The organism is Streptomyces sp. NPDC057302 (assembly GCF_042667685.1).
GTDB lineage: Bacteria > Actinomycetota > Actinomycetes > Streptomycetales > Streptomycetaceae > Streptomyces.
Window position 1 is genome coordinate 1 of the sequence record NZ_JBHUZJ010000082.1, and the last position, 41394, is coordinate 41394.

Genomic DNA, 41394 nt, shown 5'->3' on the forward strand with positions numbered 1-41394 from the left:
CCCCTGTTTAACCCCCACGCCGCAATCCGTTTTTGGGGGTGGTCGGGTGGGCTCGTTTTTGTGTATACGCGCCGGGGGCGGGGCCGGATCCGCTGGATCCGGCCCCTCCCTCACTGCGTACCGCTACTTCGCGTCCTCCTCGTCGATCCCCAGGCCCGGCAGCAGGCCCGGCAGGATCGGCGGCACCGTGACGTCCGGTTTGGCCGAGGGGGTCTTCTCCTTGGCGGACGAGTCGCCGTTCGACGGGCTGCTCGGGGTGGTGTCCGACTTCGGGGGGTCCAGGAGACCGCCCGTGTTGCCGCCCAGCAAGCCGTCGTCCTCGTCCTTGTCCGGGGCCGACGGACGGGGCTCGCCCTTGTCGGAACTGGAGCCGTCCCGGGGGGACGAGTCCGGGGCCGACGGGCTGTCCGGGGCCGAGGAGTCGGCGGAGCCGCCCTGGCTGGGCCGGTCAGGGGTGCTGCCCTTGTCCGGGGTGCGGGGGAGCAGGGAGCGGAGGGGTTCCACTTCCTGGTCCATCGCGTCGAAGACCGAGTTCACCTGCTCGCCCACGTCGCCGAGCTGGACGGGCAGCCTGCTGCGCAGGTCGCGCCAGCTTCGGCGGTGTGACTCGGAGAAGGCGGACAGGGTCTGGATGGGGCCGAGCGAGCCGTCTCTCTCGTACGCCTCGTGCAGCAGGCGGTGGCCTTCCGTGGCGTCGTGCCGCATGCCCGAGAGGGCTCGCCTGATCTCGCCGAGCGACTCGTGGTCGAGGGCGCCCGAGCGGCCCCGCTCCATGAGACGGCGGGCTTCGTTCAGGCGCGTCGACGCGTGGTCGAGATAGATCCCGCCCTTGTCGCTGTCGCCGTCGGCCATGCCGAGCTTGAGGTCTTCCATGCCGCGCTTGAGGCCGTACAGCGAATCGCCCGGTAGCGCGTCCGAGCTGGCCGCGGCCACTCCGCTGAACGCCCCCGCCGCCACGCCGACGGTGAGCCCGCCGGCGGCGATGCCCTTCGACAGCCTGGAGCGCGGCTTCAGTTTGCGCAGTCCCGTGGCCCGGTGGGCACCTTTGCGGGACCGCTGTTCGGGCACCGAGGTGCCGATGATCCCACCGCCCGCGGCCGTGCCCTCCAGGAGCATGGCCTCCATGGCAGCTACGAGCTGGGCCCGCTGGACCACTTTGACCTCGGGGTCCAGCTCCGGCTTCGGCAGTTCACCGAGGCCGGTAGCGAGGGCCAGCATCCGGTCCGGTGGCGTCTGTTCCGACGACACGGATTCGGGTGTGACGGAACCTTCGGTCTGCTCGGCCGCCGGGCCCTGGTCGGATTGCTCCTCCAAGGCTTGGGCGAAGGCGTTCGCCCGCCGGTGTGCCGATACGTTCGCGATCACTGGCGGCACCTCCTCTCGTCATGACGGTCGACTCCCCAGGGGGTCCTGAGGGTTGCACTACCTGAACGCTTCCACACGATCGAGTGAGCGAGTGGGGCGTCCCCTGCTCTTTAAGAGCTTGGGGAAGTTCAGGGAGCGACCACAGGGAGCCTGCATCCCGCACAACGAGCGTCTCGGCACTTGGGTTACGGACGGAGGATGATCGGACCGCCCGAATTCCGTGGCGGCCATCTGGCCGCCACGGAGGGTGAGTTGAAGACTCCGCACGGCTACAGAGGGCTATTGGCGGCTGCTGACGGCGTGCGGCGCTAGCGCACGTCGTCCGGCAGGAGCCGGGCCAGTGTGCGGACCGCGCGGTACTGGAGGGTCTTGATCGCGCCCTCGTTCTTGCCCATCACCCGAGCGGTCTCGGCGACCGAGAGGCCCTGCAGGAAGCGCAGGGTCACACACTCCTGCTGCTGGGGGTTGAGGCGGCGCACGGCGTCGAGCAGTGCGGCGTTGGAGAGGGACTCCAGGACGGAGTCCTCGGGGCTGCGCTCGACCTCATTGGCGTCGAGCATTTCACCGGTGGTCACTTCGAGGCGGAAACGGCTCGATTTGAAGTGGTCGGCGACCAGGTTGCGGGCGATCGTGACGAGCCAGGCGCCGAAGTCGCGGCCCTGCCAGGTGAAGGTGCTGATGCGGCGCAGGGCGCGCAGAAAGGTCTCGCTGGTGAGGTCTTCGGCGGTCGCTTTGCCGCCGACTCGGTAGTAGATGTAGCGGTAGACCGTGTCGCTGTACTGGTCGTAGAGACGGCCGAAGGCGTCGGACTCGCCCGCCTGGGCGCGTTCGACGAGGTCCATCATGCGGGCGCTGTCGCTGTCCGCGGCGGGACGGCGGGGGGTGGGGGTTGAGGTGGCGGCAGAGGCGGAACGGGCCCGTCTGCTGACCGCCGCGCCGCTGTCCGCCAGGGCATAGACGGGCCCGGCGGGTGTGGGGACGGCAAATGCGGGGACGGCGGGGCCGGCGTACGCGGTGGGGACGAAGCCGCGCAAGCGGTCGGCGACCGTTGCGCGCAGCGTAGCCAGGCCCGAGGCGTCAACCCCGACGTGTGGGTACACGGGACTCCCAGAGGCAGAGCTTCCATCACGTGCAGTGCGGAACCGTTCACCCGTCGTAGCGACGTGTGGGGTCCGTAATGCGTCTGAGGAGAATAACGCTTCGTACAGGCGGCACTACACCCAGTTGCTCAAATCACCGGTTACGTCGCTTCTGTTACCGGTCTATGCCCGTTCAAGTAGCACACAGTGAACGCTTGTTGATCGAAATAGTTCACATTCCGTCTCGGCACGGGGCGTGTTGTGGCCGAGTGCTATCAGCGTGACTGGCGGGAGCCCGGGCGGGGTAGGACCGAGGGAATGTTCAGTGGCGGCGGCGGTGCAGGGCGATGGCAGCTGCCGTGCCGCCCGCGATGGCGCCTACGCCCGCGGCGGCCGGGATGCCGACCTTGGCGGCCTTGCGGCCGGTGCGGTAGTCCCGCAGGCGCCAGTCCCGCTCGCGTGCGTGCTTGCGCAGTTTGGCGTCGGGATTGATCGCGTAGGGATGCCCGACGAGCGAGAGCATCGGGATGTCGTTGTGCGAATCGCTGTACGCGGCGCAGCGGGCCAGGTCCAGGCCCTCCGCAGCGGCGAGCGCGCGAACGGCCTCGGCCTTCGCCGGGCCGTGCAGGGGTTCGCCGACGAGCTTTCCCGTATAGACGCCGTCCACGGACTCCGCGACCGTGCCGAGCGCGCCGGTCAGGCCCAGGCGCTGGGCGATGATCGTCGCCGTCTCCACCGGGGCGGCCGTGACCAGCCAGACCTTCTGGCCCGCGTCGAGATGGGCTTGGGCGAGGGCGCGCGTGCCCGGCCAGATCCGCTCGGCCATGTACTCGTCGTAGATCTCTTCGCCGATGGACATCAGCTCGGCGACGCGGTGGCCCTTGACGATGGACAGGGCGCTGTCGCGGGCGTCCTGCATGTGCTCGGGGTCCTCGACGCCGGCGAGCCTGAACCATGCCTGCTGCCAGGCGAATCGGGCCAGCTCCTGGCGCTCGAAGAACTTCCGCTTGTACAGGCCGCGGCCGAAGTGGAAGATCGCGGCGCCCTGCATCACGGTGTTGTCGAGGTCGAAGAAGGCCGCGGCCTTGTCGTCGCCGACGACCGGGAACTCCGGCTCCTGTGGTTCCTCGGGCGATGCCGCCGCCGCGAGGTCTTCCAGCGCCTCCATCTCCTGGGAGGACTTGCGCGCTGCCTCAGCCGAGGCCTCGCCTGCCAACACGCTCCGCGCGGTGGCGGAGCGCCTACGGGGGGTGAGCCATCCGAGAGCGGCCATGTCGTGAGCATAGCTAGTTCGTTCGGTCGTTCCGGAGTCGGCAGGATTCGACGCTGTGAACTCTCCGCGACCGCACCGTTAAACGGACGGGCCGCGCGGCGCGTCGGTGGGGCGAGAATGGTGTCATGAGCCCGATTTTTCGCCGTACGGAGAAGAAGAAGCCCCAGGACCGGACGGTCACCTTGATCGGTAAGCCCGGGTGTCATCTGTGTGATGACGCACAGCTGGTGATCGAGAAGGTCTGCGGCGAGCTGGGAGTCGCATGGGAGAAGAAGGACATCACGCAGGACGAAGAGCTCAATCGTGCCTACTGGGAACAGATCCCGGTGGTTCTCGTGGACGGTGAGCAGCACACGTTCTGGCGGGTCGATGAAGATCGACTGCGTCGCGAGCTCGCCGCCTAGTCCCGATCGAGACTGACTGAGTAGTACAAGTGGCCCGAATGGTCCCTTAGGATCGTGGGCGGTTTGGTCTCGGGGGCGATGATCGTGAGGAGAGTGTGCGGTTTTGCCCCCATCAATTGAGCACCGCAGCCTCATGCGCGCCGGTTCCCGGAGCGTGCGCCGGGGGCGCGTGACCCCGGTCACGTTGGCCGGGCAAATCGGACACCATCTTTGTGCACGCGTTCACAAAGACATAGCCTGCTTTCGACGGGGCGGTCTGGGGACGTGTGACCGCCTAAAGCCCCGCTCTACCCGCAGGAGCACCGTGGCAACTGGCCGAACTCACCGACCGGCGACCCGCAGCCGAGGGATTCCCGAGGCCACCGTCGCCAGGCTTCCGCTGTACCTCCGAGCCCTCACCGCTCTGTCGGAGCGCTCGGTGCCCACGGTCTCCTCCGAGGAGCTCGCGGCCGCCGCGGGGGTCAACTCCGCGAAGCTGCGCAAGGACTTCTCCTACCTCGGTTCCTACGGGACGCGCGGTGTGGGCTACGACGTCGAGTACCTCGTCTACCAGATCTCACGCGAGCTCGGCCTGACCCAGGACTGGCCCGTCGTGATCGTCGGCATCGGTAACCTCGGCGCGGCGCTCGCCAATTACGGCGGATTCGCCTCGCGCGGCTTCCGTGTCGCGGCGCTGATCGACGCCGACCCGGCCATGGCGGGCACGCCCGTCGCGGGGATGCCGGTGCAGCACACCGACGAGCTCGAGAAGATCATCAGCGACAACGGCGTCTCCATCGGCGTCATCTCGACCCCGGCGGGCGCCGCCCAGCAGGTCTGCGAGCGGCTTGTCGCCGCCGGTGTGACCTCGATCCTGAACTTCGCGCCCACCGTTCTCTCCGTGCCCGAGGGCGTCGACGTACGCAAGGTGGACCTCTCCATCGAGCTGCAGATCCTCGCCTTCCACGAGCAGCGCAAGGCCGGTGAGGAAGCGGCGGCCGACGGTGTCGAGCCGCCCGCCGCCGCCAAGCAGCAGCGCAAAGGACCCGACGGGGACGTCCCCGCCGTGATGCCGGCATGAGTCTCCTGGTCGTAGGGCTGAGCCATCGCAGCGCTCCGGTGAGCGTGCTGGAGCGGGCCGCCCTTTCCGCCGACGCACAGGCCAAGCTCCTGCAGGACGCGCTCGCCGCCGAGCCCGCGGCCGAGGCGGCCGTGCTCGCCACCTGCAACCGCATCGAGCTGTACGCGGACGTGGACAAGTTCCACGCGGGCGTCGCCGAGCTGTCGACCCTGCTCGCGCAGCACAGCGGTGTGGGCCTGGAAGAGCTCACCCCTTATCTGTACGTCCACTACGAGGACCGAGCCGTCCACCACCTGTTCTCGGTGGCCTGCGGCCTGGACTCGATGGTCGTGGGCGAGGGCCAGATCCTCGGCCAGATCAAGGACGCCCTCGCGCGCTCCCAGGAGCTGCACACCGCGGGGCGCCTGCTCAACGACCTCTTCCAGCAGTCCCTGCGGGTCGGCAAGCGCGCGCACTCGGAGACCGGCATCGACCGGGCCGGGCAGTCGCTCGTGACCTTCGGCCTCGAACAGCTCGCGGGGCGCGAGCCCGTCGAGACGTGGGCCAAGGGCAAGCGCGCCCTGGTCATCGGCGCGGGCTCGATGTCCTCGCTCGCCGCGGCGACGCTCGCGCGCGCCGGGGTCCACGAGGTCGTCGTCGCCAACCGCACCCTCGACCGGGCCCACCGCCTGGCCGAGATCCTCTCCGAGGGCGGCACCGGCACCATCGCGCGCGCCGTGCCGATGGACCAGGTGGCGGCCGAACTGACACGTGCAGATGTCGCCGTCTCCTGTACCGGCGCCACGGGTCTGGTCCTGACGGCCGAGGCAGTCGCTGCCGGGGTCGCGGACCGTACGGGCGCGCCCGTCATGGTCGGCGCACCCCTCGCGCCCGGCTCCGGCACTCCCGCCCCCTCCGCTGCGTACGACACCGACGAGGCGTGCCCGCTCGGGCTCTCCGGCGGTGCCGGTGAAGGAGCGGGCGTGGGCCGCGGGGTCGGGTTCTCCGTCATGGGCGAGGACGCGGTGGCCGGGATGGACGCCGCGACCCTGGAGCAGCACGCGGCCTGGGTGGACAACGCGCCCGCCGAGCGCCGCGACGACCCGCAGAGCGAGGCCGACACGATCACCGCGCTCGCCGCGGCCGTGACCGCCACCGGACGGGTGCCCGAGCGGCGCCGCCGCCGTCCCTCGATGGTCGAGACCGGCAACGTCCTGCTCGCCCTGCTCGACCTGGCCATGCCCCGCGACATCGACGGCGCCGTGCACCGCATCGACGGCGTACGGCTCGTCGACATCGAGTCGCTGGCCGAGGCGTCCGCCGACGCCCCGATGGCCGAGGACGTGGAGCGCGTGCGCGGACTCGTCTCCGACGAGGTCGCCGCCTTCGGCGCCGCGCAGCGGGCCGCGCACATCACGCCGACCGTGGTCGCCCTGCGCACCATGGCCGCCGACGTCGTCGCGAACGAGATCGCGCGGCTCGACGGACGGCTCCCCGGACTTCCGGAGAAGGAGCGCGCGGAGATCACCCAGACCGTCCGCCGCGTCGTCGACAAGCTGCTCCACGCACCCACCGTGCGGGTCAAGCAGCTGGCGAGCGAGCCCGGCGGCGCCGGGTACGCGGACGCCCTGCGCACCCTCTTCGACCTCGACCCGCAGACGGTCGCCGCCGTCAGCAGGGCCGACAAGATCAATGAATCCAACGATCAGAACGCATCACCATCAGATCCGAATCGAGGCCGGGCATGACCGAGAGGGCACTAAGGCTCGGGACACGGCGCAGCAAGCTGGCCATGGCCCAGTCCGGGCAGGTGGCCGAGACCGTGAGCCGGGTGACCGGCCGCCCCGTAGAGCTCGTGGAAATCACGACGTACGGCGATACGTCCCGTGAGCAGCTGGCACAGATCGGCGGCACCGGCGTCTTCGTGACCGCCCTGCGTGACGCGCTGCTCGGCGGCGAGGTCGACTTCGCCGTCCACTCGCTGAAGGACCTGCCGACCGCACAGCCGGACGACCTGGCCCTGGCCGCGGTACCGCTGCGCGCGGACCCCCGTGACGTGCTCATCGCGCGCGACGGGATGACCTTCGGCGAGCTGCCGAGCGGTGCGCGCATCGGCACCGGTTCGCCCCGTCGCATGGCGCAGCTCAACGCTTACGCCCGCAACCACGGGATCGCGATAGAGACCGTGCCGATCCGCGGGAACATCGACACACGCATCGGGTTCGTGCACAAGGGGGAGCTCGACGCCGTCGTGCTCGCCGCCGCCGGACTCCACCGCGTCGGCAGGATCGACGAGGTGACCGACTTCCTGTCGGTCGACACAGTTCTGCCCGCCCCCGGCCAGGGGGCACTGGCGATCGAATGCGCCGCGTCCGACGCGTCGCTGACCGCCGCGCTCGCCGAGCTCGACGACCCGTACACCCGGGCCGCCGTGACCGCCGAGCGATCCCTGCTCGCCGCCCTGGAGGCCGGCTGCAGCGCACCCGTGGGAGCGCTGGCCGACCTTCTGGCCGACGGGCAGATTGTCAAGGAAATGCGCCTGCGCGGCGTCGTCGGGGCAACCGACGGCTCGACGCTGGTGCAGCTGTCCACCACCGGTCCCGTGCCCGAGACGCATGACCAAGCCTTGGCGCTCGGCCGTGAACTCGCTGCCGAGATGCTTGCCAAGGGCGCGGCCGGTCTGATGGGGGAGCGAGCACTTTGAGCCCCACCTCGAACTTTCCCGGCCTTCCCGCACACGGGCACGTCACCTTCCTGGGTGCCGGACCCGGAGATCCGGGACTACTTACGCTGCGCGCCGTAGAGGCGCTGGCCCGAGCGGACGTGCTGATCGCCGAGCCGGATGTGCTCGACGTCGTTCGCGCGCATGCCAGGGGAGGTGTGGACACACCTCAGCCAGGGGCAGTTGACGACGCGTCAGCGATCACCGAAGCGTCTTCGTTGCGAGCCGCCACCAATCTTGTCATGGAGGCGGCGCGCGGCGGCAAGCGGGTCGTACGTGCCGTCACGGGCGACGTCGGCCTCGACACCTACGCCGCCGAGGAGATGCTCGCCTGCGCGGCCGAGGGCATTTCCTTCGAAGTCGTGCCCGGCATCGCGGCGGCGGTCGGTGTACCCGCCTACGCGGGTGTTCCGCTGCGCGACGCCCAGGGCACGGACGTGCGTTTCGTCGACGCGCGCACCGCGTCCGACCGCTGCTGGAGCGAGGTGGGGGCATCCGACGGAACGCTGGTCGTGTCGACCTCCCTGGACTCCGTGGCCGCGGCCGCCGGTGAGCTCGTCTCGTCGGGCCGCAAGCCGGACACCCCGATGACGGTGACCGTCGCCGGTACGACGACGCGTCAGCGCACGTGGCAGGCGACCCTCGGCACCATCGCGCAGGTCCTCAAGCAGGCGAAGGTGCTGCCCTCGCCCGACGGAGGCCAGCCCGTCATAGCCGTCGTCGGTGAGCGGTCCGCCGCCGCCCAGCGCGATCAGCTGTCGTGGTTCGAGTCGAAGCCGCTCTTCGGGTGGCGGGTGCTCGTTCCGCGTACGAAGGAGCAGGCTGCCTCGCTCTCCGACCAGCTGAGTTCCTACGGAGCGGTGCCGCACGAGGTGCCGACCATCGCCGTGGAGCCGCCCCGCACGCCCCAGCAGATGGAGCGCGCGGTCAAGGGGCTCGTCACGGGCCGCTACGAGTGGATCGCCTTCACCAGCGTCAACGCCGTCAAGGCGGTGCGCGAGAAGTTCGAGGAGTACGGGCTCGACGCGCGTGCCTTCGCCGGGATCAAGGTCGCGGCGGTGGGCGAGCAGACCGCCGCGGCGCTCGTCGCCTTCGGCGTGAAGCCCGACCTGGTGCCCAGCGGTGAGCAGTCGGCCGCGGGTCTCCTGGAGGACTGGCCGCCGTACGACCCGGTCTTCGACCCGATCGACCGTGTCTTCCTGCCGCGGGCCGACATCGCCACGGAGACCCTGGTCGCCGGGCTCATCGATCTCGGGTGGGAGGTCGACGACGTCACCGCCTACCGGACGGTGCGCGCGTCGCCGCCCCCGGCGGACACGCGTGAGGCGATCAAGGGCGGCGGCTTCGACGCCGTGCTCTTCACGTCCTCCTCGACCGTGCGCAACCTTGTCGGCATCGCCGGCAAGCCGCACAACGTGACCGTCATCGCGTGCATCGGCCCCGCCACTGCCAAGACGGCGGAGGAGCACGGGCTGCGGGTGGACGTGATGGCTCCGGAGCCTTCGGTCCACAAGCTGGCCGAGGCGCTGGCCGAGTTCGGGACGCGGCGCAGACTCTCCGCCCTGGAGGCGGGGGACCCCGTCACCCGGCCGAGCGAGCGGCGGCCGGGTTCCCGTAGGCGGCGTACGGCGCCCTGACGCCTGGGCGTACCGTAAATCACCGGCTTCGCCGAGTTCGTCCTCAAACGCCGGACAGGCTGGATATTCCAGCCTGTCCGGCGTTTGGGGTTGGCCCGGCGCGAGGCCGCGTTCCAAACACAGCGTGAGGTGAGAGAGACAGTGAGCACGTACGGATCGTTCCCCGGGGCCCGGCCCCGCCGGCTGCGGACCACTCCCGCCATGCGGCGCATGGTCGCCGAGACGCGGCTGCATCCGGCCGATCTGATCCTGCCCGCGTTCGTGCGCGAGGGAATCAGCGCCCCGGTGGAGATCGGCGCCATGCCCGGCGTCGTCCAGCACACCCGCGACAGCCTGAAGAAGGCCGCCGTCGAGGCGATGGAGGCCGGGGTCTCGGGGATCATGCTCTTCGGGGTGCCGGAGGAGGCGAAGAAGGACGCCGCCGGGACCGTCGGCACCGATCCGGACGGGATTCTCCAGGTCGCCCTGCGCGATGTGCGCGCGGAGGTCGGCGACGACCTCATCGTCATGTCCGACCTGTGCCTGGACGAGTTCACCGATCACGGGCACTGCGGTGTCCTGGACTCGCAGGGGCGCGTCGACAACGACGCCACCCTTGAGCGGTACGCCGAGATGGCGCAGGTCCAGGCCGACGCGGGCGCCCACGTGGTGGGGCCCAGCGGCATGATGGACGGTCAGATCGGTGTCGTGCGCGACGCGTTGGACCAGGTCGGGCACGAGGACGTCTCCATCCTCGCCTACACCGTCAAGTACTCCTCCGCCTTCTTCGGCCCCTTCCGGGAGGCCGTCGGCTCGTCCCTGAAGGGCGACCGCAAGACGTACCAGCAGGACCCGGCCAACGCCCGTGAGTCCCTGCGGGAGCTGGCGCTCGACCTCGAAGAGGGCGCCGACATGGTCATGGTGAAGCCCGCGGGCCCCTACCTGGACATCCTGGCGAAGGTCGCCGACTCCGTGGACGTGCCGGTCGCCGCGTACCAGATCTCCGGTGAGTACTCGATGATCGAGGCCGCCGCCGAGCGCGGCTGGATCGACCGGGACAAGGCGATCATGGAGTCCCTCACGGGCATCAAGCGCGCGGGCGCGAACATGATCCTCACGTACTGGGCGACCGAGGTGGCCAAGCAGCTCTGAGGATATTGGCGGGTTGACCTCAAGTTTGCTTGAGGTTGCAGAGTGGTGTGCATCGGAGCCCACAGGACGGGCTTTCGACCTTCCGAGGAGGACGCATGCGCGCCGTTGTGCTGCACGAGTTCGGGCCCGCCGAGAACCTGACGTACGAGACCCTGCCCGACCCCGTCGCGGGGCCGGGGCAGGTGCGGATCGCCGTGCGGGCGGCGGGAGTTCACTACGTCGAGACCGTCATGCGGCGGGGCGCGGCGAGCGACATGGCGCCGCCGCTGCCCGAGCTGCCCGCCGTCCTCGGCGGGGAGGCGGCCGGGGTCGTCGACGCGGTGGGCCCCGGTGTGGACGCCGCGTGGCTGGGGCGGTCCGTCGTGACCCCGCGCAGTGCGCCCGGCGGGTACGCCGAGCTCGCCGTGGCCGACCTCGCGCAGCTGCACGAGGTGCCGGACGGGCTCGGGTACGAGGCCGCCGTGACCATGGTGATGACCGGGGCGACGGCCATGGGCCTCCTGGACGCCGCCCGGCTCACCTCCGACGACGTGGTGCTGGTGACGTCCGCCGCCGGTGGCGTGGGGCGGCTCGTGGTGCAGTACGCCCATGCCGTCGGGGCGGTCGTCGTGGGCGCCGCCGGTGGGCCCGAGAAGGTCGAGGCCGTCTGGGAGCTCGGCGCCGATCTCGCCGTCGACTACAACAAGCCCGGCTGGGCGGACCTCGTGCGGGAACGGCTCGACGGGCGTCAGGTGAGCGTCGTGCTCGACGGGGTGGGCGGCGAGAAGTCCGCCGCCGCGTTCGGGCTGATCGGCGAGGGCGGGCGGTACGTGGTCATCGGCTGGTCCTCGCAGGAAGGGTTCGAGCCGGACGCGGGTGTCGTGGAGGAGCGGGGGATCTCCGTCGTCAACGCGCTGCTGGGGCTCATCGAGCACCCCGAGGACGGGCCCGAGCACCAGCGTCGGGCGCTGGAGGCCGCAGCCAAGGGGGAGTTGGTGCCCGCCGTGCAGGCTTTCCCGCTGGCGGAGGCGGCTGCGGCGCACGCGGCCATGGAGCGGCGGGAGACCACGGGGAAGGTCGTGCTGGTGCCTTAGCTCTGCTTCTGGCCTGCCCTGCTTCTCAGCTCTGCTTGAGCAGCTCCGGGAGGCGCGAGAGTCCGTCGGCCGCGTACCCCTCGGCGATTGCGCGGTCCAGGACCGCCTGGAGGGGCTCGAACAGGGCGCCGCTGATGCCCTGTTCGGCGTAGGCGCTCAGGAAGTTGGGCAGGGCGGCCTGATTGACGGCGAGGCTGGACACGTCCGTGAGGTGCTGCCCGGTGTCCAGCGCCTCGGCCGTGCCGGGTACGAGGCTCTGCGTCATGGCGACGACGAAGTCGCCCAGGAGCGGCGCGAATTCGCGGGCCGCGATGCCCTCGGTGCCGATCAGCGCGTAGGCCTGCGCGACGCCCATCACCATCCCGTACATCCCGGTGAGCAGGGACAGGTCGTACAGGGCGGCGAGGCCGGGGTCCTTGCCGACCCACCTGGTGTCCGCGAGGGCCCGCAGCGTGGGGCGGTGCGTCTCGTAGGCGGCCTCGTCCGTGCCGCTGTAGAGGATGTACGCGCCGGGCGTGGCGATCATCTGGGGTACGGCCATGATGCCGCCGTCGATGTACGTGATGCCGTGCTCGGCGGCCCACTGCGCCAACTCCCGTGCCTGGGAGGGCGATCCGTTCGTGAGGTTGACCAGGGTGCGGCCTGCGAGGGCCGTTGCCTCCGGGGCGAGGAGGGCGCGGACGTTCTCGTTGGTGGTGAGGCAGACGATGGTCAGGGGGCTCGCGGTGACGGCGTCTCTCGCGGTGTCCGCCGGGGTCGCGCCCTGGGCGGCCAGGGGGCCCGTCTTGGCCGCGGTGCGGTTCCACACGGTGGTGGGGTGGCCGGCCTTCAGGAGCGCGGAGGCGAGCGCGGTGCCCATGAGGCCGAGGCCCAGGACGGTTACGGGGGACTGAGCGGGCTGCGTGGGCCGTGCGGACATGGCTGTGGAACTCCGATCGGAGGCGTGGGGTGGGAACGCCTCCGATCCTTCCCGCGTACGGAGAAGCGGACAAGTACCTACTTTTTTGTGCGTACTTACCGGGAGGTGGGTGGGGCGCGGTCAGCGGGCCGTGCTCACCACTGCAGGGCGTCCGACGCCGACGTCTGCCAGTACGTGACGAACGCCGAGTCGTCCACGTACACGCCGCCGCCCGGCAGCTTGGCCGCCGCCGTGCCGCCCGCGCCGCCGTTCATCCCGCGGTTGGAGAAGAGGACGCCCAGCTTGTCGGCCTGGTAGCCGTTCGAGCCCTCCGGTGACGACGTGGCGATGCCCGCGTACGCGCTCTTGCCCGGCTCCAGCGTGACGACCGCCTGCGGCACGCTGTCGTCCAGCCACGTGGTGGCGGCCTGTGCGTCGTCGAAGCGGAGGTACGGTGCGCCGTACGCGTAACACGCCTTCGTACCCGTGTTCTTGGCCTTCAGGAGCAGGTGGTTGAGGGGGCTCGCGACCTGCTCGACGGTCACCTTGGTGGTGGCGGCGGTGCAGGTGATCGGCGCCGCCTTGGCGGCGGGCGTCGCGGCCGAAGCGGCGCTGCCGAGCGCGGTGAGGGAGAGCGCGGCGGTGAGGGCCGCGGCGGTGGCGGCGGCTTTGGTGGTGAGTCGCATGGCTGGTCTCTTTCGGTGTGACGGGGCAGACGCGCGTCGCGGCCCAAGGCTTTCGGGCACGGCGTGCTTGTATGGCCCACAGCTTGTGCGGGGATCCGTCCCGGCAGCCGGTGCGGCACGACAGTTGGGGACGCCGGGATGTTCGTACGGCCGTGAGCTGCGAGAACTCCGTTCCCTGGAACGGATGAACGGAATGGGAGAGAGCGTGGGGGCGGGCGATCTCGCGGAGTTGCTCCGGGAGTTGAAGGAGAGGTCGGGGCTCAGTTACGGAGCGCTGGCCAAGCGGTTGCATGTGTCGACGTCGACGCTGCACCGCTATGTGAGCGGGTCGGCCGTACCGACGGAGTTCGCTCCGCTGGAGCGGCTGGCCCGGGTGTGCAAGGCCTCGCGGGAGGAGATGGTCGAGGTCCACCGGCGGTGGATCCTGGCCGACGCGTCGAGAGGCGACCGCAAGGCGGGCGAGGCCGCCTCGCCCGCTGCGACGCCGGATGCTGCCGCTCCGGATGTCGTTGCCCCGGCCGCCGTTACTCCGGCCGCCGTTACTCCGGTCGCCGCCACCCCGCCCGCCGACGATTCGCCCGCCGAGGCCTCCGACGACGTGGGGTCCGGCATCGTGATCGGCCGAGCCCCGACGGCGGGGCGGCCCGGGGGCGGACGGCTGCCCAGGGCGCGTGTGCTCGTCGCCGCCGGTGTGGTCCTCGCGCTCGGCGCCACCGCCGTCGCCGTACGGGCCGCCGACGACAGCGGTGGCCACGACCGCGTCGCCACCGACACCCCGACCGCCTTCGACGGGGGAAAGCGGGGCCCGGACGGCGCGAAGTCCGCGTCGCCGTCCGGCAAGGAGACCGGCAAGGAGTCCGGGAAGGGCGAGCCGGGCAAGGCGGCGAAGGGCTCCGGCGAGCCGCAGGGCGCGGACAAGGGTCCCGGCGGCAGGACGGACGACGGGACAGGAGCCTCCGCCGCCGGGGGCGACGGCAAGGGGGAGGCCGGCAAGGGCGACGCCCCGGTGACCGTCTCCACCCAGGCCCAGTACTGGTACGCACCCTGCGGCCACCCCTACCTCGTCGACAAGGATCCCGCCGACCTCTCCCCGCCCCCCAACGAGCAGGACGCCCCCGGCTGGGTCTCCGCGAACGGCGCGGTCTCCGCCAGGGAGCAGACCGTGAAGCTGGTCGTCCAGGGCACGGGCAAGGACACCGTCGTCCTGGAGTCACTGAACGTCCGCGTCGCCGCAGCCAGCGCCCCGCTCTCGTGGAACAACTACAAGATGGGCTACCTCGGCGTCGGCTGCGGAGGCAAGGTGCCCCAGCACTCCTTCGACCTCAACCTGGACGCGTCGGTGCCCCGCCCGGCCCCCCAGTCCGCGAGCGACGGGTTCCCCTACACCGTGAGCGCGAGCGACCCCGAGGCGTTCTACATCAACGCCACCGCCGAAACCCGCTACGTACGCTGGTACTTGGAACTGGAGTGGTCCAGCGGCGACCGGCACGGCACGGTGCGCATCGACGACACGGGGAAGCCGTTCGCCACGAGCGGCGACCGGGGCCGTCCCGTCTACGGGTTCTCGCTCAACAGCAAGAAGTGGACGAAGACGAACCGGAACAACGACGACGTGCCGGACCCGCCGGCGTAGCGACCTGCACCTGCACCCGCACCTGTCCGGCGGATCAGGCGGCCCAGGCGGATCCGGCGGATCCGGTAGATCGAGCACTGTCCGTATCGCGAAATGAAACTTGTATGCGGCACGGACCGCCTAATCTGCCCGACAACCCAAGGAGCCGCAGATGACCGTCACCGCCGCCGCCGTCCCGAACGCCACCGCCGCCCCCACCCCGCCCCTCGCCGCGCGAGCCGCAGCGGTCGGTGGCTCTCCGGTGCGGGAGATCCTCGCGGTCACCGCCCGCCCCGAGGTCATCAACTTCGCGGGCGGGCTTCCGGCGCCCGAGCTGTTCGACGCGGCGGGGGTCGCCGCCGCGTTCCAGGCGGTCCTGACGGCGACGCCCGGCAGGGCGCTGCAGTACTCCACGACGGAGGGCGAACCCGCTCTCCGCGCCGCGATAGCCGCCAGGACGGCGGCGCGCGGGCTGCCCACCGACGCGGACGATGTGCTCGTCACCACCGGCTCGCAGCAGGCGCTCTCGCTGCTCGCGACGGCGCTCGTGGAGCCCGGGGACACCGTCCTCGTCGAGAACCCCTGCTACCTGGCGGCGCTTCAGGCCTTCGCCTTCGCGGGCGCGCGCGTGGTGCCCGTGCCGTGCGACGAGGCGGGCATCGACCCGGCCGCGCTCGACGAACTCGTCGCCGCGCACCGGCCGAAGCTGCTCTACACCGTCCCCACCTTCCAGAACCCGACGGGCCGCACGCTGCCCGCCGGGCGGCGCGCGGAGGTCGCCGCCGTGGCCGCGCGGCGCGGGCTGTGGATCGTGGAGGACGACCCGTACGGGGAGCTGCGGTTCGAGGGCGAGCGGCTGCCGTGGATCGCGACGTACCCGGGGGCCGAGGACCGCACCGTACTCCTCGGCAGCTTCTCGAAGGTGATGGCTCCGGGTCTGCGGCTCGGCTGGCTGCGGGGGCCCGCGGCGCTGCTGCGGGCGTGTGCGGTGGCCAAGCAGGCGGCGGATCTGCATACGCCGACCGTCAACCAGCTCGCCGCGGCACGGTACTTGGCGGACAACGACCTGGACGCGCACGTCGCCCGTGTCGCGGGGGCGTACCGCGAGCGGCGCGACGCGATGCTGCTGGGCCTCGCGGACGCGTTGCCTGAGGGGTCCAGCTGGATTCGGCCCGAGGGCGGCATGTTCGTCTGGGCGACGCTGCCCGAGGGGTACGACACCGGTGCGCTGCTGCCCGAGGTCGTCAGGCATGACGTGGCGTACGTGCCCGGGGCCCCGTTCTATGCCGGAGAGCCCGACCCCGCGACCCTGCGGATGTGCTTCGTGACGCAGTCCCCCGACGAGATCGCCGAGGGACTGCGGAGGCTCGGAGCCGCACTGGGCGGCTGACGGGGCTCAGAGGCGCTCGGGGGTCCTGATGCCGAGCAGGGCCATTCCCTGGTGCAGGGTGCGGGCCGTGATGTCGCAGAGGAACAGGCGGTTCTCTGCGACGTCCTGCGGCGGCTTCGGCTTGATGACCGGGCACTGGTCGTAGAACGTCGTGTACAGCGACGCCAGTTGGTAGAGGTACGCCGCCAGCTTGTGCGGTGCGTACTCCCCGGCGACCTCGGCGACCGTCTCCGCGAACTGGTCGACGTGCAGGCCCAATGCCCGCTCGGCGGGGGCCAGTTCGAGCTCCGGGTGCGCCTGGGGCGACACGTCGCCCGCCTTGCGCAGGATCGACTGGATACGGGCGTACGCGTACTGGAGGTACACCGACGTGTCGCCGTTCATCGACACCATCTGGTCCAGGTCGAACTTGTAGTCGCGCACCGCCGACGTCGACAGGTCCGCGTACTTCACCGCGCCGATGCCCACCTGGGCGCCGCGCTCGGCGATCTCCTCCTCGGAGAGGTCCTGGGCCTTCTCGCGCACGATGGCCGACGCCCGCTCGATCGCCTCGTCGAGGAGGTCGATCAGGCGTACGGTCTCGCCCTCACGCGTCTTGAACGGCTTGCCGTCCTTGCCGAGTACCGTGCCGAAGCCGAGCTGCACCGCCTCGACGCCGTCGGTCAGCCAGCCCGCCCTGCGGGCCGTCTCGAAGACCATCTTGAAGTGCAGGGACTGCCGCGCGTCCACCACGTACAGCAGGGTGTCGGCCTTGATGTTGAAGACGCGGTCGCGGATCGCGGAGAGGTCGGTGGCCGCGTAACCGAAGCCGCCGTCGGACTTCTGGACGATCAGCGGGGACGGGTTGCCGTCCGGGCCCTTCACGTCGTCGAAGAAGACGCACAGCGCGCCGTTCGACCGGACCGCGACGCCGGACTCCTCCAGCATGCGGCAGGTCTCCGCCAGCATGTCGTTGTACCCGGACTCGCCGACGATGTCCTCGTCGCGGATCTCCACGTCCAGCTTGTTGAAGACCGAGTAGAAGTAGACCTTCGACTCGTCCACGAACCGCTGCCAGATCGCGAGCGTCTCGGGGTCGCCCGCCTGGAGGTCCACCACCCGGCGCCGGGCACGCGTCTTGAACTCCTCGTCGGAGTCGAAGAGCACCTTCGACGCCTTGTAGACGCGGTTGAGGCTGGACATGGCTTCCTCGCCGGCCTCGTCACCTTCCGCGGCCTGGTGGCCCAGCTCGTCCGGGTGCTCGATCAGGTACTGCACGAGCATGCCGAACTGGGTTCCCCAGTCGCCGATGTGGTGGCGGCTGACGACCTTCTCGCCCGTGAACTCGAGGATCCTGACGACGGAGTTGCCGATCACCGAATTCCGGAGGTGGCCGACGTGCATCTCCTTGGCCACGTTCGGCTGGGCCCAGTCGATGACCGTCGTACCCGGCTTCTCCGCGAACGGCACGCCGAGCCGCTCGCCGTCGGCGGCGCGCGCGGCGAGGTTCTCGGTGATCGCCTTGTCGGTGACCGTGACGTTCAGGAAGCCGGGGCCCGAGACCTCGACGTCCTTGATCATGCCGTCGTCGGCGGGGAGAGCGTCCACGACCTTCGTCGCGAGCTCGCGCGGGTTCGCCTTCGCCTTCTTGGCGAGGGCCAGGATCCCGTTGGCCTGGTAGTCGGCCCGGTCGCTTCGTCGCAGCAGCGGGTCGGCGGCGCCGGCCTCCGGCAGGGCAGCCGAGAGGGCGTCCGCGAGGCGCTGGTGGACGGAGGCGGTGAGGGACGTGACCGAGGCCATGGAGTGGATGCCGTTCTCCTCGAGGTTCAGATAGACCCGGCAAGTATCCCACGGGGCACAAAGCCGTTTTCGCTCTCGCGTGGCTTGCTGGGAGAATGGCCGCGACAGCGGTACTCACGTAGAAGAAGATCAGAAGCAGAAAGGCGTGCCGATCGTGGCTCAGAGCACCGATACCACCGACTGGGTCTCCCGCTACGCGGACGAGGTCATCTCCGAGTCGGAGCGTCGTGCCCCGGGCAAACCGGTCGTCGTCGCCTCCGGGCTCTCCCCCTCGGGCCCGATCCACCTGGGCAACCTCCGCGAGGTCATGACCCCGCACCTGGTCGCGGACGAGATCCGGCGGCGCGGGCACGAGGTCAGGCACCTGATCTCCTGGGACGACTACGACCGCTACCGCAAGGTCCCGGCAGGCGTCCCCGGCATCGACGAGTCCTGGGCCGCGCACATCGGCAAGCCCCTCACCTCCGTGCCCGCCCCGGCCGGTTCCGCGTACGCGAACTGGGCCGAGCACTTCAAGGCGGCCATGACCGAGGCGCTCGACGAGCTGGGCGTGGAGTACGACGGGATCAGCCAGACCGAGCAGTACAACGCGGGCGTCTACCGCGAGCAGGTCCTGCACGCGATGAAGCACCGCGGTGACATCGACGCGATCCTGGACCAGTACCGAACCAAGAAGGCCCCCGGGAAGGGCGGCCAGAAGCAGTCGCAGAAGCCCGTCGACGAGGCCGAGCTCGAGGCCGCCGAGGGGTCCGGCGCCGCGAGTGAGGACGACGGCAGCGGCGGCTCCAGCGGGTACTTCCCGTACAAGCCGTACTGCGGGGCGTGCGAGAAGGACCTGACGACGGTCACGTCGTACGACGACGAGAGCACCGAGCTTTCGTACGTGTGCGCGGACTGCGGGCACACCGAGACGGTCCACCTCAGCGAGTTCAACCGCGGCAAGCTGGTCTGGAAGGTCGACTGGCCCATGCGCTGGGCGTTCGAGGGCGTCATCTTCGAGCCGAGCGGCGTGGACCACTCGTCTCCCGGGTCGTCCTTCGTGGTCGGCGGGCAGATCGTGCGCGAGATCTTCGACGGCGTGCAGCCGATCGGTCCGATGTACGCGTTCGTCGGCATCTCCGGCATGGCGAAGATGTCGTCCTCCAAGGGCGGTGTGCCGACCCCGGCCGACGCCCTGAAGATCATGGAGGCGCCGCTCCTCCGCTGGCTCTACGCCCGCCGCAGGCCCAACCAGTCCTTCAAGATCGCCTTCGACCAGGAGATCCAGCGGCTCTACGACGAGTGGGACAAGCTGGACGCGAAGGTCGCCGACGGCTCCGCGCTGCCCGCCGACGCCGCCGCGCACTCGCGTGCGGTGCGCACGGCCGCCGGTGAGCTGCCGTCGACGCCGCGTCCGCTGCCGTACCGGACGCTCGCGTCCGTCGCGGACGTCACGGCGGGCGCGGAGGACCAGACCCTGCGCATCCTGCGCGACCTGGACCCCTCCGACCCGATCTCGTCCCTGGACGAGGCGCGGCCCCGGCTCGACCGCGCCGAGAACTGGATCACCACCCAGGTCCCGGCCGACGCCCGCACGATCGTGCGCGCGGAGCCGGACGCGGAGCTGCTCGCGTCCCTGGACGAGGAGGGCCGCGAGTCGCTGCGGCTGCTCCTTGAGGGCCTGGACTCGCACTGGTCCCTCGACGGTCTGACGCACCTGGTGTACGGCGTGCCGAAGGTGCAGGCCGGATTCTCCCCGGACGCGACGGCGAAGGATCTCCCCCCGGAGATCAAGGTCGCCCAGCGCTCGTTCTTCGCGCTCCTGTACCGCCTCCTGGTCACCCGGGAGACGGGCCCGCGCCTGCCCACGCTGCTGCTCGCCGTGGGCGCGGAGCGGGTGCGCAAGCTTCTTGGCGCGTAGCGCTTACGCAGAGGGGGGCGCCGTCCAGTTTCTGGGCGGCGCCCCCTTTTGCGTGCCGGGGACTGGACCGCCGCGAAGCGAAGGACGTAAGGGAGAGTGCGGCGAGGGGCGGCGTGGAGGTGCGCTGCATCCTTTGGATTACCGGGAGATCACTCCGGGGCAGGATGAACAACGCCCCGGGGCGAGTGATCGTGGACGTATGAAGGAAATCATCTCCATCGTCGGATGGGTCGTCGGGATCCAGGGCGCGCTCGGCTTCGCCGGGCGCCAGTTCGGGGACGGGCCCTGGGGGCTCTTCCACAAGTGGTGGGACATCCCCACCCCCGGCTACCTCGCCCTGTTCATCGTCGGCGCCGCCCTCGCCGTCTGGGGCGAGAGCAGCAAGAGCCGCGCCCGCAGCAGGGGTTGAGCCTCCAGGCCCCCCTCCGCTACGCGCTGTACTCGGAGTCCAGGTCCTCCTGGTAGCGCCCCCGGAAGTCCCGCAGGTAGGGCCGCAGCGTGCTCTCCGCCGGAGGGCCGCCCGCCTGGCCCGTGACGCCGTACAGGTCCATCAAGTACAGGCCGAACTGCCGGGCGTTGGGGTAGTCCCCGAGCTCGCTCACGTACTTGCGGAACGCCGCGAAGTACGCGTCCTCGCGCGACACGTCGTCCGGGAGCCCTGACGCGTCGGGCAGCGGCTCCAGATCCTCCGGGGCCTCCTCGATCGCGTCGCCCTCGACCGGGGCCTGCTCCTCGCGCGGGCCCGGAATCAGATGCTGGCCCCCGAGGGGGCGCGTGCGGCCGGGACCCGCGGGCACCGGGAACGCGGCCTCCGGGTGAGCGGCGGCCTCAGCCCCGGCGTTGCCCTGCTCGTCGAAGTACGCCTGCTGCTGCTCCAGGTAGGCCTGCTGGTCGGCATAGGCCTGCTGCTCGGCGTACGCCTGCTGGTCCGCGTACCACTGGTCGTGCGGCTCTTCGGGAACGTACGAAGGCTGCTGAGCCGCGAACCACGGGCTCACTTGCGCAGCTTCGGGCTCCGGCTCCGGCTGGGGCTGTTGCTGTTGCGAGTCCTGCGTCTGTGCCTGTGCCTGCGTCTGCGCCTGCGTCTGTGCCTCCGCCGCCAGCTGCGGCGCGGACGGCGCCACCAGCTCCGGCTGCTGCGGCTCCGCCGGAACCGGCGTCGGCGCCGGCGGAAGCAGCGCGGGCTCGATGCCCGCCGCCGCGAGCCCGGCGGGAGCCGTCTCCGCCAGCGGAACGCCGAAGCGCGCCAGGCGCAGCGGCATCAGGGATTCCACCGGGGCCTTGCGGCGCCAGTTGCGGCCGAAGCGGGCCTGTAGGCGGGCCTGGTAGATCAGGCGGTCCTGCTCCAGCTTGATGACCTGCTCGTAGGAGCGCAGCTCCCACAGCTTCATCCGGCGCCACAGCTTGAAGGTGGGCACGGGGGAGAGGAGCCAGCGCGTGAGGCGTACGCCCTCCATGTGCTTGTCGGCGGTGATGTCCGCGATCCGGCCCACCGCGTGCCGCGCCGCCTCGACCGAGACCACGAACAGGATCGGGATGACGGCGTGCATGCCCACGCCCAGCGGGTCCGGCCAGGCGGCAGCGCCGTTGAAGGCGATCGTCGCGGCGGTCAGCAGCCACGCCGTCTGACGGAGCAGCGGGAAGGGGATGCGGATCCACGTCAGGAGCAGATCCAGCGCCAGCAGGACGCAGATGCCCGCGTCGATGCCGATCGGGAAGACCACCGAGAAGCCGCCGAAGCCCTTCTGCTCGGCCAGGTCACGCACGGCCGTGTACGACCCCGCGAAACCGATCGCGGCGATGACGACCGCACCGGCTACGACGACGCCGATGAGTATCCGGTGCGTGCGTGTCAGCTGCATCGCGGCCACCCGCGAACCCCTCCCTGTTCGGTTTGTTGCGAGCGACAGCCTGGCACACGCATACGGAACGCGATGTGCCGGTACGGCAGGAGCCCGGCCACCGAGGGGCCGGGCTCCACAACTGCCTTGACTGCGCCGCGAGTTGCACGCGTGGCGCGTGCCGCGGTCTCCGCGTCCTGCGTCAGCTCTTGGGCTTGCTGCTGGACTTGCTGCTCGATTTGCTGCTGGACTTGGAGGCGCTCGACTTCGGCTTGTCCGACTTGGAGTCGTCCGACTTGGGGCTCTCCGAGCCCTTCGGCGACGAGGACGAGTCGCCGCCCGCCTTGTTCGCGGAGACGACCGCCTCCGAGGCCTCCTTGGCGGCCTTCTCGGCCGACTTGGACAGCTCCTTCGCGCTCGGCGCCTTGTCGCCCGCCAGGCCCGCTCCGTTGTAGTCGATCGTGACGATCGCGTTCTCCACGCGCGTCACGACCGTCTGCTGCTTGAAGTTTTCCTTGTCCTTCTTCAGGTCGTACGTCACGACCGTCGTCTGGTCGCCCATGCCGGGCACCGGCTCCGTCTTGACGCTCTTCGCGCCCTCCGTCGCCTGCGCGTCCGCGACCTGCTTCGCGAAGCTGTTCTGCGCGCGCTTGGCGCCGCTGCCCAGCGACGCGTCCGAGTCGAAGCGCATCAGCGAGACGCGGAGCCAGCGGAACTGCGAGCCGTCGACGCCGTTGTTGTCGAGGCTGTCCCAGGAGCAGGTGCCACGCGCCGACGTGTCGTCGGACGTGCCCGCCTTGCCCGACTTGTCCTTCGCCTTCGGGACGAGGTCCTCGAGCGACTTCTTCGACAGGACCTCGCAGGGCTCGGGCAGCTTGCTGAACGCCGCCTTCTCCACGGTCGCGGCCTTGTCCTTGCCCTTGCCCGAGGCCGAGGCGGAGGCCTTCGAGCCCGAGTCCTTCTTGGCCTCGTCCGAGCCCGAGTCGGAGGAGCAGCCGGAGGCAACGAGGATCACCGGTACGGCGGCTGCGCAGGTGAGTATGCGGGTGAGTCGCTGTGCTGGTCGGTGCATGGTTCCTTCACTCGAGTCACTCAGGACGGCTGTCGTCTGTCGGCGGTTCGATGGGCCACGGTACGCCGTGCCCGACGTGGACGACTCCGCTTCCGGAGAGCCGGCCACCCCCGCGAACCGTCCCTAATCGGAGAAGCTGTCGGCCAGCTTTCCGGCCAGTTCCTGCGCCTTGTCCTGCATTTCCTTGCTGTCGGGGATGTCGGTGCGACGCCCCGGCTGCTCGTCGTACTCGACGGTCACGATGACGTTCGACGTGCGGAACACCACAGTCACCGTGCGGTGCCGGGTCGCGGACCCGGACGTCGTGAGCGCGTCGTCGAGGAAGGCCTCGTCGCCCAGGTCGTCGAGGATGCGGGGCTCGAGGCCGAGGGGCGTGACGGCCTCCTGGGGGGAGTCGCCGGAGTCACCGGACCCACTGTTGTCCCCGTCACCCTTGCCGTCACCCTTGCCCGACTTGTCGGCATCTGTACTGGAATCGTCGGACGGCTCGCCCCCCGTTCCCTCGTCCTCGCCGTCACCCTCACCTTCACCGGCGGTCGGGGTGCCGGAGGGCTCGGGCAGGTCCGCCTTCTGCACCTTCGAGGAGTAGACCTCCGTGGCGCGGGTGTCGTCGCTGACGCCGCCGTCGTACGACACGATGCGCTCGAAGTCGACGAGCAGATGGTGGGTGGCGTCGGAGGACTCCACCTTCCAGCGGCAGCCCACACGCCGGTCGGTGTCGAAGGTGACGGTGGGGGCACCCTCGTACGCCTTCTCCTGCTGCTCCTCGTCCGGCATCTCCTTGATGCCGGGCAGCATCGAGTCGAGCGTGCCGCGGTCGACCTGGCCGCAGGGTTCGGTGAGCGTGCGGTACTTGCCGGGCTCGGCGGCCGCGGTCGTGCCGCCGGTGTCGCCGGGCTTGGAGTCGTCCGGCTCACCGCCGAGCGCGCCCCCGCCCGTGCAGCCGGCGAGCAGCGCCGCGAGGAGAGCTGCGACGCCTGGTACGTAGGCCTTCCGCTGCACCGTGTGGGCTCCTTCGCGCCGGGGATATTGGGTTGCCGCTGATGGGCGACCGGTGGACACAATGTGTATCGCACGCAATGCCGTGGACGCCGGTCCGTCGTACCTTTCGTTGACCTTGGCGCCGGTATTTGCGCTACGAGACGTTCGACACGCCTGTTCAACTACAGCTAACTATGGGCAATTACGGGCAACTACGGGGGAATGAGGACGCTATGTCGTACGTGGAGGTTCCCGGGGCAAAGGTACCGATCCGGATGTGGACGGACCCGGCGTCGGTCGAGGACGTCGCACTCCAGCAGCTCCAGAACGTGGCGACCCTGCCCTGGATCAAGGGCCTGGCCGTCATGCCGGACGTCCACTACGGCAAGGGTGCGACGGTCGGCTCGGTGATCGCCATGCAGGGGGCGGTGTGTCCCGCGGCGGTGGGTGTGGACATCGGCTGCGGAATGTCCGCGGTCAAGACCTCGCTGACGGCGAACGACCTGCCGGGCGATCTGTCGCGGCTCCGGTCGAAGATCGAGCAGGCGATTCCGGTGGGGCGGGGGATGCATGACGATGCCGTGGATCCGGGGCGGTTGCACGGGTTCGGGACGTCCGCCTGGGACGACTTCTGGTCGCGCTTCGACGGGATCGCCGATGCGGTCAAATTCCGTCAGGATCGGGCAACGAAGCAGATGGGAACGCTCGGATCCGGGAATCACTTCATCGAGTTCTGTCTCGATGAGTCGGGTTCGGTCTGGCTGATGCTGCACTCCGGCTCCCGGAACATCGGCAAGGAGCTGGCCGACCACCACATAGGGGTGGCCCAGAAACTGCCGCACAACCAGGGAATCATCGACCGTGACCTGGCGGTCTTCATCGCGGACACCCCGCAGATGGCGGCCTACCGGAACGACCTCTTCTGGGCGCAGGAGTACGCGAAGTACAACCGCTCGATCATGATGGGGCTCTTCCAGGACGTGGTCCGCAAGGAGTTCAAGAAGGCGAAGCCGGCCTTCGAGCCGGTGATCTCCTGCCACCACAACTACGTCAGCGAAGAGCGGTACGACGGGATGGACCTGCTGGTCACGCGGAAGGGCGCGATCCGTGCGGGCAGCGGCGACTTCGGGATCATCCCCGGCTCGATGGGCACGGGTTCGTACATCGTGAAGGGCCTCGGCAACGCGGCTTCCTTCAACTCGGCCTCGCACGGCGCCGGCCGGAGGATGAGCCGCAACGCCGCGAAGAAGCGCTTCTCGACGCAGGACCTGGAGGAGCAGACGCGGGGCGTCGAGTGCCGCAAGGACTCGGGCGTCGTGGACGAGATCCCCGGCGCCTACAAGCCGATCGAGAAGGTCATGGAGCAGCAGAGCGATCTGGTGCAGGTCGTGGCCAAGCTGAAGCAGGTCATCTGCGTGAAGGGCTGAACGGCAACAGCCTCCCTGGCCCGCCCCCGCCCCCGACCCCGCCCTCCGAACCCGCCCCCGACGTCACAGCCCCCGACGTCACAGCTCCCGGTGGATCTTCGTGTTCGAGGCCTGGGCGCGGGGGCGGACCACCAGGAGGTCGATGTTGACGTGGGGCGGGCGGGTTACCGCCCAGGTGATCGTGTCCGCCACGTCGTCCGCCGAGAGGGGGGCGGCCACGCCCGCGTAGACCTTCGCGGCCTTCTCCGTGTCGCCGCCGAAGCGGGTCGTGGCGAACTCCTCCGTCTTGACCATGCCGGGGGCCACCTCGATGACGCGGACCGGGGTGCCGACGATCTCCAGGCGCAGGGTCTCGGCGAGTACGTGCTCGGCGTGCTTGGCGGCCACGTAGCCACCGCCGCCCTCGTACGTGCCGTGGCCCGCCGTGGAGGAGAGGACCACGATCGTGCCGTCGCCGCTGGCGGTGAGCGCGGGGAGCAGGGCCTGGGTGACGTTCAGGGTGCCGATGACGTTCGTCTCGTACATCTGGCGCCAGTCGGCCGGGTCGCCGGTGGCGATGGTGTCGGCGCCGAGCGCGCCGCCCGCGTTGTTCACCAGGACCGCGATCTTGCGGAAGGCGGTGGCGAACTCGTCCACGGCCGCGCGGTCGGTGATGTCGAGCGCGTACGCCATCGCGTCGTGGCCCGCGGCCGTGAGCTCGGCGGCGAGGGCCTCGATGCGGTCCTTGCGGCGGGCGGTGAGGACGACGCGGTAGCCGGCGGCCGCGAGTCCGCGCGCGGTGGCGGCGCCGATGCCGCTGCTCGCGCCGGTGACGATCGCGATGCGGGTGGCGGCGGGCGCGGCGTTCGCGGCGGCGGTCATGGCTGCTCCTTGGGCGTGCGGGTGTTCCGGCGTGGGCGTGCGGGTGTTCCTGGTCTGTTCCGTCAGGATAGTTCGCCGGGTTAACGACCTCGTGGCGCGTACATGATCACGGCCATGCCCGCGAGGCAGATCAGCGCCCCGGTCACGTCCCAGCGGTCGGGCCGGTAGCCGTCGGCGACCATGCCCCAGGCGATCGATCCGGCGACGAAGACCCCGCCGTACGCGGCGAGGATGCGGCCGAACTCGGCGTCGGGCTGGAGCGTGGCCACGAAGCCGTAGATGCCGAGGGCGATGACGCCCGCGCCGATCCAGGCCCAGCCCTTGTGTTCGCGTACGCCCTGCCAGACGAGCCAGGCGCCGCCGATCTCGAAGAGTGCGGCGAGGACGAAGAGGGCTGCGGAGCGGGCGACGAGCATGGGGGAATCGTGGCACGGGGCTTGTGGGTGCTCGCCGTTGCCAGGCCGCTGTCCGGCCGCTGTCCGGCCGTTGCTCGTCCCGGGGTGTCTCTGCGTCGTACGCTATCTGTTCCGCGCAGGTTTCTTGAGGTGGAGGAAGGGGTCCGTCGTGGCCGAGAACGCGACCGGTGCCGGTGCGCGGCGTGCCGCTCTGGTGGAGGAGCTCTCCGTCGAGTCGCGGCGCTACATGGCGTCGTACGCCCTCTTCAATCAGGCCGTCGCCGACCATCTGAAGCTGCACCCCACCGATCTGCAGTGCCTGAACCTGCTCAGCCTGGAGGCCGAACCCGTCACGACCGGCCGCATCGCCGAGCTGACGGGTCTGACGACCGGCTCGGCGACGCGGCTCGTGGACCGTCTGGAGCGGGCGGGCTATGTCGTGCGGGAGCGCGACGCCGTCGACCGGCGGCGGGTCCTGGTCTCGACGGTGCCGGACGCGGTGGCGGAGTTCGGGCGGATGTGGGACAAGCTCGGGGGCGGCTGGTTCGCCCTCTTCGAGCGGTACGACGACGATGAACTGGACCTGCTCATCGGACACATGCGCCGCACCGTGGAGTTCAGTGCGGCGCAGGTGGCGCGGTTGCGGGGCGGGGGGTTGGACGAGTCTTAGGCGAGGCCTGGGGCCTTGAGGCCTGGGCGAGGCCTAGTGGTGCTGGTCCTCCTGCGGTTTGCGCGGGAGGAGTCGGACCAGTGCGCAGCACAGCAGCGTGACGCTCGCGACGACGGCGAGGGTGACGGTCATGGCGTGGGCCGGGCCGCCGCCGTCTGCGGTCTTGAAGAAGACGGTGACGACGGTGGCCGCGCCGATCGCGTTGGCCAGCTGCTGGACCGCGCTGAGCGATCCGCTCGCGCTGCCCGCTTCCTGGGGCGCGATGTCGCCGATGGTGATGTCGTAGACGGTGCCGAAGCAGGTGCCCATGCCGAGGCCGATGACGAGCATGGGCGGCACGAGGGCCCAGCTGCCGGTGTCCGTGCCGGAGTTGGCGACGAGGGCCAGCAGGTAGCCGGTGCCGGTCAGGATGATCAGCAGGCCTACGAGGACGAGGGTGCGGCCCAGTTTTCCGATGAGGCCGTGGCAGGCGATGGACGCGACGACGATGCCCGCGGAGAGCGGGATGAGGCCGAGCGCGGTGCCTGAGGGCGTACGGCCGAGGCCTTCTTGCAGGTAGAGCGAGATGACGTAGAGCAGTCCGGACACGGCGGCGGAGAAGGCGACGCAGAGGACGAGCCCGGAGGTGAAGCCGCGGTTGCGCAGCAGCGAGGGCTGGATCAGCGGGTTGGGCGCGGTGCGCTGACGGCGGCAGAAGAGCGCGAAGAAGACCAGGCCCGCGGCGATCAGGAGCAGGGGCGTGGCGGTCCAGCCGTTCGTGGAGCCCTCGATGAGGCCGGACAGCAGTCCGAGCATGGTGGCGCCGAGGAAGGCGGAACCGGTGGCGTCGATCGAGGTGGAGCTGTCGCCGGGGTCCTTGGGGAGGAGTCGGACGGCGGCGGCGAGGGCGACGCCGCCGAGCACGAGGTTGATCAGGAACATGGGGCGCCAGCCGAGGCCGCCGAGGTCGGCGTCGATCAGGAACCCGGCGAGGATGGGGCCGCCGACGGCGGAGAGTCCCATGGCGGGGGCGAACAGGCTGAACGCCTTGCCGATCTCCTCGCGGGGCCAGACCGCGCCGAGGATGCCGAAGCCCTGCGGGATGACGAGCGCGCCGAAGGCGCCCTGTGCGAGGCGGGCGACGGTGATCGACTCGGGGCTGAAGGCGAGCCCGCAGGCGACGGAGGCGAGCGTGAAGCCGCCGAGGCCGAGCAGGAAGAGGCGCCGGCGTCCGTACTTGTCGCCGAGGCGTCCGCCGATGACCAGGAGAACTCCCAGGGCGAGCGCGTAGGAGGCGCCGAGCCACTGGATGAGGCCGGGGCCGCCGCCGAGGTCCTTGGCGATGGTGGGGGCGGCGATGTTGGTGATGGTGGCGTCGACGAGGTCGAGGATGTCGGCGGCGAGGATCACGCCCAGGACGGCCCAGCGTTTTCGTGGGGGGAGGGGGGTCTGTGGTGCGGGTGGTGCGGGTGGGGTGGGGGGTGAGGTCGGTGTGGAGGGGGGTTGGGTTTCGGTGGGCATGGGGTTCCTTCGGGTGAGGAGTGCTGGAGCCGCGCGTTGGAGCCGCGCGCTGGAGCCGGGTGGTGGAGCTGCGTCGTGGAGCCGTGTGGTGCGAGGTGGCGCAGTCACGGCGCAGAATGACCGGCGCTGTGCAGAAGCTGCGTCACGCAGATAAATGTCCTGGAGGATGGCTGCGCTGTCAAGGCTGTTTACGGGGCGTTGTCAGACCCTCGCCGTACCGTGGGCGGCATGGAGAGATCGCCGTTGGCAGGGCCTGGGCTGGTTCGCTGGTCGGAGGGTGACTTCGGGTTGCTGGTCGCCTGCAACTCCGCCGAGATGACCGCGCACTTGGGCGGGCCGGAGACGCAGGAGCAGTTGGTCTCCCGGCACCGTCGCTACCTGGCGTTGGAGGAGCGGGGGCAGATGTTCCGGATAACGCTCGGCGGCGATTCCGTCGGGTCCATCGGGTTCTGGGAGACGTCCTGGCAGGGGGAGTCCGCCTGGGAGACGGGCTGGAGCGTGCTGCCGGGGTTCCAGGGGCGGGGCATCGCCGCGGCGGCCGCGCGGCTGGTCGTCGGGGAGGCTCGGGCCACCGGGCGGCACCGGCGGCTGCACGCCTTTCCCTCCGCGGACCACGCGGCTTCCAACGGGGTGTGCCGGAAGGCCGGGTTCACGCTGGGGGGCGAGCACGACTTCGAGTATCCGAAGGGGACCTGGATGCGGTGCAACGACTGGAGCGTGGAGCTGAGCGCCGCGGACTGAGCGGCTCCTGACCGGCCTGACCGGGCCTCAGGCCCCAGGCCCCAGGCCCCTGGCCCCAGGCCCCAGGCCCCAGGCCCCAACCCTCAGGTCACTGCGGCGCGTACGCCGTCGGAGGTACGCCCACCGTCGTCGTGAAGTCCCTGATCAGGTGGGCCTGGTCGGCGTAGCCCAGGGTGGTCGCCAGCGTCGCCCAGTCCACCTCCCGCTCCGTCTCCGCGTGTTCGAGGGCCTCGTGGATCCGGTGGCGCAGGATCAGCCACTTCGGGCCGACTCCCACGTACGCGGAGAACAGCCGTTGCAGCGTCCGTACGGACATGCCCTCCGCTCGGGCGAGTTCGCCGACCCGGCGGATCCCGCGGTCCGTGCGGATGCGTTCGGCGAGGGCCATGGCCAGGTCGGCCTGGGGGTCGGGCGTGGGGCCGACGGCCAGGAGGAACGCGTCCAGTGCCGCCAGGCGGGCCTGCTCCTCGTCCGGGGTCAGGACGGCGTCCACCGCGCCTTGCGGAACCTCGGCGAAGACCTCTTCGAGGGGCAGCAGCCGCCGGCCCGTCCAGGCGGACACCGGCCGCGTGGGCGCGAACGGGCGGAAGCCGCCGGGGCGGAACTTCACCCCGCACACCCGGCCGCGCCCCTCCAGCTTCTGGGTGAAGAGGTCGAGCCCGATGCCCGCCACCTCGGCGAAGGGCTCCTGGCCGGGGAGGGTCTGGAAGACGACGTTCACGGACGGGTGCGGGACGACGTGCGAGGCGTACGGCTGGGAGAGGTCCCAGTCGATCAGCCAGTACTGCTCCACGTAGGGGCGCAGGGCGGGCGTCGGCAGGTGGCGGCGGAACCGTGCGTGGGCGAAGAGACCGGCGGCGTCGACGATGCCCTTGGTGTCGCTGCGGGGGGTCGGGGCGGGGTCGGGGCCGCAGGTGGGCTCGGGGGCGTCGGCCATGGCTGGATCGTATGCCGGGGGTCTGCCGCCGTCGCCGTGTCGCGTTTCTTCAAGCCGTCGGGGCCCTCGCCGCCCTACGGTCACGGCATGACTGAGAACAGCATCGCCGACCTTTTGAAGGCGGCAACGGCTCACGCCGTCCCGGTGGTACGCGCCATCCCCGACGACCGGCTCACCGACCCCACCCCCTGCGCCGAGTACGACGTAAAAGCCCTGCTCAACCACCTCTTTCAGGTGATCGTCCAGTTTCAGGCGCTGGCCGCCAAGAAGGACTCCGCGTTCGGCGAGACCCCCGATGTCGTCGCCGAGAGCCCCGACTGGCGCGACCGTTTCGCCGATGAGGCGGCGAAGCTGGTGGCCGGCTGGGCCGAGCCCGGCGCCGAGGAGGGCACCACGGGTGCGATGGACATGCCCGCGCGGACCGTCGGCTGCATGGTCCTGCTCGACCTGACCGTGCACGCCTGGGACCTGGCGCGCGCCACGGGCCAGGACTTCGAGGCGGCCCCCGAGAGCAGCGGTGTCGTCGCCGCGCTGCGGGAATCGGTCGCGGGGCTCGGCCCGACGGCCCGGAAGATGGGTGTCTTCGGGGAGCCGGTCGCCGTGCCCGAGGGGGCCGATGAGCTGGAGCGGCTCCTGGCGGAGACGGGCCGCGACCCCCGCTGGACGCCTGCTGGGCGCGCTTCGGCCTAGCCGGCGCCCGCCCTCACCACCGTTGAGGCACGTCCGAAGCCGTCCGGGAATACCCCCTGGCCCATCACCGTTCCGTAGGTATAGTTGAACCGTCAACAACCTCGCGGAGAGTGAGTCAGCCATGCAGTCCGGATCCGGCATGCAGTTCGGGATCTTCAGCGTCGGCGACGTGACGCCGGACCCCACCACGGGCCGCACCCCCACCGAGCACGAGCGCATCAAGGCCATGGTGGCCATCGCGCTGAAGGCCGAGGAGGTCGGGCTCGACGTCTTCGCGACCGGCGAGCACCACAACCCGCCGTTCGTCCCCTCCTCGCCCACCACGATGCTCGGCTACATCGCCGCCCGCACCGAGAACCTGATCCTCTCCACCTCCACCACCCTCATCACCACGAACGACCCGGTGAAGATCGCCGAGGACTTCGCGATGCTCCAGCACCTGGCCGGCGGGCGGGCCGACGTGATGATGGGGCGCGGCAACACCGGCCCGGTCTACCCGTGGTTCGGCAAGGACATCCGCCAGGGCATCAACCTCGCCGTCGAGAACTACGCGCTCCTGCACCGGCTGTGGCGCGAGGACGTCGTGACGTGGGAGGGCAAGTTCCGTACGCCCCTCCAGTCGTTCACCTCGACGCCCCGCCCCCTCGACGGCGTCGCGCCCTTCGTCTGGCACGGCTCCATCCGCTCCCCGGAGATCGCCGAGCAGGCCGCGTACTACGGCGACGGCTTCTTCCACAACAACATCTTCTGGCCGCAGGAGCACACCAAGAAGATGGTCGACCTCTACCGCCGCCGCTTCGCGCACTACGGGCACGGCACCGAGGAGCAGGCGATCGTCGGGCTCGGCGGTCAGGTGTTCATGCGGAAGAACTCCCAGGACGCGGTCAAGGAGTTCAGGCCGTACTTCGACAACGCGCCCGTCTACGGGCACGGTCCTTCCCTTGAGGAGTTCACCTCCCAGACGCCGCTGACCGTCGGCTCCCCGCAGCAGGTGATCGACCGGACGCTGTCCTTCCGCGACAGCGTCGGCGACTACCAGCGGCAGCTGTTCCTGATGGACCACGCCGGCCTGCCCCTCAAGACCGTCCTGGAGCAGCTGGACATCCTGGGCGAGGAGGTCGTCCCGGTCCTGCGCGAGGAGTTCGCCAAGAACCGCCCGGCGAACGTCCCGGACGCACCGACGCACGCCGCACGCGTGGCGGCCGCTGCTCAGGCTGAGGAGGTCACCGCATGAACACCCTGAAGCTCGTCGTCGTATCCGCGGGACTGAGCGTCCCCTCCTCCACCCGCCTCCTCGCCGACCGCCTGGCCGCGGCCACCGGACGGCACACCGAGGCGGAGCTCCAGGTCGTCGAACTCCGCGACCTGGCCGTGGAGATCGCGCACAACTACGTCACCGGGTTCCCCGGCCCGCAGCTGGGCGCGGCGGCGGAAGCGGTGCGGGGCGCGGACGGCCTGATCGTCGTCACGCCGGTCTTCTCCGCCTCGTACAGCGGCCTTTTCAAGTCGTTCTTCGACGTGCTGACCGTCCTGGACAAGGACGCGATCGCCGGTACGCCGGTCCTGATCGCGGCGACCGGCGGCACCCCGCGCCATTCGCTGGTCCTGGAGCACGCGATGCGTCCGCTCTTCGCCTACCTGCGGGCGGTGGTCCTGCCGACGGCCGTGTACGCGGCGTCCGAGGACTGGGGCGCGGACGGCCTGGACGAGCGCATCGAGAGGGCCGCGGCCGAACTGGCCGGAATCATGCGGCCCGCGGCGGGCCGTGCGGAGGAGCTTGCCGGGGACCTGGCCGAGGACCTTGCCGAGGAGCTCGTCCCCTTCGAGCGGCAGCTCGCGGCGCTGCGGCCGGAGTAGGAACTGCGGGGGCGCGGGGCCTCAGGGCCACACCAGGCAGTACGCCTGATGCCCCGCGTCGTGCAGCCGGTGGCTGAAGTCCTGCCATTCGTGCAGCAGTTGGTAGACGTTGAACGCGTCGCGCGGGCCGCCGCGGTCGGGGACCGTGGACCAGATGAACGCGGCGGCGCCGACCGACTCCTCGCCGATGCCGCGCAGCGGGTCGACGACCGTCATGGGGAGCTTCACCACGGCGTAGTCGGGGTGCAGGACGACCAGTTCGAGTGGGGGGACCTTGTTCAGGGGTATGCCCTCGATGCCGGTCAGGACCATCGCGGCCACCGTCTCCGGCTTGATCTTCGTGAACATGCCGCCCATGCCCAGCTCGTCGCCGCCGAGCTCTTCGGGGCGCATCGAGATGGGCACACGGGCGGCGGTCGCGCCGTCCGGGGCTCCGAAGTACTTGTAGGTCACCCCGCCCACCCGGCCACTCCTGGTTCCTGCCCGGTCCTGCTCCGTCTCGCCCCGTGCCAAGGCCTCTGCCTCGGCCGCTTCCGCCTCGCGCCGGTGCTTGCCGATCCGCCGGGCACGCCGCGGGCCCAGGCCGTCGGTCCCCTCGCCCAGTCCGCCACCGCGATGCATATCTCCACCCGACTGCTTTTCCAGGGCGCCCGCCCCTGCTTTTCTAGGCCTCGCGGCCCCCGCCGCGCAACCCGATCATCGTGTCAGTGACCTCCCCCACGGTCACCGGCTAAAACGTCGAGTGAAACACCTGTCCGCAGGATGTCCGAAGCCTCTGACACCATGGTTCATGTGAGCTTCCCGTATAGCGCCCCAGTTTCGCAGACTCTCTTCGACCGTGCGGCGGCCGTGACGCCCGGCGGTGTGAACTCTCCCGTGCGCGCTTTCCGCGCCGTGGGCGGTACGCCCCGCTTCATGGTGTCCGGTACCGGTCCGTACCTCACGGACGCCGACGGCCGTGAGTATGTTGACCTCGTCTGCTCGTGGGGGCCGATGATCCTCGGCCACTCCCACCCCGATGTGATCGCCGCCGTCCAGGAGGCCGTCGCCCGCGGCACGTCCTTCGGCACGCCCGGTGAGGGCGAGGTCGCGCTCGCCGAGGAGATCGTCGCGCGCATCGAGCCCGTCGAGCAGGTGCGGCTCGTCTCCAGCGGCACCGAGGCGACGATGTCCGCGATCCGCCTCGCGCGCGGGTTCACCGGCCGCGCCAAGATCATCAAGTTCGCCGGGTGTTACCACGGTCACGTGGACGCGCTGCTGGCCGCGGCGGGCTCCGGCCTGGCCACGTTCGGGCTCCCGGACACCCCGGGCGTCACCGGCGCCCAGGCGGGCGACACCATCGTCGTTCCGTACAACGACCTTGAGGCCGTGCGCGCCGCGTTCGCCGCGAACGCCGGTGAGGTCGCCTGTGTCATCACGGAGGCGTCGCCGGGCAACATGGGCGTCGTGCCGCCGGTCGAGGGCTTCAACCAGGGCCTGGCCGACCTGTGCCGGGAGAACGGCGCGCTGTACATCTCGGACGAGGTGATGACCGGCTTCCGTACGTCGAAGGCGGGCTGGTTCGGCGTCGACGGCGTGCGGCCCGACCTGATGACCTTCGGCAAGGTCATGGGCGGCGGCTTCCCGGCCGCCGCGTTCGGTGGCCGCGCGGACGTCATGGGGCACCTCGCCCCGGTCGGCCCCGTCTACCAGGCGGGCACCCTGTCGGGGAACCCGATCGCGACGGCCGCGGGCCTCGCGCAGCTGCGGCTGCTCGACGACGCTGCGTACGCGAAGGTCGACGCGGTCTCCGAGCAGCTGCGCGGCCTGGTCACCGAGGCGCTCTCCAAGGAGGGCGTCGCGCACCGCCTGCAGAACGCGTCGAACATGTTCTCCGTCTTCTTCACCGACGGTGACGTGCGCGACTACGAGGACGCGAAGAGGCAGGAGTCGTTCCGCTTCACCGCGTTCTTCCACTCGATGCTGTCGCAGGGCGTGTATCTGCCGCCCTCGGCCTTCGAGTCCTGGTTCGTGTCCACCGCCCATGACGAGCGGGCGATCGAGCGGATCGCGGCGGCCCTTCCGGGCGCCGCGCGCGCCGCCGCCGAAGCCACTGAATCCACCACGGAGGCCACCGCATGAGCGCGGGCAGCGAGCTCACCGTCGTCCACCTGATGCGCCACGGCGAGGTGGAGAACCCGGAGGGGATCCTTTACGGGCGCCTTCCCGACTACCACCTCTCCGAGCTGGGGCGGCAGATGGCCGACCGGGTCGCCGAGCACCTCGCCCCGCGCGACATCACGCACGTCGTGGCGTCGCCGCTGGACCGCGCGCAGGAGACGGCGACGCCGATCGCCAAGGCGCAGGGCCTCGATCTGGCGACGGACGGGCGGCTCATCGAGGCGGGCAACGTCTTCGAGGGCAAGACCTTCGGCGTCGGCGACGGCGCGCTGAAGAACCCGGAGAACTGGAAGCACCTGGTCAACCCCTTCAAGCCATCCTGGGGCGAGCCGTACGTCGAGCAGGTCGTGCGGATGATGGGCGCCCTGGACGCGGCGAAGGACGCGGCCCGCGGCCATGAGGCGGTGTGCGTCAGCCATCAGCTGCCGATCTGGATCGTGCGCAGCTTCGTGGAGAAGCGGCGCCTGTGGCACGACCCGCGCAAGCGGCAGTGCACGCTCGCCTCGCTGACGACGTTCACGTACCGCGGCGACAAGATCGTGTCGGTGGGGTACTCCGAACCGGCGCGTGATCTCGTTCCCGCGCATCTCCTCGCGGGCGCCAAGCCGGTGAAGGGGAAGGCGAAGGCGTTCGGCGCATAGCCTCCGCGGCTTGCCTTCGATTCGTTGTCGACGGCGGGTAATTGACCGGCAACTGTATGTCCGTTCTCGGTAAAAAGCGCTAAATATGTGCTTGTTGCCGGAACCCCATTCTTCGTCGCGCCCTCTTAGGGGTCGTCCATCGTGCATGGACGCAGGGCGCGACGAATGGGGATGGAATGCGCGACATCAGTCGCAGGGGAATGCTGGGCCTCGGGGTCGGGACCGCGGCCGCTGTGGGACTCGCGGGCTGCGGCACGGGCGGCGGCAGTCATTCGGCCGGTCCCGCGGGGCCGGGCAAGAGCGGCGACAAGCACCCGGCGAAGCCGATCGGTGACGGCTCGACCTCGTACTCGGGGAAGCAGCCGAACCAGCCGGGCAAGCCCGTCCCCCTCCAGCCCGGCGAGACGCCCCCGCAGTTCGTGGTCTTCTCCTGGGACGGCGCGGGCGAGGTCGGCAACGGCCTCTTCCCGCGTTTCCTCAAGCTGGCCGAGGAACACGACGCGCGGATGACGTTCTTCCTCTCCGGGCTCTATCTCCTTCCCGAGTCCAAGAAGCGGATGTACAAGCCGCCGAACAATGGGGTCGGCGCGTCCGACATCGGTTATCTCACCGACGGTCACATCAAGGAGACGCTGAAGTACGTCCGGCAGGCCTGGCTCGAAGGCCATGAGATCGGCACGCACTTCAACGGGCACTTCTGTACGGGCAGCGGCACGGTCGCCAACTGGACGCCCGCGCAATGGCAGAGCGAAATCGACCAGGCCACTTCGTTCGTCAAGGAATGGCGCACGAATACCGGCTGGACCGATCTGCCGTCGCTGCCTTTCGACTATGACAAGGAACTCGTCGGCGGCCGTACGCCCTGCCTCCTCGGCCAGGAGAATCTGCTGCCGACGGCGAAGAAGCTCGGCTGGCGGTACGACGCCTCCTCGCCCGGCGGCCGGCAGCGCTGGCCCCAGAAGAAGATGGGCGTCTGGGATCTGCCGCTGCAGGCGATGCCGTTCCCCGGGCACTCCTTCGAGGTCCTGTCCATGGACTACAACATCCTGGCCAACCAGTCGCAGAACTCCACGAAGGCGCCGCCGGCCAACTACCCGGGCTGGCGCAAGCAGGCCGCCCAGTCCTACATAGCCGGATTCAAGCGGGCCTACGAGACCAACCGCGCGCCGTTCTTCATCGGCAACCACTTCGAGGAGTGGAACGGCGGCATCTACATGGACGCCGTCGAGGAAGCCTTCAAGCACATCGCCGGGAAGAAGGACGTACGCCTGGTGTCGTTCCGGCAGTTCGTCGACTGGCTCGACGTGCAGGACCCGAAGGTCCTCGCCGACCTGCAGGGCCTCGATGTGGGTCAGGAACCGGCCACCGGCTGGAAGGGACTCGGAAAGGCCGTCTGAAATGGGACTTTCCGCAACGCCGGGGGGTGCGGAAGATCCCCGAAACAGACATGCGAAACTTTTCACATGAGTGCCGCCTGCCGCGCCCCCCGCAGCATGAACCGCAGCCGTAGCCGCAGCCGCGCCGCCCTGCTGGGCGCTGGGGCCGCGGTCGCGGCACTGGCCCTGTCGGCGTGCGGCTCCGGAGGCACCTCGGGCGGCTCGGGGAACACGAACTTCGTCACCGGCTCCGACGGCATCGCCACGGCGGGCAAGGGCGATCGCCAGGACGGACCGAAGCTCGAGGGCGAGACCCTCACGGGCAAGCACCTCGACGTCGACGACTACAAGGGCAAGGTCGTCGTCCTGAACGTATGGGGTTCCTGGTGCTCGCCCTGCCGGGCCGAGGCGCCGAACTTCGCGAAGGTCTCCAAGGACCTCCAGGGCAAGGACGTGCAGTTCGTCGGGATCAACACCCGCGATCCGCAGAAGGGCCCGGCGCTCACGTTCGAGAAGGAGTGGAAGATCTCCTACCCGAGCCTGCACGACCCGATGGGCAAGCTGATGCTGCGCTTCCCCAAGGGCACGATGAACCCCAAGTACATCCCCTCCACGATCGTCCTCGACCAAGAGGGCAAGATCGCGGCCCGCTCGCAGCAGGCGCTCAGCGAAGAGAAGCTGCGCAAGATGATCGACCCGCTGATCGCGGAGAAGTGATCTTCTCGTGATGTCCACTCTCGCCGCCGTCGGCGAAGCGAACCAGACCGTCATGAACGGCGCCCTCCTCCTGGCGCTGCCCGTGGCCGTACTCGGTGGGCTCGTCTCCTTCTTCTCTCCGTGCGTGCTGCCGCTCGTGCCGGGCTATCTGTCGTACGTCACCGGGGTCGGCGGCACCGACCTCGCGGAGGCCAAGCGGGGGCGGATGGCCGCGGGGGCGGGTCTGTTCGTCCTCGGCTTCACCGCCGTCTTCGTCTCCACCGGCGCGCTCTTCGGGTACGTCGGGCAGAACTTGCAGGAGTACCAGGACGTCATCACCAAGGTGCTCGGCGGCCTGATGATCGCGCTCGGCATCTTCTTCATGGGGCTCATGCCCTGGCTCTCCCAGCGTGAGTTCCGCTTCCACAAGAAGCCCGCCGCGGGGCTCGCGGGCGCTCCGGTGCTCGGCGCGCTGTTCGCCGTGGGCTGGGCGCCCTGCGTGGGGCCCACGCTCACCTCCGTCAACTCCCTGGCCCTCGACCAGGGGAGCGCGGGGCGCGGGGCCATACTGAGCGTCGCGTACTGCGTGGGGCTCGGGCTGCCGTTCATCCTCGCGGCGATCGCCTTCCGCAAGGCGCTCGGCGCGTTCAGCTGGGTGAAGAAGCACTACGTCTGGGTGATGCGCATCGGCGGCATCATGATGATCGCGACCGGGCTGCTTCTCGTCACCGGCGTATGGGACAGCATCGTGCAGCAGATGCAGGTCTGGTCGAACGGCTACACGGTGGGGATCTGATCCATGAGCAACACCAGGACGAACACCGAGGCGACGAGCCAGGGTGATCAGGACCTGGGTGCCGCGGGCGCCCAGCTGTCCACCGCCCCCGTGGACCGGGCGATGCCGGGCTCCTTCGGCGGCAACCGCGGCCCCGGTCTCACCGGATGGCTGCGCTGGACCGGCCGCGAGGCCGTCGGCTGGACGCGGTGGATGTGGCGGCAGCTGACCTCGATGCGGGTCGCGCTGCTCCTGCTGCTCCTGCTCTCGCTCGGCGCGATCCCGGGATCGCTGATCCCGCAGACCAGCATCGACGAGCTGAAGGTCGCCGACTTCAAGAAGGCGCACAGCACGCTGGGGCCGCTCTACGAGAAGTTCCAGCTGTTCGACGTCTACAGCTCCGTGTGGTTCTCGGCGATCTACATTCTTCTCTTCGTCTCCCTCATCGGCTGCATCGTGCCCCGCACCTGGCAGTTCGTCGGCCAGCTGCGCGGGCGCCCGCCGGTCGCCCCCAAACGGCTGGACCGGCTGCCCGCGTACACCACGTGGCGCACCGAGGCCGAGCCCGAGCAGATCCACCGGGACGCGCTCGCCCTGCTCAAGGGGCGCCGCTTCCGCGCGGACCTCACGAGCCGCCAGGGCGGTGCGGGGACGTCCGTCGCCGCGGAGAAGGGCTACCTGCGTGAGGCGGGCAACCTCTTCTTCCACATCTCCCTGATCGTGCTCCTGGTGGCCTTCGCCGTCGGCGCCCTGTTCAAGTCCGAGGGCGGCAAGCTCATCGTGCAGGGCGACGGGTTCTCCAACACCCTCACCCAGTACGACAACTTCAAGTCCGGCAACCTCTTCAACACCGACGACCTGGCGCCGTTCAGCTTCAAGCTGGACAGCTTCGAGTCGTCCTTCGAGAGGAAGGGCCCCGAGAAGGGGACGGCCCGCACCTACCGGGCGAACGTCACCTACACCGAGGGCATCGACGGCCCCGAGAAGAAGAAGGCCATCGAGGTCAACAAGCCGCTCGAGGTCGACGGCTCGAAGGTCTACCTCATCGGCCAGGGCTACGCGCCGACCGTCACCGTGCGCGACGGGAAGGGCAAGGTCGTCAGCACCCAGTCCGTCCCGCTGCTGCCGATCGACTCGAACGGCACGGCCACCGGCGCCATCAAGGTCCTCGACGGCTACCGCGACAAGAACGGCAAGAAGGAACAGCTCGGCTTCAACGCCTTCTTCGTGCCGACGTTCGCGGGCTCCGGCCAGGGCAACATGTTCTCCCAGTTCCCGGCGCTCGACCATCCCGTGATCGCGCTGTCCGCGTACCACGGAAGCCTCGGTGTGGACTCCGGTCTGCCGCAGAACGTCTATCAGCTGGACACCAGCAAGATGGCCAAGTTCGAGGATGCCAAGGGCGAGCTCCTGAAGAAGCGGTTGGTGCCCGGCCAGACGATGAAGCTGCCCAACGGTGCGGGCTCGATCACCTTCGAGAAGGACATCAAGCGCTGGGCGACCTTCCAGGTCTCCCAGCAGCCCGGCAGCATGTGGGCGCTCGTCGGAGCGATCTCCGCCATCGCGGGCCTCGCCGGATCGCTGTTCATCCAGCGCCGCCGCGTGTGGGTGCGGGCCGTGCGGGGCGCCGACGGTGTCACCGTCGTCGAGATGGCCGGACTCGGCCGCAGCGAGTCCGCCAAGCTGCCCGAAGAGCTGGGTGACCTCGCGGGACGCCTTCACGAGAAGGCGCCGAGCGCGCCCGAACCAGACCATGCCGACCATGCCGATGCCCAGCATGCCGACTCCACCCCCCTAGTTGTTCCTGCCGAAGGGGCTGAGAAGTGAATCTCGCCACCACCCTCGCCGCCGAACCGAACGAGAACCTCGCGAACATCAGCAATGTGCTGGTCTACTCCGCGATGGCCGTCTATCTCCTTGCCTTCTTCGCACACATGGCGGAGTGGATCCTCGGCAGCCGAAGCAAGGTCGCCCGCACCGCCGCCGCGCTCACCCCCCAGAGCGAGGCCTCCGCCAAGGCGCCCGCCGTCACCGTCAAGGCCAAGGCCGGCACCGCCGTCCTCGACCGGCCGAAGGCGTCCCCCAAGGTCGTCACCCGCTCCGTCACCGGAACCCGTGACGTGCCGGACGGTCCCGGTGCCTCGGCAGGCGACGAGAAGGGCGACCTCTACGGCCGGATCGCCGTGTCCCTCACCGTGCTCGCGTTCCTCGTCGAGGCCGGTGGTGTGCTCACCCGCGCGCTCTCCGTGCAGCGGGCGCCGTGGGGCAATATGTACGAATTCAACCTGACGTTCTCCACGATGGCCGTCGGTGTGTACCTCGTGCTCATGGCGCTGAAGAAGAACGTCAGCTGGCTCGGCCTTCCGCTGGTCACGACGGTCCTCCTCGATCTCGGTCTTGCCGTCACTGTCTTGTACACCGCCAGCGACCAGTTGGTTCCCGCTCTTCACTCGTACTGGTTGTGGATCCACGTCTCCACCGCGATCTTCTGCGGCGCGACGTTCTACCTGGCCGGCGTCGCGACGATCCTCTACCTCTTCCGCGACTCCTACGAGAACAAGCTGGCCTCCGGAGGCCAGCCCGGCCGCTTCGCGACCTCCGTCCTGGAGCGGCTGCCCGCCGCGGCCACGCTCGACAAGTTCTCGTACCGCGTGAACGCCGCCGTCTTCCCGCTGTGGACGTTCACGATCATCGCGGGCGCGATCTGGGCGGGCGACGCGTGGGGCCGCTACTGGGGCTGGGACCCCAAGGAGGTCTGGTCCTTCATCACCTGGGTCGCCTACGCC

Annotated in this window: 38 protein-coding genes; 24 read left to right on the forward strand and 14 right to left on the reverse strand. The window is 70.1% G+C overall.

The genetic code is table 11. The features are described 5' to 3' along the window. Positions 1-123 precede the first annotated feature (123 nt). The 3 genes from ACFUPX_RS36505 to ACFUPX_RS36515 all read right to left on the reverse strand — a co-directional run bounded on the left by ACFUPX_RS36505 (position 124) and on the right by ACFUPX_RS36515 (position 3717). Positions 124-1365 carry a DUF5667 domain-containing protein gene (locus ACFUPX_RS36505; protein ID WP_383332614.1) on the reverse strand — a complete coding sequence of 414 codons (1242 nt, stop codon included), beginning with the start codon at positions 1363-1365 and terminating at the stop codon, positions 124-126. A 308-nt stretch (positions 1366-1673) separates the two neighbouring features. Next, on the reverse strand, positions 1674-2465 hold the full coding sequence (locus ACFUPX_RS36510) for an ECF subfamily RNA polymerase sigma factor, BldN family (RefSeq protein WP_160506459.1): 792 nt from the start codon (positions 2463-2465) through the stop codon (positions 1674-1676). 301 nt (positions 2466-2766) lie between these two features. Continuing rightward, the gene (locus ACFUPX_RS36515) at positions 2767-3717 is read right to left on the reverse strand and encodes an HAD family hydrolase (RefSeq protein ID WP_383332616.1); all 951 of its coding nucleotides are present in this window, start codon (positions 3715-3717) and stop codon (positions 2767-2769) included. A 125-nt stretch (positions 3718-3842) separates the two neighbouring features. On the opposite strand from ACFUPX_RS36515, the gene ACFUPX_RS36520 reads away from it, so the two are divergent. The 7 genes from ACFUPX_RS36520 (at position 3843) to ACFUPX_RS36550 (ending at position 11723) form a co-directional block, all read left to right on the forward strand. Continuing rightward, positions 3843-4121, forward strand: a complete 279-nt coding sequence (locus ACFUPX_RS36520) for a glutaredoxin family protein (protein WP_383332618.1) — start codon at positions 3843-3845, stop codon at positions 4119-4121. Between the two features lie 304 nt (positions 4122-4425). Next, complete coding sequence (locus ACFUPX_RS36525) at positions 4426-5181, forward strand: redox-sensing transcriptional repressor Rex (protein ID WP_383332620.1); 756 nt, start codon at positions 4426-4428, stop codon at positions 5179-5181. Then, entirely contained in the window at positions 5178-6908 is a 1731-nt protein-coding gene (locus ACFUPX_RS36530) for a glutamyl-tRNA reductase (RefSeq protein WP_383332622.1), read from the forward strand. The genes ACFUPX_RS36525 and ACFUPX_RS36530 overlap by 4 nt, the downstream gene beginning before the upstream one ends. Next, on the forward strand, positions 6905-7864 hold the full coding sequence (gene hemC / locus ACFUPX_RS36535) for a hydroxymethylbilane synthase (protein ID WP_383332624.1): 960 nt from the start codon (positions 6905-6907) through the stop codon (positions 7862-7864). Before ACFUPX_RS36530 ends, hemC begins: the two co-directional genes overlap by 4 nt. Then, positions 7861-9519, forward strand: coding sequence for a uroporphyrinogen-III synthase (locus ACFUPX_RS36540; protein ID WP_383332626.1), 1659 nt, complete (start codon positions 7861-7863; stop codon positions 9517-9519). The genes hemC and ACFUPX_RS36540 overlap by 4 nt, the downstream gene beginning before the upstream one ends. A 141-nt stretch (positions 9520-9660) precedes the next feature. Then, positions 9661-10650, forward strand: coding sequence for a porphobilinogen synthase (hemB, locus tag ACFUPX_RS36545; protein WP_383332628.1), 990 nt, complete (start codon positions 9661-9663; stop codon positions 10648-10650). A gap of 95 nt (positions 10651-10745) precedes the next feature. Then, complete coding sequence (locus ACFUPX_RS36550) at positions 10746-11723, forward strand: zinc-binding dehydrogenase (protein ID WP_383332630.1); 978 nt, start codon at positions 10746-10748, stop codon at positions 11721-11723. Positions 11724-11748: 25 nt separating this feature from the next. Here ACFUPX_RS36550 and ACFUPX_RS36555 read toward each other — a convergent pair whose 3' ends face one another. Further along, positions 11749-12642: an NAD(P)-dependent oxidoreductase gene (locus ACFUPX_RS36555; protein WP_383332632.1), complete on the reverse strand. Its 894-nt coding sequence runs from the start codon at positions 12640-12642 to the stop codon at positions 11749-11751. A gap of 134 nt (positions 12643-12776) precedes the next feature. Beyond that, on the reverse strand, positions 12777-13307 hold the full coding sequence (locus tag ACFUPX_RS36560) for a DUF4232 domain-containing protein (protein ID WP_383332634.1): 531 nt from the start codon (positions 13305-13307) through the stop codon (positions 12777-12779). Positions 13308-13491: 184 nt separating this feature from the next. Here ACFUPX_RS36560 and ACFUPX_RS36565 point away from each other — a divergent pair, with 184 nt between their 5' ends. Both ACFUPX_RS36565 and ACFUPX_RS36570 read left to right on the forward strand, forming a co-directional pair. Next, a complete protein-coding gene (locus ACFUPX_RS36565) occupies positions 13492-14940 on the forward strand; it encodes a helix-turn-helix domain-containing protein (protein WP_383332636.1) in 1449 nt (482 codons plus the stop codon). 151 nt (positions 14941-15091) lie between these two features. Beyond that, positions 15092-16309, forward strand: coding sequence for a PLP-dependent aminotransferase family protein (locus ACFUPX_RS36570; RefSeq protein ID WP_383332638.1), 1218 nt, complete (start codon positions 15092-15094; stop codon positions 16307-16309). Between the two features lie 6 nt (positions 16310-16315). Here ACFUPX_RS36570 and argS read toward each other — a convergent pair whose 3' ends face one another. Beyond that, positions 16316-18088: an arginine--tRNA ligase gene (gene argS, locus ACFUPX_RS36575; RefSeq protein WP_383332640.1), complete on the reverse strand. Its 1773-nt coding sequence runs from the start codon at positions 18086-18088 to the stop codon at positions 16316-16318. A 145-nt stretch (positions 18089-18233) separates the two neighbouring features. Here argS and lysS point away from each other — a divergent pair, with 145 nt between their 5' ends. Continuing rightward, positions 18234-19988: a lysine--tRNA ligase gene (gene lysS / locus ACFUPX_RS36580; protein WP_383332642.1), complete on the forward strand. Its 1755-nt coding sequence runs from the start codon at positions 18234-18236 to the stop codon at positions 19986-19988. Between the two features lie 199 nt (positions 19989-20187). Further along, a complete protein-coding gene (locus ACFUPX_RS36585; RefSeq protein ID WP_383332644.1) occupies positions 20188-20397 on the forward strand; it encodes a hypothetical protein in 210 nt (69 codons plus the stop codon). A 19-nt stretch (positions 20398-20416) separates the two neighbouring features. Here the strand turns inward: ACFUPX_RS36585 and ACFUPX_RS36590 are convergent, their stop codons facing one another. The 3 genes from ACFUPX_RS36590 to ACFUPX_RS36600 form a co-directional block, all read right to left on the reverse strand. After that, the gene (locus ACFUPX_RS36590) at positions 20417-21859 is read right to left on the reverse strand and encodes a DUF2637 domain-containing protein (protein WP_383332646.1); all 1443 of its coding nucleotides are present in this window, start codon (positions 21857-21859) and stop codon (positions 20417-20419) included. 172 nt (positions 21860-22031) lie between these two features. Next, complete coding sequence (locus tag ACFUPX_RS36595) at positions 22032-22901, reverse strand: DUF3558 domain-containing protein (RefSeq protein ID WP_383332648.1); 870 nt, start codon at positions 22899-22901, stop codon at positions 22032-22034. A gap of 123 nt (positions 22902-23024) precedes the next feature. Beyond that, positions 23025-23903, reverse strand: coding sequence for a DUF3558 domain-containing protein (locus ACFUPX_RS36600; RefSeq protein WP_383332650.1), 879 nt, complete (start codon positions 23901-23903; stop codon positions 23025-23027). 212 nt (positions 23904-24115) lie between these two features. Here ACFUPX_RS36600 and ACFUPX_RS36605 point away from each other — a divergent pair, with 212 nt between their 5' ends. Then, positions 24116-25309, forward strand: coding sequence for an RtcB family protein (locus tag ACFUPX_RS36605; RefSeq protein WP_383332652.1), 1194 nt, complete (start codon positions 24116-24118; stop codon positions 25307-25309). Between the two features lie 78 nt (positions 25310-25387). Here ACFUPX_RS36605 and ACFUPX_RS36610 read toward each other — a convergent pair whose 3' ends face one another. Then, entirely contained in the window at positions 25388-26170 is a 783-nt protein-coding gene (locus ACFUPX_RS36610; RefSeq protein WP_383332654.1) for an SDR family NAD(P)-dependent oxidoreductase, read from the reverse strand. A gap of 80 nt (positions 26171-26250) precedes the next feature. Beyond that, on the reverse strand, positions 26251-26586 hold the full coding sequence (locus ACFUPX_RS36615) for a YnfA family protein (RefSeq protein WP_365367514.1): 336 nt from the start codon (positions 26584-26586) through the stop codon (positions 26251-26253). Between the two features lie 226 nt (positions 26587-26812). On the opposite strand from ACFUPX_RS36615, the gene ACFUPX_RS36620 reads away from it, so the two are divergent. Then, positions 26813-27235 (forward strand): MarR family winged helix-turn-helix transcriptional regulator, encoded by a 423-nt coding sequence (locus ACFUPX_RS36620; RefSeq protein WP_383332679.1) that lies wholly within the window; start codon positions 26813-26815, stop codon positions 27233-27235. 33 nt (positions 27236-27268) lie between these two features. Here the strand turns inward: ACFUPX_RS36620 and ACFUPX_RS36625 are convergent, their stop codons facing one another. Next, positions 27269-28624, reverse strand: a complete 1356-nt coding sequence (locus ACFUPX_RS36625) for an MFS transporter (RefSeq protein WP_383332656.1) — start codon at positions 28622-28624, stop codon at positions 27269-27271. 339 nt (positions 28625-28963) lie between these two features. On the opposite strand from ACFUPX_RS36625, the gene ACFUPX_RS36630 reads away from it, so the two are divergent. Then, positions 28964-29476, forward strand: coding sequence for a GNAT family N-acetyltransferase (locus ACFUPX_RS36630; RefSeq protein ID WP_383332658.1), 513 nt, complete (start codon positions 28964-28966; stop codon positions 29474-29476). An 88-nt stretch (positions 29477-29564) separates the two neighbouring features. Here ACFUPX_RS36630 and ACFUPX_RS36635 read toward each other — a convergent pair whose 3' ends face one another. Continuing rightward, positions 29565-30413, reverse strand: coding sequence for a DUF6597 domain-containing transcriptional factor (locus ACFUPX_RS36635; RefSeq protein WP_383332660.1), 849 nt, complete (start codon positions 30411-30413; stop codon positions 29565-29567). 87 nt (positions 30414-30500) lie between these two features. Here ACFUPX_RS36635 and ACFUPX_RS36640 point away from each other — a divergent pair, with 87 nt between their 5' ends. The 3 genes from ACFUPX_RS36640 to ACFUPX_RS36650 all read left to right on the forward strand — a co-directional run bounded on the left by ACFUPX_RS36640 (position 30501) and on the right by ACFUPX_RS36650 (position 32960). Beyond that, complete coding sequence (locus ACFUPX_RS36640; protein ID WP_383332662.1) at positions 30501-31103, forward strand: TIGR03086 family metal-binding protein; 603 nt, start codon at positions 30501-30503, stop codon at positions 31101-31103. Positions 31104-31242: 139 nt separating this feature from the next. Then, positions 31243-32337, forward strand: a complete 1095-nt coding sequence (locus tag ACFUPX_RS36645) for an LLM class flavin-dependent oxidoreductase (protein WP_383332681.1) — start codon at positions 31243-31245, stop codon at positions 32335-32337. Positions 32338-32342: 5 nt separating this feature from the next. Further along, entirely contained in the window at positions 32343-32960 is a 618-nt protein-coding gene (locus ACFUPX_RS36650) for an FMN reductase (RefSeq protein WP_383332683.1), read from the forward strand. Between the two features lie 21 nt (positions 32961-32981). Here the strand turns inward: ACFUPX_RS36650 and ACFUPX_RS36655 are convergent, their stop codons facing one another. Further along, positions 32982-33581 carry a hypothetical protein gene (locus tag ACFUPX_RS36655; protein ID WP_383332664.1) on the reverse strand — a complete coding sequence of 200 codons (600 nt, stop codon included), beginning with the start codon at positions 33579-33581 and terminating at the stop codon, positions 32982-32984. A gap of 162 nt (positions 33582-33743) precedes the next feature. On the opposite strand from ACFUPX_RS36655, the gene hemL reads away from it, so the two are divergent. From hemL to ccsA, 7 genes are all read left to right on the forward strand, one after another. Continuing rightward, the gene (gene hemL, locus ACFUPX_RS36660; RefSeq protein ID WP_383332666.1) at positions 33744-35081 is read left to right on the forward strand and encodes a glutamate-1-semialdehyde 2,1-aminomutase; all 1338 of its coding nucleotides are present in this window, start codon (positions 33744-33746) and stop codon (positions 35079-35081) included. Then, positions 35078-35761: a histidine phosphatase family protein gene (locus ACFUPX_RS36665; RefSeq protein WP_383332668.1), complete on the forward strand. Its 684-nt coding sequence runs from the start codon at positions 35078-35080 to the stop codon at positions 35759-35761. The genes hemL and ACFUPX_RS36665 overlap by 4 nt, the downstream gene beginning before the upstream one ends. Positions 35762-35937: 176 nt before the next feature. Beyond that, on the forward strand, positions 35938-37158 hold the full coding sequence (locus ACFUPX_RS36670; RefSeq protein ID WP_383332669.1) for a hypothetical protein: 1221 nt from the start codon (positions 35938-35940) through the stop codon (positions 37156-37158). 66 nt (positions 37159-37224) lie between these two features. After that, positions 37225-37854 (forward strand): TlpA family protein disulfide reductase, encoded by a 630-nt coding sequence (locus ACFUPX_RS36675; protein ID WP_383332671.1) that lies wholly within the window; start codon positions 37225-37227, stop codon positions 37852-37854. 10 nt (positions 37855-37864) lie between these two features. After that, positions 37865-38629: a cytochrome c biogenesis CcdA family protein gene (locus tag ACFUPX_RS36680; protein WP_383332673.1), complete on the forward strand. Its 765-nt coding sequence runs from the start codon at positions 37865-37867 to the stop codon at positions 38627-38629. Positions 38630-38632: 3 nt separating this feature from the next. Beyond that, a complete protein-coding gene (locus tag ACFUPX_RS36685) occupies positions 38633-40435 on the forward strand; it encodes a cytochrome c biogenesis protein ResB (protein ID WP_383332675.1) in 1803 nt (600 codons plus the stop codon). Further along, on the forward strand, positions 40432-41394 hold a 963-nt coding region (gene ccsA / locus ACFUPX_RS36690; RefSeq protein ID WP_383332677.1), incomplete at its 3' end, for a cytochrome c biogenesis protein CcsA. The genes ACFUPX_RS36685 and ccsA, both read left to right, overlap by 4 nt.

What these genes read in the sequence shown, in the direction of transcription:
- ACFUPX_RS36620 (WP_383332679.1), top strand. Translation starts at nt 26,813, where the DNA reads ATGGCGTCGTACGCCCTCTTCAATCAGGCCGTCGCCGACCATCTGAAG.
- ACFUPX_RS36570 (WP_383332638.1), top strand. Translation starts at nt 15,092, where the DNA reads ATGACCGTCACCGCCGCCGCCGTCCCGAACGCCACCGCCGCCCCCACC.
- ACFUPX_RS36615 (WP_365367514.1), bottom strand. Translation starts at nt 26,586, where the DNA reads ATGCTCGTCGCCCGCTCCGCAGCCCTCTTCGTCCTCGCCGCACTCTTC.
- ACFUPX_RS36635 (WP_383332660.1), bottom strand. Translation starts at nt 30,413, where the DNA reads ATGGCCGACGCCCCCGAGCCCACCTGCGGCCCCGACCCCGCCCCGACC.
- ACFUPX_RS36670 (WP_383332669.1), top strand. Translation starts at nt 35,938, where the DNA reads ATGCGCGACATCAGTCGCAGGGGAATGCTGGGCCTCGGGGTCGGGACC.
- ACFUPX_RS36665 (WP_383332668.1), top strand. Translation starts at nt 35,078, where the DNA reads ATGAGCGCGGGCAGCGAGCTCACCGTCGTCCACCTGATGCGCCACGGC.
- ACFUPX_RS36680 (WP_383332673.1), top strand. Translation starts at nt 37,865, where the DNA reads ATGTCCACTCTCGCCGCCGTCGGCGAAGCGAACCAGACCGTCATGAAC.
- ACFUPX_RS36610 (WP_383332654.1), bottom strand. Translation starts at nt 26,170, where the DNA reads ATGACCGCCGCCGCGAACGCCGCGCCCGCCGCCACCCGCATCGCGATC.
- hemL (WP_383332666.1), top strand. Translation starts at nt 33,744, where the DNA reads ATGGTTCATGTGAGCTTCCCGTATAGCGCCCCAGTTTCGCAGACTCTC.
- ACFUPX_RS36630 (WP_383332658.1), top strand. Translation starts at nt 28,964, where the DNA reads ATGGAGAGATCGCCGTTGGCAGGGCCTGGGCTGGTTCGCTGGTCGGAG.
- ACFUPX_RS36560 (WP_383332634.1), bottom strand. Translation starts at nt 13,307, where the DNA reads ATGCGACTCACCACCAAAGCCGCCGCCACCGCCGCGGCCCTCACCGCC.
- ACFUPX_RS36645 (WP_383332681.1), top strand. Translation starts at nt 31,243, where the DNA reads ATGCAGTTCGGGATCTTCAGCGTCGGCGACGTGACGCCGGACCCCACC.
- ACFUPX_RS36685 (WP_383332675.1), top strand. Translation starts at nt 38,633, where the DNA reads ATGAGCAACACCAGGACGAACACCGAGGCGACGAGCCAGGGTGATCAG.
- ACFUPX_RS36515 (WP_383332616.1), bottom strand. Translation starts at nt 3,717, where the DNA reads ATGGCCGCTCTCGGATGGCTCACCCCCCGTAGGCGCTCCGCCACCGCG.
- hemC (WP_383332624.1), top strand. Translation starts at nt 6,905, where the DNA reads ATGACCGAGAGGGCACTAAGGCTCGGGACACGGCGCAGCAAGCTGGCC.
- ACFUPX_RS36565 (WP_383332636.1), top strand. Translation starts at nt 13,492, where the DNA reads ATGAACGGAATGGGAGAGAGCGTGGGGGCGGGCGATCTCGCGGAGTTG.
- ACFUPX_RS36595 (WP_383332648.1), bottom strand. Translation starts at nt 22,901, where the DNA reads ATGCACCGACCAGCACAGCGACTCACCCGCATACTCACCTGCGCAGCC.
- ACFUPX_RS36555 (WP_383332632.1), bottom strand. Translation starts at nt 12,642, where the DNA reads ATGTCCGCACGGCCCACGCAGCCCGCTCAGTCCCCCGTAACCGTCCTG.
- ACFUPX_RS36675 (WP_383332671.1), top strand. Translation starts at nt 37,225, where the DNA reads ATGAGTGCCGCCTGCCGCGCCCCCCGCAGCATGAACCGCAGCCGTAGC.
- ACFUPX_RS36605 (WP_383332652.1), top strand. Translation starts at nt 24,116, where the DNA reads ATGTCGTACGTGGAGGTTCCCGGGGCAAAGGTACCGATCCGGATGTGG.
- argS (WP_383332640.1), bottom strand. Translation starts at nt 18,088, where the DNA reads ATGGCCTCGGTCACGTCCCTCACCGCCTCCGTCCACCAGCGCCTCGCG.
- ACFUPX_RS36550 (WP_383332630.1), top strand. Translation starts at nt 10,746, where the DNA reads ATGCGCGCCGTTGTGCTGCACGAGTTCGGGCCCGCCGAGAACCTGACG.
- ACFUPX_RS36585 (WP_383332644.1), top strand. Translation starts at nt 20,188, where the DNA reads ATGAAGGAAATCATCTCCATCGTCGGATGGGTCGTCGGGATCCAGGGC.
- ACFUPX_RS36520 (WP_383332618.1), top strand. Translation starts at nt 3,843, where the DNA reads ATGAGCCCGATTTTTCGCCGTACGGAGAAGAAGAAGCCCCAGGACCGG.
- ACFUPX_RS36655 (WP_383332664.1), bottom strand. Translation starts at nt 33,581, where the DNA reads ATGCATCGCGGTGGCGGACTGGGCGAGGGGACCGACGGCCTGGGCCCG.
- ACFUPX_RS36530 (WP_383332622.1), top strand. Translation starts at nt 5,178, where the DNA reads ATGAGTCTCCTGGTCGTAGGGCTGAGCCATCGCAGCGCTCCGGTGAGC.
- ACFUPX_RS36640 (WP_383332662.1), top strand. Translation starts at nt 30,501, where the DNA reads ATGACTGAGAACAGCATCGCCGACCTTTTGAAGGCGGCAACGGCTCAC.